We start from the raw sequence: 56,682 nt of genomic DNA on the forward strand, positions 1-56,682 counted from the left end.
TTATTGTATCTGAACGAGCCGGACGAGGTTTCGCCCGGCTGACGTAATGTTCAGTAGACCGGCTCGATATGGCTCAAAATCCGGCAATTGGAAATGGAAGCGGCAAGGTTGATGGCGATGTCGATCGCCTCGACCGAATCGGCTGTGCCTTCCAGATAGATCACATCATTTTCGACAGTCGCCGAAATACGCGACTTCTCAAGACCCGATTCGAAGGCGAGAGCCGAGGTGATCGCCTGGCAAACGCCAGCCATGCGGTCTCCGAAGAAGCTTTCCTGAATGCCTGACAAATTGAACATATGCGTTCTCCTTCTTATGGACACAACAACGCCCTGAGGGCGGTTTTGTTCATCTCCGGTTCATCTATTTGTTCATCTTCCATTCATCTTGGAAAATTGGAACCCCCTGATCGATCACATTTTAGGTGATCGGGAACCATTTCGTGAGGCGGGCATTTCGCGCATGGGAGAGTGAAAGGCCCTCAAGGCAGGTAAAACAGGGAGGAAATTGACATGCTGATTCACAGGACCGAGCCGTGTCACCACGCCTCGTGGATGAAGCCGGTGGCGATCCACCTGCCGCTGTGCGTCGCTGTGGAGATCTACAGCCCGCTGGTGGCGCTTGATATGCTGATGTACCGCTGGCCCGAGGAACACGGGCCGGAATATGAGGAGGCGCGCAGGAACTGCCTCGATGCCATCGCCGGCAGATGCGACATCGAAAAAGCACGGGAATCGTTTCTCATTGCAAGCAGCCATGCCCATATCCTGAACGTCCACTAAAATTCAATCGACCGTCATGACGATTGAGCCCTTCCCCGCGGAGGGCTTTTCTTTACGTGGGGCCTGCGCAGCGCCTTCATGCACAAGGCAGCCCATCTGCCAGCCGATAATGACATGTAACTGTCACGCAAACGTTATAATCCGCATGAACGAATTCCATGGAATCGATTGGCGGGCAGTCCGCCGAAAGCTTGGGAGTGGAACTGGCCAGCATGGAAACTGTCTTTGCCCTTTGCGCAATTCTGCTCCTCGGCTTCAATCTTCTCGGCATCGTTCTCGCCGGCTGGCGCCTGACGAGGCGGGACGCCGAAAACGATCTCGTCCGGCAAAAACCGCCGGTCTCGCTTGTTGTACCGTTGCGTGGCGTTGAAAACTTCACGCCCCTAACGCTGTCACGCGCTTTCCAGCTCAACTGGCCCGATTACGAGCTGCTGTTCTGCGTCGCCGATGAGTTCGATCCCGTAATCGCCGAAGTCCGCAAGGCCGAGGCTGCCTTTCCCTCTGTTCCAATGCAATTGCTCATCGGCGATGACCGCATCAGCGCCAATCCGAAACTGAACAATTGCGTCAAGGGCTGGCGGACCGCCCGACATGAGTGGGTGATTCTCGCCGATTCGAACGTGCTGATGCCGAAATCCTATATTGCGACCATGATGTCGGCCTGGCGGCAGGATAGCGGGCTTGTCTGCTCACCGCCGCTCGGCTCCCGGCCGGTGGGTTTCTGGGCGCATGTGGAATGCGCCTTCCTCAACGGCTCGCAGGGCCGCTGGCAATATGCGGCGGAAGCGATCGGCATGGGTTTCGCGCAGGGCAAGTCGATGTTGTGGAACAAGCCGTTCCTGGAGGATAATGGCGGCATTCGCGCACTCGCCGCTGAAATTGCCGAAGACGCCGCCTCGACGAAGCTGGTGCGAAATGCCGGCCGCAAGGTGCATCTGGTTTCCGCCCCCTTCGAACAGCCGCTCGGCCAGCGCCATGCCGGCGAGATCTGGTCGCGCCAGACGCGCTGGGCGCGGCTGAGACGCGTGACCTTCCCGCAATATTTCGCCCCCGAAATCCTCACCGGTGCGCTTCCCCCACTTCTCTTCGCGCTCGCCGCAGCCGCCATGATGGATGTGAACCTCGCCGCAACCGCCCTTGCCGTCCTCGCGCTCATGTACATACCGGAACTGGCGCTCGCCGCCCTTAACGGCTGGCCGGTATCTCTCCATACGCTGCCGGCCATGATCGCCCGGGACATGATCATGCCCGCCGTCTGGACCCGAAGCTGGATCGGCAGCGCGGTGGCGTGGCGCGGCAACGTCATGACGATAGGCACTGCGGAGAGCACTCTGGCCGGTCCGTCAGCGGAATAAATAGCGGATTTTGAAAGACGTTACGCCGAAAAGCTGATGTACTGCTTCAAAATGGTCGGAGTGGAGAGATTCGAACTCCCGACCCTCTGGTCCCAAACCAGATGCGCTACCAGACTGCGCTACACTCCGCCGAGGCGATGGCTGGGGAAATACACGGTTCACCCGCAGTCCGCAACAGGGAAATTCATCTTTGTTCAACCACGGCCCCGACGGGCCGAATGCAACCCCGAAATGGCAGCGCGCGAACGGACAGCAGGGGGATAATCGTCTTGACTCTCACCTGAAGTCAGTCCATTTCAAATTCAACGTCCCTGACACGATTTGGTTATTCTATTCAGGTACGTGATGAATGATCCGGGGTGTTTCGCCCCACTGTCCAACCGGAGCAGTTTCGACATGTCTGCGAAGATTTACCGCCCTGCAAAAACCGCCATGCAATCCGGCAAGGCGAAGACCAATGTCTGGGTTCTGGAATTCGACGCCGAGGTTCCGCGCAAGATCGATCCGATCATGGGCTACACCTCCAGTTCCGACATGAAGCAGCAGCTCAAGCTGACATTCGAGACGCAGGAACAGGCCGAAGCCTATGCCCAGCGCAAGGGCATCGAATACCGCGTCATCCAGCCGAAGGAAGCAACCCGCAAGGTGGTTTCCTACACCGACAATTTCCGTTTCAACCGCACCCAGCCCTGGACGCACTGAAACACGACGATCAAGGTTTTTGCCGGAGTATCGATTGCCCGGCATGACGGCCCCTTAGCTCAACTGGATAGAGCAACTGCCTTCTAAGCAGTAGGTCGCAGGTTCGAGTCCTGCAGGGGTCGCCACCGCTTCTCACATTATCCATGAATGACTGGTTTGGGTCTGTGGCTGTGCGCCAACAGCAGTTATAGGCCCAGATCGTTCAGCTTCACCGTCGATCCATTGCCGACATTTGCGCTGCTGCATATTTGATGTTTTGTTTAGGCTCGAACGGCTGGCCTGACCAAGAGAGGAACTTCAATGCAAAAGAAAGCAGTGCTCCTCGATCGCGCCCAATGGGCCGAAAAAGAGAGCGTATGGCAAGGTGAGTTCCAAGGGCGTGCATTTGGCACAAATGTTTCGGTCATGTTTTATACCACGGACGAAATTGGCCGCGGCCCCAGGCTACACAAGCATCTCTATGATGAAGTCTTTATAGTGCGGCAAGGTCGAGCGCTTTTTACCGTTGGAGAACAGCAGTTTGAAGCTAGGGAGGGCCAAATCGTGTTTGGACCAGCCAACTTACCGCACAAGTACATTAACATGGGTCCGGGTCGCCTTGAGATGACGGACATTCATGTCACTGATGAATTTGCTCAAGAAGACTTGGAGTAGTCATCGGCTAATTCCCACACTCTTTGCGGTTTTCTCACTCGGGCGCAATGTACGATAGCTTAGGCCAATAGCCGTCATCAGAATCAGCCGCAGCGCCCCACCCGCGTTAGCCAACTTGCGCCTTCCATCCTCCTCCCCAGCAAGAGCGCCAGCCCTTTACCTTACCCCTGCCCCATCAGCGTAAAATACCCCCACACCGCCACGAAAAACGCGATAACAGCCACAATCGTCAGCGCCTTCTTCGCTTTCGGCCCGAGCGGTTCGCGCGGTTTTTTCGGCGGCACCGGTTTGCGGAACTTCACCACATTGTCGTTCATTTCATCATCGTCCTGGCTGTCGCTGCTGAAACCTCAGCCATATCCGTGGCATCGGCCTTTTCAATGCTTATATCTACCAGACCAGAACTATCATAAATATTACCAAGTTTTCACTTCACCCTCAGGGCAAGCTATGTCACTTCCCACAATCAGAGGAATACTACGGCGACAGATGGACGGACAAACCGGAGAGCGGCGGCAACCCTCTGTGGTATTTTGAACTTTGCGGGTGACGAGAATGAATGACGCCAATACGAGTGGCAGCAATACCGAAAACAGCCAGCCCGATCTGCGCGAGATTCTGGGAACGAACAGAAACGGCCGCAAGAAAAAGTCGCGCCGGTATCTCTATGCCGCAGCAGCCCTTGTGCTGATTGGCGGCGGCCTTGGTTATTATTATCAATCACGTGCGGCGGGTGTCGCCTATAGCTACACCACCGAAGCGGCGCGCCAGGGCGATCTCTCGGTCATCGTCACCTCCACCGGCTCGGTTCAGCCGACGGATCAGGTCGATATATCGAGCGAACTGTCCGGCACGGTGCGCAAGGTCAACGTCACCTATAACAGCCCGGTCAAGGCCGGGGAAGTGTTGGCGGAGCTGGATACCAACAAGCTCGAAGCCGACGTGCAGAGCGCCCGCGCCAAGCTCGCCTCCGCCAAGGCCAATGTGCTGAAGGCGCGCGCCGATCTCGGTTCGGCCAAAACCTCCATGGAACGCCTGAAATCGCTCGTGCAGAACCGCGTTTCCAGCCAGCAGGATCTGGATGCGGCGCAGTTCACCCACGATGCAGCCGCCGCAACGCTTGAAGTCAATGAGGCGACCGTGCTTTCGGCGGAAGCGGATCTGAGGCTTGCCGAGGTCAATCTCGGCAAGGCCAAGATTGTCTCGCCCATCGATGGCGTCATCCTCACCCGCAGCGTCGATCCCGGCGCCACCGTCGCCTCCTCGCTCAACGCCCCTGTTCTCTTCACCATCGCCGGCGATCTGCGCCACATGGAATTGCAGGTCTCGGTGGATGAGGCGGATGTCGGCAAGGTCGAAACCGGCCAGAAGGCCAATTTTAACGTCGATGCCTATCCCGACCGCAGCTTTCCGGCCGAGATCGAAACCGTGCGCTTCGCCTCGGAAACCGTATCCAACGTGGTGACCTACAAGGGCATATTGACGGTCGACAATGAGGAATTGCTGCTGCGCCCCGGCATGACGGCGACCGCCAACATCATCGTCGAGGAAATCAAGGATGCGCTGCTGGTGCCGAATTCCGCGCTTCGTTATACACCGCCGCGCGAATCCGCCTCCCGTGGCGGCGGGCTGATGAGCCTGTTTCGCCCGCCGCGCATGGGCCGCTCGCAGAACCGCGATGCCGGCCAGGCGGCAACGGCCAAAAGAACGGTCTGGGTGCTGCGCAACAACAATCCGGTCTCCGTCGCCATCGAAACCGGTTCCACCGACGGCCAGCATACCGTGGTGAAATCGGGCGAGTTGAAAGCCGATGATCAGGTGATTACCGACGCAACGGCCCGCAACGCCGGCTGACGGAGGACAAGCCCATGCAACAGCCGCCGCTCATCGAATTCCGCAATGTCGTCAAGCAATATGGCCGCGGCGAAGCAACCATCCGCGCGCTCGATGGCGTCAGCCTGTCAATCCGCGAAAAGGAATTCGTCGCCATCATGGGACCGTCAGGCTCCGGCAAATCCACGTCGATGAACATTATCGGCTGTCTGGATGTGCCGACAGCTGGCGAATATCTGTTTCAGGGCGTGCCGACCAGCGGCTTCGACAATGAACATCTGACGCTGCTGCGCCGGCATATGCTCGGCTTCGTGTTTCAGGGCTTCAATCTGCTGTCGCGCACCTCGGCGGTGGAAAATGTCGAGCTGCCGCTGGTCTATCGCGGCATGAAGGCCTCGGAGCGGCGCGCCCGCGCCATGGAGGCGCTGGCGCAGGTGGGTCTGAAAGGCCGCGAGGATCACACCACGCAGGAGCTTTCCGGCGGCCAGCAGCAGCGTGTGGCCATTGCGCGCGCCATCGTCACCCGCCCTGCCCTGCTTCTCGCCGACGAGCCGACCGGCAATCTCGATACGAAAACCAGCGCCGAGATCATGGATCTTATCACCTCCCTCAACCGCGACAGGGGCATCACGGTCGTCATGGTCACCCATGAAGAGGATATCGCCGCCCATGCCGGGCGTCTCCTGCGTTTCGTCGATGGCCATCTTGCCTCCGACAGCGCGACGGACAAAAAGGAGACCGCCGATGTTCTTTGAAACGTCGCGTCTTGCGCTGCGCGCCATCAGCCGAAACCTGCTGCGCTCCTTCCTGACCGTGCTCGGCGTCGTCATCGGTGTGGCCGCCGTCATCGCCATGGTCACCATCGGCAATGGCACGACCGAACAGGTGAAATCGGAACTGTCGCGGCTCGGCACCAACATGCTGTTCGTGCGCCCAGGCCAGTTCGGGCCCGGCCGTGCCAGCACCGAAGCCAAGCGCTTCGATGATCGCGATGTCGAGGCCATCCGCAACCAGATCAGCGGCGTGCGTGCCGTGGCGCCGCAGAACCGCAGCTCCGCCGCCACCGTCATTTTCGGCGGCAAGAACCACCAGACAAGCGTCATCGGCACCACCAATGATTATCTGATCGCGCAGGACTGGACCATCGCGCTCGGGCGCGATTTCCAGCCGGCCGAAGATCGCGGCGGCCAGATCGGCTGCATCATCGGCGAAACGGTGCGGCAGGAACTCTTCGGTGCAGAGAACCCGGTGGGGCAGACGATCCGCGTCAGCAACATCTCCTGCCCCGTCATCGGTGTGCTGGGCAGGAAAGGCCAGTCCGGCCTCGGCGACGATCAGGACGACACGGTCATCATGCCGCTTAAGATCCACCAGCGGCGCATCGGCGGCACCACCACCATTTCCTCGATCATGGTTTCGGCGCAGGATGGCGTTTCGACTGCCAAGGTGCAGAGTGACCTGCAGAACCTGCTGCGCGAACGCCGCCGCATCGGCATCGGCCGCGAGGATGATTTTACCGTCAACGACATGACACAGATCGCCTCGGCCATGACCGGAACGACGACGCTGCTGACCGGGCTTTTGGGCGCAGTCGCAGCCGTCAGCCTGCTGGTTGGCGGCATCGGCATCATGAACATCATGCTGGTCTCGGTGACGGAACGCACCCGCGAGATCGGCATTCGCCTCGCCATCGGCGCGCTGGAGAAGCAGGTCCTGACGCAGTTTCTGGTGGAAGCCGTGATGCTCTCCGCCTTCGGCGGCATCGTCGGCATCCTGACCGGCCTCGGTCTGGCTTACGGCGTGGTCAGTTTCCTCAACGTGCCCTTCGTCACCAGCCCATCCATCATCTTCCTCGCCTTCGCCTTCTCGGCCGCCATCGGGGTGATTTTCGGCTATTTCCCGGCGCGACGGGCGGCAAGCCTGAGCCCGATCGAGGCTTTGCGGCACGAGTGAGACAAGCCGTCGAGGCTGCAACGGCCTCAACGGAACAAGGTTGACAATTTACGGAGGGCTTCGATGTTCAAATCGGTATCGGACAGCGCCGCCGCCGCGGACGGTGGTTCGCTCGCGCTCTTCGTGGAACGAATTGACGGACAGACGGAGGTGTTTGTGATCAATCGCTCCCTCGCATCACGCGGAACACCCGACTACAACAAGGTCAGCTCGAGCCTGCGGTCACTTACCGAGGAGGATTGCGGGATGATCGCCGCGGCTCTCGAGCCTCTATTGACGACGACGCCATCGGTTCATCCACTGGCGGATTTTATCGATACGCTGAAACAGCAATCATGATCCTTCGAAAGCTGATTTGCGCGGGGCGCAGTTTGCGGAAAAAGAAGCTAAAACCTCTCATCCGTCATCCTCTGGCTTGACCCGAGGATCTACAAAGGGCTCAAGGGATTTGACGGGGATGGATCCTCGGGTCAAGCCCGAGGATGACGTCGTGTTTGTGGGAGCGCTGTGTGCATAAGAAAGGTCTGTCTCTCCATCACAGAGATAACGTAACCAATCAAACGCTGGCTTCAGCCTCACGCTGCTTCGCCAGCGCTGCCAGATCGGCCGGCTTCAGCTCGACCGATTCACCGCAGCCGCAGGCGGATGTCTGGTTCGGATTGTTGAAGGTGAAACCGGAGCGCATCTTGGTCACTTCGAAATCCATCTGCGTGCCGAGCAGATAAAGCACGGCGGAAGGCTGAACCCAGACCTTTGCGCCTTCGAATTCGACCAGATCATCCTTCGCATCCGGTTCGGTCACGAGGTCGATGGTATATTCCATGCCCGCGCAGCCGCCCTTCTTGATGCCGACGCGCACGCCCCTGGCATCCGGTCCGGAATTTTCGACGATTGCTTTAACGCGCGAGGCGGCAGCCCCGGTCATGGTCATGATCGCAAAGCCCATGGGCTCAATTCTCCTTCGACAATCGAGTTCAAGGCTCGATGCTTATGGATTTCAATTTAGTAGCGCCTGAGAGTGTCATCAAGGGATGACATCAGTCAAATCACGTCAGTACCAGCCGACAGCGACCTGTGCTTCTTCCGACATGCGGTCCGGCGTCCATGGCGGATCGAAGGTCATTTCGACCACGACACCGGAAACACCCTCGACGGCGCCCACGGCATTTTCCACCCAGCCTGGCATTTCACCTGCTACCGGGCAGCCGGGGGCCGTCAGCGTCATGACAATCTTGACCATCCGGTCGTCTTCGATGTCGATCTTGTAGACGAGGCCGAGTTCGAAGATATCGGCCGGAATTTCCGGGTCGTAGACGGTCTTCAGCGCCGCGATCACGTCATCGCTGAGGCGCGCCAGTTCGTCAGGCGGGATAGACGACGGCTTTGCCGCGTCTTCGGTCGTATCCTGGGTCTTTGCAGTGGCTTCGGCAGTCATGGTCTTAAACCTCAATCCTGATCTCTTATTCCGATATCAGGCGAAAAATTTGCGCGCATATTCCAGCGCCTCAACAAGAGAGTCTACTTCGGCGCGGGTATTGTAAAGGCCGAACGATGCCCGGCATGTGGAGGTGACGCCAAAGCGTTTCAAGAGCGGCATGGCGCAATGGGTGCCCGCACGTACCGCAACGCCGCGCCTGTCGATCACCATCGAGACATCATGGGCGTGAATGCCCTCAAGCTCGAAGGAGAAGATGCCGCCCTTGTCCGGCGCATTGCCGATGATGCGCAGCGAATTGATCTCGCGCAGACACTCGGCAGCGTAAGCGGCAAGATCAGCCTCATGCGCGGCAATCGCGGCGCGGCCGAGATTGTCCATGTAATCCAGCGCGTAACCGAGGCCGATCGCCTGCACGATGGGCGGCGTGCCGGCTTCGAAACGGTGTGGCGGCTCATTATAGGTCACATTGTCTTCGGTAACGTCGAGGATCATCTCGCCGCCGCCCTGGAACGGCCGCATCTCGCGCAGGCGGTCAGCCTTGCCATAGAGCACACCGATGCCCGAGGGACCGTAAAGCTTGTGGCCGGTCATCACATACCAGTCGCAATCGATATCGCGCACATCGACCGGCATGTGAACCGCGCCCTGCGAACCATCGATCAACACCGGAATGCCGCGCTCATGGGCGATGCGGCAGATTTCCTTGACCGGCACGATGGTGCCGAGCGCATTCGACATATGGGTGATGGCGACAAGCTTGGTGCGCTCCGTCAGGCTCTTTTCGAAAGCCTCGATATGAAACGCGCCGTCATCGTCCACAGGCACCCAGACGAGCTTCGCACCCTGCCGTTCGCGGATGAAGTGCCACGGCACGATGTTGGAGTGATGCTCCATGATCGAGATGACGATCTCGTCACCCTCGCCGATCTTCGGCATGCCATAACCGTAAGCGACCGTATTGATCGCTTCCGTTGAGGATTTGGTGAAGACGATTTCGTCCACCGAACCGGCATTCAGGAAACGGCGCACCTTTTCGCGCGCCGCCTCATAGGCGTCGGTTGCGGCATTGGAGAGAAAATGCAGGCCGCGATGCACATTCGCATACTCATTGGCATAGGCATGCGAAACGGCGTCGATCACCACCTGCGGTTTTTGAGCGGACGCGCCGTTGTCAAGATAGACCAGCGGCTTGCCATAGACCTCGCGCGACAGGATCGGAAAATCCTTCCGCACGGCTTCAATGTCATAAGGGGCCGCCAATGCGGCGCGTTCGCTCTCAGGCATGATGTTCCAGCCAGCCGGAGATGATCGTCTCCAGCGCCTCTACCAGATTTTCTTCCTCCAGTTCCTCGACGATCTCGGCGACGAAGGCGTTGACGAGCATCGCCCGTGCCTTCGCCCGCGGCACGCCGCGCGCCATCAGGTAATAGAGATGATTGTCGCTGATATCGGCAACCGTCGCACCATGGCCGCACTGAACGTCGTCAGCGAAGATTTCCAGTTCCGGCTTTGCCGAGAACTCGCCATCGTCGGACATCAGCAGCGTATTGCACGCCATCTTCGCATCGGTCTTCTGGGCATCGGGCGCCACCCGGATCATGCCCTGGAAAATACCCTTTGCACGGTCGAACACCACGTTGCGGAACACTTCCGTGGAGGTCGTGTTCGGCACGTTGTGGCCGAGAACCATCGTCACGTCGGTATGGGTTTCGCCACCCAGAAGGTTGACGCCGCGAACGATGAGATCAGTGCCCTCACCTTCCACATCGATGCGCAGTTCCTGACGGACCAGCTTGCCGCCGGCATTGACAATGAACAGGCGAATCTTGGCGTCCGCACCGATTTTCATGCGCAGCTGGCCAAGATGGATATCGGCCGCACCCTGTTGCTGCAGGATGATCCAGGTCACTTCCGCGCCATCCTCGACCACGATGTCGCTGACGGAGGAAACAAAGGCCGCATCCGAAGTCACCGAAAGGTGACGCTCGATGACGGTTGCCTTGGAACCTTTGCCGAAACGGACCGGGAAGCGGCTGTGAACCTGGCCTGCGCCATGGACCGCCTGCAATTCGATCGGCTTCTCGATCTCGGCATCATCAGGGATCTCGAGCACCAGACCATCGCGCACGAAGCTGCCATTGATGCGGCCAATCGCGTCATCCTTGCTGGCTTCGGCAAGACCGGCAGCAGCAGAGCCATCGAGCAGGCTTTCGGCAAAGCGCGACACGCGGACGTCTTCAATCTTGCCGATATCAGCCGTGCCATGCTGCACATAGGCGACCAGCGAGCCGGAAACCGTTGGTGTCTGCTTTTCAATAACAGGCGCGGGCCGGTCTTCCGGAACGGCGCGCAGCAGGCTTTTCAGATCGGTATAGTGCCACGCCTCGATGCGGCGGGTCGGAAGACCGCCGGTCTTCAGATCGTCGAACAGCACGTCACGCGCGGCAACAACAGCGCCGTCGCCCGGCAATTCGCTGAACTTGGCGGTGTAAGCGTCGACCAGCGCGGTTTCCGCTGGCGTCAGCCGGTTGGTAGCTTGAATGTTCATGGACATCACCTCCTGGCCTCTGGCTTAGGCCGCTTCACCGATGATGTCGGCGTAACCATTGTTTTCCAGTTCCAGCGCCAGCGCCTTGTCACCCGAGCGGATGATCTTGCCCTTGTAGAGAACGTGAACGCTGTCAGGCACGATGTAATCAAGCAGGCGCTGATAGTGGGTGATGACGACGGTGGCGCGATCCGGCGACTTCAGCGCGTTGACGCCGTCAGCCACGATCTTCAGGGCGTCGATGTCGAGACCGCTATCGGTTTCATCGAGAACGCAGAGCTTCGGCTCCAGAAGCGCCATCTGCAGGATTTCAGCGCGCTTCTTCTCACCACCGGAAAAGCCGACGTTGAGCGGACGTTTCAGCATCTCCATGTCGATCTTCAGATCGCCAGCGGCTTCCTTGACGCGGCGGATGAAGTCCGGCGTCGTCAGCTCAGACTCGCCGCGCGCCTTGCGCTGCTCGTTCATCGCAACCTTCAGGAACTGCATGGTGGCGACACCGGGAATTTCGACCGGATACTGGAAGGCAAGGAAGATGCCCTTGGCCGCGCGCTCGGCGGCGTCCAGCTCCAGAATGCTTTCGCCATTGTAAAGAATGTCACCGGAGGTGACTTCATAATCTTCGCGGCCCGACAGGATGTAGGACAGCGTCGACTTGCCGGAACCGTTCGGGCCCATGATGGCCGCAACTTCACCAGCGGCAACCTTCAGGTTGAGGCCCTTGATGATCTCGGTTTCGGTATCGGCGATCTTTGCGTGCAGGTCGATGATTTCAAGCATGGTTTTGTTCCTGTTCATGGTGCGGTTTCAAGGACCGCCTCGTGCGCCCTATCAGGGCTTGTCTCAAATCTCTCATCCGTCATCCTCGGGCTTGACCCGAGGATCCAGGAAGTGGGTTGTCTCTGCTCAGGCCTAGGGCCGTGGATCCTCGGGTCAAGCCCGAGGATGACGCCGAGTGTGAGTTAACCCACGCTTCCTTCCAGCGAAATGCCGATCAGCTTCTGCGCTTCCACGGCAAATTCCATCGGCAGCTCCTGAATGACTTCCTTCACGAAACCGTTGACGATCAGTGCGATCGCCGCTTCTTCGGGAATGCCGCGCTGCAGGCAATAGAACAGCTGGTCTTCGGAAATCTTCGACGTCGTCGCCTCGTGCTCGAAATGCGCGGAGGAATTCTTCGCCTCGATATAGGGCACGGTATGCGCGCCGCACTTGTCGCCGATCAGCAGCGAGTCGCACTGCGTGAAGTTGCGCGTGTTGGTCGCCTTGCGGTGGGCCGAAACCTGGCCGCGATAGACGTTTTCCGAAAAGCCGGCGGCAATGCCCTTGGCGATGATGCGGCTCGACGTGTTCTTGCCGAGATGGATCATCTTGGTGCCGCTGTCGATCTGCTGATGGCCATTGGAGACCGCGATCGAATAGAACTCGCCACGGCTGTCATCGCCGCGCAGGATGCAGGACGGGTATTTCCAGGTGATGGCCGAGCCGGTTTCCACCTGCGTCCACGAAATCTTCGAACGGTCGCCGCGGCAATCGCCACGCTTGGTCACGAAGTTGTAGATACCGCCCTTGCCTTCCTTGTCGCCCGGATACCAGTTCTGGACGGTGGAATATTTGATTTCGGCATCGTCGAGCGCCACAAGCTCGACCACGGCGGCGTGAAGCTGGTTCTCGTCGCGCTGCGGCGCCGTGCAGCCTTCCAGATAGGAGACGTAAGCACCCTCTTCGGCGATGATCAGCGTGCGCTCGAACTGGCCGGTGTTCTTTTCGTTGATGCGGAAATAGGTGGAAAGCTCCATCGGGCACCGCACGCCCTTCGGCACGAAGACGAAGGAGCCGTCGGTGAAGACAGCCGAGTTCAGCGTCGCGTAGAAATTGTCCGTCGTCGGAACGACAGAGCCCAGATATTTCTTCACCAGCTCCGGATGCTCGCGCACGGCTTCCGAAATCGACATGAAGATGACGCCGGCTTTCGCCAGTTCCGCCTTGAAGGTGGTGACGACGGAGACGCTGTCGAACACGGCGTCCACCGCAACCGGGCGCTTTTCGACGCCGGCGAGGATTTCCTGTTCCTTCAGCGGAATGCCGAGCTTCTCATAGACCTTCAAAAGCTCCGGGTCGACCTCATCGAGCGACTTCGGGCCGGGCGCGGTCTTCGGCGCGGCGTAATAATAGAGATCGTTGAAATCGATCTTGGGGTAGCTGACGCGCGCCCAGGTCGGCTCTTCCATCGTCAGCCAGCGCTTGTAAGCCTCAAGACGCCATTCCAGCATCCATTCCGGCTCCTGCTTCTTGGCCGAGATGAAACGGATCACCTCTTCCGAAAGGCCCTTGGGAGCCTTGTCGACTTCGATATTGGTTTCGAAGCCGTATTTATACTGGTCCACATCGATCTGGCGGACCTGATCGATCGTTTCCTGAACCGCTGCCATGTCGTTCTCCAATCTCGCCGGAGCCAAGGTCCGGTGGCTTGTCAACGTATCAAGGCGGAAAGCCGCCTTATCCATCTTCGGGCAATGTCACCGCGCCGTTAAGCGGGGCGGTGCTTATACCCATGTAAGTGCGGGATGGCGCTTTTCACACATCCCGGCAAGCGGAAAATTGCTATTCCGCAATTCTTTGCCGCATTTTAAGCGGCTTGACCGGAAAGCCTGCGCCGCCCGGCAATTTTCGCAAACGCCGCAAGCGTCCGTTCTATATCGGCCTCATCAGTCGCATGGCCAAGGGAAATCCTGAGTGCGCCGAGCTTGGGATCACGCCCCATAGCCGTCAGCACATGGCTTTCCCCCACCTTGCCGGATGAGCAGGCCGAACCGGCAGAGAGCGCAATGCCTTCAATATCGAAAGCGATCTGCCCCGTTTCCGCCTTCAGGCCCGGCAGGGTGAAAAACGTGGTATTGCCAACGCGGGCAACATCCTCGCCGTGGATGATCACGTCAGGCGCACTCACCCGCATACCGTCTTCCAGCCGCGCCCGCAGAGCGGCAAGACGCGCCGCTTCAATCTCGAGATTCTTGGCAGCAACAGCGGCAGCGGCACCAAACCCAATGACCGACAGGGTATTTTCCGTGCCGGAACGATGCCCCTTTTCCTGTCCGCCGCCATGGATAAGCGGCTTCGGCATCATCACCTCGCCGCGCGAGACCAGCGCACCAGCCCCCTTGGGGCCACCGAGCTTGTGGGACGAGACAACAAGGAAATCGGCATCGAACGCATTGATATCGAGCGGAACCCGGCCTGCCGCCTGAACGGCATCAACCACCATCAATCCACCCGCCGCATGCACCAGCCGCGCCGCTTCCGCCACCGGCTGGAGGATGCCGGTTTCGTTATTCACCAGCATGCAGGCAACCATCGGCAGGCCGGTGGAAGCATCATGCGAAGACAGCAGCGTCTGAAGTGCCGCAAGATCGATGACACCCGCTGACGTAACGGGAATTTCCGTAACGTCAGCCTTGCCGAATCGGCCGCCTTCGCGAAAGGCGGGGTGCTCGATAGCGGAGACGTAAAGACGGCCATAGCGCACGGGAGCGCGCCCCATCTTGAATTCAGGCGTCAGCACCAGATTGGCGGCTTCCGTCGCGCCGCTGGTGAAGGTGACATGGGCGGCCTGCGCACCGGCAAGCGCTGCAACCTCGCGGCGGGCGGCCTCGACGGCAGCGCGCGCCGCACGCCCTTCCCGGTGAACGGAAGACGGGTTGCCGGAAAGATCGAGCGCCGACACAAGGACATCACGCACGGCGGGCAGAAGCGGCGCCGTGGCGTTCCAGTCCATATATGTGCGCGTCAAACCCGTCATGACGATGAGGCTTTATCCAATCTTCAATGCGCAAAAACGCATTTTTCTTGAAATTACAGTTGCGCTTGTCTTATGACACGACCCGAGTGCTTAAGCACACGCAAAGTTTCGAATTATTCTAAACTGCGTTCTAGAAAAGATGACACAGTTCGTCAAGTCTTCTCATCGGAAGAATGCGGTTGGAGAATGAAAAAACACGACCGGAGTACCAATGCCCGAAGTCATCTTTAACGGCCCTGCGGGTCGCCTCGAAGGCCGTTATCAACCCTCCAAGGAAAAGAGCGCGCCGATCGCGATCATCCTTCATCCGCACCCGCAGTTTGGCGGCACGATGAACAACCAGATCGTCTATCAGCTCTTCTATCTTTTCCAGAAGCGCGGCTTCACGACGCTCCGGTTCAATTTCCGCTCCATCGGCCGCAGCCAGGGCGAATTCGACCATGGCGCCGGCGAGCTTTCCGACGCCGCCTCCGCGCTCGACTGGGTGCAGAGCCTGCATCCCGATTCGAAAAGCTGCTGGGTCGCGGGTTACTCCTTTGGCGCCTGGATCGGCATGCAGCTTCTGATGCGCCGCCCGGAAATCGAAGGTTTCATGTCGATTGCGCCGCAGCCGAATACCTACGACTTCTCCTTCCTCGCCCCCTGCCCGTCGTCGGGCCTCATCATCAACGGCGATAGCGACAAGGTCGCGCCTGAGAAGGATGTCAACGGCCTGGTGGAGAAGCTGAAGACCCAGAAGGGCATCCTCATCACCCACCGCACGCTTCCCGGCGCCAACCACTTCTTCAACGGCAAGGTGGATGAGCTGATGGGCGAATGCGAGGACTATCTCGACCGCCGCCTCAATGGCGAACTGGTGCCGGAACCGGCGGCGAAGCGCATTCGGTGATTGGCCGAGCCTCTTCTACCCATGATCCCCGGCGGGCTTGGCTCACCCCCCTCTGCCCTGCCGGGCATCTCCCCCACAGGTGGGGAGATCGAATCGTGGCGGCCTTCCAGCCACCTTCAACGTAGAAGCTTGGGCGAGGAGCGGGCGTCTGGCTGATCTCCCCCCCTTGTGGGGGAGATGCCCGGCAGGGCAGAGGGGGGTAAACCACACCCGCCACCTTTCTTATCACCCCCGCACCAAAACCCCACCCGTCACCGGCTCCTTCACCCCCGTCGTCCCCGGATAGGTCAGCGGCAAACCCTTCAGCGAGCGCACGGCCAGATAAGCCCAGGCCTCCGCCTCCATCGCCCCGCCATCGAAACCCGCCTCTTCCGCCGCGATCACCCGTGCGCCGACCTTTGCGGCAAGGCCCGCAAACTCCGCCATGATCACCGGATTGAGCCGCCCGCCGCCACAGACCACATAGGTCTTCGCCGCTTCTGGCAGATAGCTCGCGGACTTCAGAATGGCGGCACCCGTCAGATGCGCCAGCGTTCGCGCCCCATCCGCCAGCGGGACTTCCCCTTTTTTCGGCGGCACGAAATCGCCGCGGTCCAGCGACCGGCGGATATTGGCTGAAAAAAACGGGCTTTCCATATAACGCGCCACCAGCGAGGCTACGACGCTGCCGCCTGCCGCCGTCCTGCCGCCCTTGTCGAAGGCTTTGCCCGTATGCGCCTCGATCCACTGGTCGATCAGCATATTGCCCGGTCCGCTATCGAAAGCCGCGAGCCGTCCGCCATCACCGATATAGGTGAGATTGGAAATGCCGCCGATATTGACGAAAACGGCCGGCGTTTCGAACCCATCGGGCAGATTGGCGGAAAGCGCCATGTGATAGGCCGGGATCAGCGGCGCCCCCTGCCCGCCATGCACCATGTCGTTGGCCCGCATGTCGTAGACCACATCGATGCCGGTTTCGGAGGCCAGAAGCGCGCCGTCGCCGATCTGCACGGTCAGCGCCTCGTCCGGCCGGTGCAGCACCGTCTGGCCATGAAAGCCGATCACGTCGATATCGCCGGGCTGGAGCCGGTGACGGTGGAGGAAGGATTTGACCGCCGCCGCATGGGCAAGCGTCAGCTTGCGCTCGGCCTCACCCAGATCGTCGGGACGTTCGCGCCGTTCACGAATGGCCTTGGCCGTAACCAATGCCTTCTGCCAGATGGCGCGCAGGCCCGGATCATAGGGGAAATACCCACTCGGCCCATGCCGCACCACGCTTTCGCCATCCGTGCGCAAAAGGGCGATATCGATGCCGTCCATCGATGTGCCGCTCATCAGCCCGATTGCCGTTTTGACCTCGCCCACCTGCCGCTCCCCTGCAATCACGAATCATCATGGAGTGAATCCCGACATTCATGGCCGAAACGGGTGCACATTTCAAAAAACAATGATAAAGCCGCGACGGTCATTGGTTTTCGATGGCCGCAAAGATCAAACCAGAAAGAAAAAGGTTATGTCCAGGTTCAAGTCCGATTTCCTCCGCACGCTCGATGAGCGCGGCTTCATTCACCAGATCTCCGATGAGGCAGGTCTCGACGAACTGTTCGCCAAGGAAACCGTGACCGCCTATATCGGCTATGACCCGACGGCTTCGAGTTTGCATGTCGGCCACCTCACCCAGATCATGATGCTGCACTGGATGCAGAAGACCGGCCACCAGCCGATCTCGCTGATGGGCGGCGGCACCGGCATGGTGGGCGATCCCTCCTTCAAGGAAGAAGCCCGCAAGCTGATGACGATCGACATGATCGAGGACAACATCACCTCGCTCAAGCATGTCTTCGCCAATTACCTCGACTACGACCGCGCCAGCAATCCGGCACTGATGATCAACAATGCCGACTGGCTGCGCGGCCTCAACTACCTCGAATTCCTGCGCGATGTCGGCCGCCATTTCTCGGTCAACCGCATGCTGTCCTTCGACAGCGTGAAGACCCGCCTCGACCGCGAGCAGTCGCTGTCCTTCCTCGAATTCAACTACATGATCCTGCAGGCCTACGACTTCGTGGAGCTGAACCAGCGCACCGGCTGCCGCCTGCAGATGGGCGGCTCGGACCAGTGGGGCAACATCATCAACGGCATCGACCTCGGTCACCGCATGGGGACGCCGCAGCTTTACGCGCTGACCTCGCCGCTGCTCACCACCTCTTCCGGTGCGAAAATGGGCAAGTCGGCTTCCGGCGCAGTATGGCTGAACAGGGACCTGCTGCCGGTCTATGATTTCTGGCAATACTGGCGCAACACGGAAGATGCGGACGTGGTTCGCTTCGCCAAGCTCTTCACCACCCTGCCGATGGATGAGATCGCCCGTATCGCCGCCCTTGGCGGATCGGAGATCAACGAGGCGAAGAAAATCCTCGCGACCGAAGTGACCGCCATCCTGCACGGCCGCGCTGCGGCGGAAGAAGCTGCCGAGACGGCGCGCAAGACTTTCGAGGAAGGTGCACTCGCTGAAAACCTGCCCTCCATCGAGGTTCCGACATCCGAACTCGAAGCCGGCCTCGGCGTCCTGTCGCTCATCGTCCGTGCCGGCCTCGCCGGCTCGAACGGCGAGGCCCGTCGCCACGTTCAGGGCGGTGCGGTGAAGATCAACGACATCGGCGTTTCGGATGAGCGCCAGACGGTTGGTTCCGGTGAAGTGACCGGCGACGGCGTCATCAAGTTGTCGGTCGGCAAGAAGAAGCACGTTCTGGTTCGCCCGGCGTAAGGGCAACGGAAAGATGTTCTTCCGGGGGAACGAAAGCATCCCCCGGGACAACTCCACCCTCCCCATCATCCTCGGGCTTGACCCGAGGATCCACAGCCCGGCGCAACGATGGATCCTCGGGTCAAGCCCGAGGATGACGTCGAGTGTGTGGCCACCTTGTGATGCGGGCCCTCTTACTGAAATTCGAAAATCTGGCGGAAGACACCAGGCGCAATCAGCGACAGCGGATTGATCGTCAGCTTCGGCTGGTCCGTCTGGCCTGATAGTTTGAAGGTAATGCCGAGCAGCCCCCGGTCGCGGCCATTGCCGAGGAAGATGCCAATGAAGGGCAGCTCGCCGAACAGCCGGTTCAACCCATAAGCGGGCATGAAGGTGCCGGTCATGTCCATACGGCCGCTCTGATCCTTCAAGAGCCCCTGGAAGGTCGCGCCGATCTGTTCGCCGCGCACGACGCCGTTTTCCACCGCCACCGAACCATTGACGTAAACCAGCCGGGCAAAACCGCGCTGGAACTTCTCCGAGCTGACGTCGATATTGCGGCGCACCGCATTGTTGAGGCTCCTGCCGTCCTCGCCCGTCGGCGTGGCGACGATGTCCTGAAGCTTGGCTTCGTTGACGACGGCAAAATTGCGCAGGTCGAGCGATCCGCTCCAGTCGCTGCCATTGGAGGTCGTCAGCGCAAGGTTGAGAAGACCGCCACGAATGCGGCTGTAGATATTGGCAAACCGGGCCAGAGACCCCGCGTCGCTGCTGGTCAGCGTCACGGTTCCCGTCGCCCCGCGATTGGTGGTTTGCGCCACGACCGCCTGGCCGTTGCCGGTTACACCCCGCACATCGACCGAGCGCACCTTGCCGTCCCGCACGCTGACATCGGCGCTGACATTGGCGAGGATTTCATCGTTGAAACCATAGACCCTGTCGAATTGCGCCTTGACCGCAAGCGTGGGCTGCGCGCGGGATACGCCGTCGCCGCTGCTGGAGGAGCTGCGCAGCTTCGAGATGAAGGGCCTGAGATCGGCGGATTTTCCTGATGCATTGATGATGTAGCCGTTCTTCGAAGCGGCGACCGAAACGGCGTAGTTATCGGAGGGTGACAGCTGCACGCGGCTGAGATCGGCTGAGATCAGCCCGCTCTTGTTGAAGGCGATATCGCCGGCAGCCCCGAAACCGTCGCCGTCTAGGGAGAAGTCGCTGATTGTCGTGCGCCCGTCCACCGTTTCCGTGGTGAATTTGGCGCTGGCGGGAATGCCGATGCCCTTGCTCCAGCCGAGCCCGGGAAGGATGATCGACGCCTTGGTGAGATCGAGCCGGATGTCCTGGCGTTTCGGGTCTGCGCCGTCGACTTCGACCATCGTCGTGCCGCCCAGCACCGAGGAGAGTTCCGGCGCAAGCTTGGCGACCTGCGTCTCGTTCAAGGTGGCTTTCAGGGACAGGGTGGGCACGACATCGCTGTTCTTTCGCACCGGCTCCGTCATCACGATATCCATCGGCACGTCGTCCACGCGGCCCTTGCCCTGCAGTTTGAGCTGGTGGTCGTTCAATGACATGAAACCGTCAAGCGCGGTCACCTTGTGGCCGGCGAAGGGCTTCATCAGCGCAAGGTTCTTCAGGTCAAGATCGGCCGTCCATACGGGCGGAGGCGGGTTCTGGCTGGAGAGCAGGCCGACGGTCAGCCTCGCATTGGCTTTCACATCGCCGGTGAAATCCTCGGGCTTGAACTGCGTATCCTTGAGCGCATTGATCGGTTTCAGCGTCGCAAGCTCCGCCACGGCATCGGCCGCACCCGAGACATTCAGTTCCAGATTTCCAAGCAGCGGCTTGTCGTAAACGGCGGAAATGAGGAACCGGCTGTTCTCCAGCGCCAGGGACCGGTTGGACGGGAAATAGGACGTCGCCCGCTTGATGTCGACCGCCATCTTGCCGCCGACAAGGTCGAAATGCGCATCGACATCGCGCAGCGGCGGAATGTCGCCGGTGGTGTTGAGCCGCGTATCGTCAATGTCGAAACGGATCTGCATTTCGCTTTCGCCGAGCACCAGCGGGCAGCCGGGGCCGCACATGCGTCCCTGCGGGATGAAGATCGCGATCGAACCATTGGTGACGGTGCCGCCATAAAGATTGGACACCACCCAGTCACGTGGCTTGTGCGCCATCCAGAACGGCCAGAGCTGCTTGACCTTGGTGGCCTCCATCTTCGGAATCTGTCCAGCGAAGCTGATTTCCGGCGAACCCTGGCCGAACCGGATTTTCAGCGATCCCGCCATGTCGCCAAGCGGACCGCTGACATAAAGCGAGGGAACCTCAAGCTGCTTGGTGGCCGCCGTGAACCGCCCGTCCGCCTTGAGGCTGAAAGGAACCGGGGCCTCGCCGGAGGCTTCGGACGAGGCAAGCCCGTTGTCGATCCGCAGCGAAAGGCCGAAACCATCGTCCGTATCGCTGATCTCACCGGCAACCGGAATGACCGTCCGTCCGAGGTCCAGCCGGGAATTGTCGATGACCAGGGTGCTTTTGGCAAAATCATAACGCGCTCGGACAGTGCCCGCCGTAAAGGTCTGGGACTCGCCGCCAATCATCAGCGTTCCATTGCCGAGGCCGAGCGAGATCTCCAGCCGCGGCTCCTGCTCTTCCATCGCGCGCCGGGCGACAATATTGATACCCGTCTTGACGTTCAGGCCCTCATGGAGATTTCCGTCGGGATCGTATTTCTCCAGAAACGGGCCGATATCGAAACCGTCGATGCGGGCTTCAAAACCGTCTATCCGGCCGCCCGATCCCGAAGTCTGCAGCGACACGCTGGCAATTTCACCGTTGAACAGCGTCTCGCCATCCAGCGAATATCCGCCCTGCTGATCGGGCGTCAGCGACAGTTCACGCACTTCGACGGTGCGCGGCTTGCCCAACTCTCCGGGCGGCAGGTGAACCGAAACGCTGGAAATATCGATTTCCTCGGTTCCGCTGCTCAGAAAAGCCTGAGCGAGCTTGTCGAGCTGCCCGAAGGCCTCCTGCAATTGCTGCGGCACGGCGTCGAGCTTGACACTGGCGAGATCGAACCCGTTACCCTTGGGCAGAAGCGCCGTATCGAGCTCCATCCCGTCAGCCTCCAGGCTCTCAACCGATACACGGCCACCCAGAAGCGCGATGGGATCGAGCGCCATGCCGATTGCCCGCGCCCGGCTCAGATGCTGGCCGGATTCTTTCTCGATGATATCCACGTCCTCGGCCACCAGCGCCAGCCGCAGCCCGGTGGAAAACCGGATCGCCGAGGAGCCGATCCGCGCGCTGTAGTGGGGCCCGAGCGCCCTTTCCAGCGCCTGTTGCGCCTGGCTGGAAAGCGTCGCATCGATCGATCCGGTCTCGACGGAAAGAATGATGCCGCCGATGGAGAGGAAGGCCAGCACGAAAAGCGCCGCGAAAATCTTGACGAAGGCGCGCAGCATGGAGCGCGGCGCCGGGCAATGCACGATGATGGGATCTTCGGCCTGCGCCGATGGAAGATCATGCAGCGCAACGATATCGCGCCTGCTGAACGTAACCTTTTCACCCCTGACTTCAGCCATACGCCCGTGTTTGCCCCTGAATAGCTTTTGTTTCGCCGCAACACCGGAGCGGGATGGCGAAAAGTGTAAGCGGTTTTCGTCTGAAAACCCGCCCTAATTCTTTAGTCCGGATCGCGATTCGGATTTCAGATCGATTCAGCCTGAAATCGCAATCGTGATCTGGACGACGCGCGGTTTCGCTATATATCGAATGTGGCGACTTTCCCTCAACATCCCGGCGAAAGAAAGGTAGATTATGACAGACTTGACGATTGGCGGCCCGGCTCCCGATTTTACTTTGCCCCGCAACGGTGAAGGGACGGTGACATTGTCCAAACTTCAAGGCAAGGCCGTCATCCTCTATTTCTATCCGAAGGACGACACATCCGGCTGCACCGCAGAGGCCATCGACTTCAGCGCGCTGGGCGGCGAATTCGAGGCCGCCAACGCCGTCGTTATCGGCATTTCGCCCGACAGCGTCAAAAGCCACGACAAGTTTGCGGCGAAACATTCCCTCTCCGTCATGCTCGCTTCAGACGAGGAGCGGAAGGTTCTGGAAGCCTACGGCGTCTGGAAGGAAAAAAGCATGTATGGGAAAAAATACATGGGCGTCGAACGCACGACCGTTCTCGTCGCGCCTGACGGCAAGATCGCGGAAATCTGGAATAAGGTGAAGGTCGCCGGTCACGCTCAGGCCGTTCTTGAGGCAGCAAGGAAGCTCTGAGGAGCGTGTCGCCGTGACGCCACCGTTCCAGATCATGTCCCTGCGCGGCGGCGCCACAGAGGCGATCGCAAGCGCAGATCTCGACCGAAAGACCGCACTCGCGCAGGAAACCGCGACGCGGTGGTTCGAGCGCCGCCTGTCGCTGCGTTCCCCGCTCGACCCGCCGCTGCCCGAACGACCGGGCAGGCCCGAGAAGCCGGAACTCGTGCCGCCGACCGCCGTGGAGCGCCGTTCGCTTCACAGCGTCAAGGGCCGCATCGCGCTGCTGCACGCCATCGCCCATATCGAACTCAACGCCGTCGATCTCGCGCTCGATATCGTCGCGCGTTATGCCAGCGAGCCGGTGCCGCATTCCTTTTTCGACGGCTGGATGCAGGTCGCCTTCGAGGAAGCGAAACATTTCCGGCTGGTGCGGGACAGGCTGAGAAGCCTCGGCGCCGACTATGGCGATCTGCCGGCCCATGACGGGCTCTGGCAGGCCGCCCACTCCACCCGCAACGATCTCACCGCCCGGCTTGCGGTCGTGCCGCTCATCCTCGAAGCGCGCGGGCTGGACGTCACCCCCGCCCTGCAGGCCAGGATGCGCGAGACCGGCGACCTCGAAAGCGCCGCCGTTCTCGACGTCATCTATAATGACGAAAAGGGCCATGTCGCCATCGGCGCGAAATGGTTCCGCTTCCTCTGCGCGCGTGAGAAGAAGGACCCGGCCGCAACCTTCAGGCAGCTGGTGCGCGCCAATTTCCGCGGGCCGCTGAAACCGCCCTTCAATGACCTTGCACGGGCCGAGGCCGGCCTGACGCCTTCCTTTTACCGCTCGCTCACATCCGTCAGCCAATAGCCGACAACGCCGAAACGCCTCTCCGGCAAAACTTCGTTAACCTTAACGAATTATGATTTCCCCTTAAGAAATCGGCCAGTCCGGAGAGAGATTGTGACTGATACGGCGGAAAACCGGGTATTCGGCAAAAAGCGTGAGCCCCACGTGCTCATTCTCGCGCGCGGCGACAGGGTGCGGCATGTGACCATCCGGCCGTGGATGGCGGCGCTTGCCGGCTGCACGATCGGCCTTTTCTCGCTCGGTTATCTCGGCGCCACAGGCTACCTCATTTTGCGTGACGACCTGATCGGTGCGACCATGGCCCGCCAGACCCGCATGCAGAACGACTATGAAGACCGCATCGCAGCGCTGAGAGCCCAGGTCGACCGTGTCACCTCCCGGCAGTTGCTCGATCAGCAGGTCGTTGAAAAGAAAGTGGAAAAACTGCTGGAACAGCAGGCGGCGCTGACCTCGCGGCACGGCCGCATGAGTGAATTGCTGGAACGCGCCGAAAATTCCGGCATCGCCGCTTCCCCGGCCGCGCCCTCGTCTCTTTCGAACGCCATGGCGCCGGAAAAACGCGCCGATCTTTCCGGCGGCCTGTCCGCAATCGAAAAGCTGATGGCGCCGCGCAAGCCGCAGGCGGAAAAGCCCGCCGCAGCCGACAGGCGCGCCGCTTACGTGCCCGAAGCCGGCGAAACACCTTCCGACCGCGCCGACCGGGTGTTTTCCAAGGTGACCCTGTCGCTGAAGGATATCGAACGCCAGCAGATATCGCGCATCGCCAGGCTGACCAGCGACGCCGAAGACAAGGCGAATGCGATGCAGGACATCATCCGGCAGGCGGGCCTGAAAATCGAGGAAAACGGCACGAACGACATAGGCGGCCCCTATGCCGAACCTCAGCGCAGTGAAACCGACCCTTTCAACCTGTCGCTTACCAATCTCGACAATGCGCTGAACAGGCTCGACATCGTCAAGGAAACAGCGACCAACCTGCCCTTCGGCAACCCGGCGCCCGGCCGGGCGATCACCAGCCGATTCGGCAACCGCATGGATCCGTTTCTCGGCCGCCCGGCCCTACATACCGGCATCGATTTTCGCGCCGAAACCGGTGCTGACGTCAAGTCCACCGGCGCGGGACGGGTAACGGTGGCGGAAAATTCCGGGGGCTACGGCAATATGGTCGAGATCGATCATGGCCAGGGCGTCTCGACGCGATTCGGCCACCTCTCCGCCATTCTGGTCAAGGCGGGCGACAAGGTCGAAGCCGGGGACGTCATCGGCCGGGCCGGCAGCACCGGCCGCTCCACCGGTCCGCATGTGCATTACGAAGTGCGCCGCAACGATACGCCCGTCGATCCGATGCGGTTCCTGATCGCCGGAACGGAGCTTAAGACCTACTTAAAATAGCAGCCCGATTTTAATGCTTTTTTTGCGCTTTTTACGATAAATCGCTGAAATCTGCACCAAAGGCCCAGATGCCCCGCCCGAACCCCGCTGTTTCGCGCGCTTTTCCCGTTGTTTCCTTGACTTTCCGGCAATTTGGGCATATCCCCGCGCCAAGTCTTTGCAAGTGCTGTCGCGGCACGCAGGTGTTCTTACCGAACCAGAACGGAAAAAGTTCTTCCTTTGACAACATTCTCTGATCTTGGCCTGAGCCAAAAAGTTCTTTCCGCTATTGCAGATGCCGGCTACACGACGCCGACACCCATTCAGGCTGGCGCCATTCCGCCGGCTCTGGAAAAGCGTGATATCTGCGGTATCGCACAGACCGGCACGGGCAAAACCGCGTCCTTCGTTCTGCCGATGCTCACCCTGCTCGAGAAGGGTCGTGCGCGCGCCAGAATGCCGCGCACGCTGATCCTCGAGCCGACCCGTGAGCTTGCAGCGCAGGTGGCGGAGAACTTCGAGAAATACGGCAAGAATCACAAGCTGAACGTCGCCCTTCTCATCGGCGGCGTTTCCTTCGAAGACCAGGACCGCAAGCTCGAGCGCGGCGCCGATGTGCTCATCTGCACCCCCGGCCGCCTTCTCGACCATTGCGAGCGCGGCAAGCTTTTGATGACCGGCGTGGAAATCCTCGTCATCGACGAAGCCGACCGCATGCTGGATATGGGCTTCATTCCCGATATCGAGCGCATCGCCAAGATGATCCCGTTTACCCGGCAGACGCTGTTCTTCTCGGCCACCATGCCGCCGGAAATCCAGAAGCTGGCCGACCGGTTCCTTCAGAACCCCGTCCGTGTCGAGGTCGCCAAGCCCTCCTCCACGGCAAAGACCGTCGCCCAGCGCATCGTCGCCGCGCACAACAAGGACTATGAAAAGCGCGCCGTGCTGCGCGATCTCGTCCGCGCCGAAGAAGCCGAACTGAAGAACGCCATCATCTTCTGCAACCGCAAGAAGGATGTGGCCGACCTGTTCCGCTCGCTCGACCGTCACGGTTTTTCCGTCGGCGCGCTGCATGGCGACATGGACCAGCGTTCGCGCACCACGATGCTGCAGAACTTCAAGGACGGCAATCTGAAGCTGCTGGTCGCCTCCGACGTTGCCGCACGCGGCCTTGATATTCCCGATGTCAGCCACGTCTTCAACTTCGACATTCCCATTCATTCGGAAGACTATGTCCACCGCATCGGCCGTACCGGTCGTGCCGGCCGCTCGGGCAAGGCCTTCACCATCGTCACCAAGAGCGACACCAAATATCTCGACGCGATCGAAAAGCTGATCGGCGAAAAGATCGAGTGGCAGAACGGTGACCTCTCCACCCTTCCCGCGCCGATGGAAAGCTTCGAAAGCAATTCCGGCCGCCGGGGCAAGGAACGGGGCGGCAGGGGCCGCGACCGCAACCGTCGCGACGCAGCGCCGGTCGAAAACATCAATCAGGGTGCACAATCCGCTGCGGACACGGATATCGCGGCTCATGGAGACGACAAGGTGAAAGCAGAACGCAAACCGGAAAAGACACCGCGCAATTCCGACCGCAACAGCCGCAACCCGCTGCACGCCAATGACGACAACCGCGACCGTCGCCGTCACTATCGCGACCATGACGATGGCCCGACACCGGTCGGTTTCGGTGACGACATTCCCGCCTTCATGTTGATCGTGGCCAACGCCAAGGCCTGATCACCACAATGGACAAGATGACATCGACCACCAGGCCGGGCCTCGATTTTCCGGGCGTCGGCGTGGGCCTTGTCATCATGCGCGATGGCCGCGTGCTTTTATGCCGCCGCATGAAGGCGCCGGAAGCCGGATACTGGAGTATTCCAGGCGGCAAGGTCGATCACCTCGAAACCTCCCTCGCCGCAGCGCGGCGGGAGGCCGAGGAAGAAACCGGGCTTGAAATCGGCGAAGTCGAATTTCTCTGCCACAGCGAATTTATCGATCCGGAAGGGCGCCACCACTGGATCTCGCTGATCTTCGTCACCCGCGACACGCAGGGTGAGCCGGCCCTGACCGAACCGGACAAACTGTCCGCCATCGGCTGGTTCGATCCGGAAAAACTTCCCGCACCCCTCTCCGCCTTCGCACAAGACGCCCTGGCCGCCCTCAAATAAAGCTGCGCAGGAATTGACCGGAATCCGCTTGCGATGAACGACGACGGTCGACAGGCATTTCCAAATAGCGTGTGGATTTATACCGGAACGAGGCTCGCCTCTCCGCGCCATATCTTTTCCATAAAAACGAAAATGAAAGAACGGCTTTGCGCGAGGCTTTGCAAATTCAATTTTAAATTGCTTAAATTAGCTCCACATAAAAAACCGCTCCAGTTTCCCGAAGCGGTTTGTACGTAATGAAAATAATAGAATATGAATGGAATATAGTCTGGCAGTGCTTATAACCGGAACACTTTCCGAGGCTTGTTACAGCCAATTTCAGTCGTCCCCTGAAACAGTTACATCTAAGCTAATCATTTACTTTCCGTCAAGCAAATCTTCTCGCAAATGCGAAAAAAACGCGGCGAAAAAGAGGTAAACGATCCGGAAGACTATATATTTCCGTTAAATATCAATAGATTATATAAATGGAAATAAAATGTGCATCTTTTTGTGCTGCACTCAAAAAAGCAAAAGCATGAGCTTGCCCGTTTTAAACTGTGCTTATACGCGCCACGTGTAATAGATTTATGAAGTAACGCACGCCGTAACAGGGTGCGGGAAATACTTCTTCGCTCATCTATCGCAAGCGCGAATTGCCCATCGGCAAAACAGACCTTCGTGAAAACAATTCTGCACAGTTTTATGGAATGGCAACAACCACAAGCTGCCATGATGCGCCGCGCGCCCGAATCGGACAACTTCAGATCAAAACTGCCACCGCATGGATGGCGATATGCGATTATGATCGGACGTCGGCGATTTTTCCTTTGGAAAACCAGCTGTTGCCGATAAACATCAAGCCGGAACAACAGGATTTCGATCACGTCATGCTTTCACTTCGCCTGCTAACGATCATCGCCGGTTTTGCCTTTGCGGGCTCAGCAAGCGCGGCATCGATTGGCATTGTTGCCCCGCAGAACGGTCCCTATGAACTTCTGGGGCAGCAGGTGCGGCAGGGTGCGAAAGCGGCGGCGGCAAAGCTCGGGCTCGATGTCGTCGAAATCCATGAAAGCTGCGAAGACGGCAGCGGCGGCGCGATTGCCGACGGTCTGGTGGCCGCCAAGGTCAGCGCTGCGATCGGCTTCTTGTGCACGGAAACGCTTCAGGGCGTTCTGCCGCCATTGAAGGCGGCCGCCATTCCGGCGATCACGCTCTCCAGCCGCGCGCCGATCCTGATGGAAGACGCCCTGAAATATGGCTGGCCGCTTTTCCGCCTTGCCCCGTCCGACAGGGCCGAATCGGACAGGATCGCCGAAATCATCCTGCGTGACTGGAAGGGACATTCCATCGGGCTTGTCGATGACGGCACGATCTACAGCCGCGAACTTGTCGACCGCATCCGTTCGACGCTGGAGGAAAACGGCCTGAAGCCCACTTTTGCCGATACGATGCGGCCCAACCAGGAGCAGCAGGTGGCGCTCGTGCGCCGGCTGGCGCGCACCGGCATCTCCCACGTCTTCGTGGGCGCAGAACGCAATGACGTCGCCATCATCGCCAGGGACGCCGGATCGGAAAACATTCCCCTGACAGTCATGGGCGGCGACGCCATGAATGCGGCCAATAATCCAGTTCCCCTGGCCGCCAATGTGCTGGCGGTCACCCGCCCGGCCTATGATGCTCTACCATCCGCTCAGGCCGCCGCCGGCGAGCTGCGCGCCGCCGGCATCGAGCCGGAAGGTTACGTGCTGCCGGCCTATGCGGCTGCGGAACTCACCGCAGCCCTTGCAGAGGCGGCACAGGCCCAGTCGAAACCCGCTCCGGAGACACTGGCGGCCGGCACCCTCTTCAAAACCGTCATCGGCGATCTCGGCTTCACCCCGTCGCACGACCTTTCGGACAATCCCTATCGTCTGCAGCGCTGGAACGGCCAGCGCTTCGAGACGGTGGACAAGGCCGAAAAACAATAGGCGGCACCGGCGCGGACGGAAATTCCGGGGAAGCATGGCTGGAAACCGCCGGCAACCGCGCCGCCAGCCGTTTCAAACCCCGATACTTGATGCTAAAGGCAGCTTACGCAACGCGTCGAGAGGAGTTTGCCCCATGTCCCTGCCCATCCGCATAGCCCCGTCCATCCTGGCTGCCGATTTCGCCAAGCTGGGACAGGAAGTCGCCGATGTCACGGAAGCGGGCGCGGACTGGATTCACCTTGATGTCATGGATGGTCATTTCGTGCCCAACATCTCCTTCGGGCCTGACGTCATCAAGGCGCTGCGCCCACACAGCATGGCCTTCTTCGACTGCCACCTGATGATCGCACCCGTCGACCCCTATCTCGAAGCCTTCGCCAAGGCGGGCTGCGACAGCATCACCGTGCATGCGGAGGCCGGGCCTCACCTGCACCGCTCGCTGCAGACGATCCGCGGCCTCGGCAGAAAGGCCGGCGTGACGCTCAACCCCGCAACACCGCTTTCGGTCATCGAGAACGTGCTTGACGATGTCGACCTCGTCCTGATCATGAGCGTCAATCCCGGTTTCGGCGGGCAGAAGTTCATTCCGGCCATGCTGGACAAGATCCGGGCGGCAAAGGCCCTGATTGGCGACCGGCCAATCGAACTCGAAGTGGATGGCGGCGTGACGGCGGAAACCGCAGGCGCGATCGTTGCCGCCGGCGCCAATGCGCTGGTGGCCGGCTCGGCCATCTTCAAGGGCGACGGCGTCGCCGACTACCGCAAGACGGTCGCGCAACTGCGTCAGGCAGCGGAAGCCGCGCGGGCGTAACCCGCCGCCGCAGACGACGGACAGGCCGGAGGCGGCACGGCAGGATGCTGGGGGATCTGCATGGAAAGCGACAGGCGGAGTTTCCGTGACACGGCTTCTGCAGCGCTGTTTCCGCTGTTTGGCGCGCTGATCTGGGCCGTCTGTTCGAGCGCCGCCGCCGCCATCGGCCTCTATGTCAGGAACCGGATGGAAACCGACCATGCCGCCGGCATCATCATGCTTTTCTTCGCGGGCGGCCTTTTCGGCTGGCTGCTGGCCACGGCAGCGCTGCACGTCCTCCCTGCTTCCACCGCCCTGCCGCTGCGTTTTGCGGCGGCCTGTCTCGCCATCGCTTTTTTCACGCTGGCTGTCGCGGCGGCGTTTTTCGCTTTCGAGTACCGTATTTTCTATGCGCAATGGCACGCGCCGGCATTCTCCCGCATCTGGTTTTTCCAGCAGCTCTTCACATCGCTCGGCGCGATTTACCAGTTCTGCATTCTCGGCCTCGGACTGTATTTTCCCTTTGCCCTCGTTCCGCTCGCGCCTGCGGGCGCAATCCTCTGTCGCCGTGCGCACCGAGCAATATAGGCATGTAGCTTGATAGATTGAGATTAGCGGAACACTTTGCTAAACGGGCAGCAAATTCCTCCACAAAGAAAGTCATTGCCATGATCCCTCGTTACTCCCGGCCGGAAATGGTCGCCATCTGGTCGCCGGAAACAAAGTTCCGCATCTGGTTCGAGATCGAGGCCTATGCCTGTGACGCACTTGCCGAACTTGGCGTCATCCCCAAATCGGCCGCAGAAACCATCTGGGAAAAGGGCGGCAGCGCCACCTTCGATGTCGCCCGCATCGACGAGATCGAGGCCGTCACCAAGCATGACGTTATCGCCTTCCTCACCCACCTCGCCGAATTTGTCGGCCCCGACAGCCGTTTCGTGCATCAGGGCATGACCTCGTCCGACGTGCTCGATACCACGCTCAACATCCAGCTCGTGCGCGCCGCCGATCTGCTGCTCGCCGATATGGACCGGGTGCTGACAGCGCTCAAGACCCGCGCCTTCGAACACAAGAACACGGTGCGCATCGGCCGCAGCCACGGCATCCATGCCGAGCCGACCACCATGGGCCTGACCTTCGCCCGCTTCTATGCCGAGATGCACCGCAACCGCGAACGCCTCGTCAACGCCCGTGCGGAAATCGCCACGGGCGCGATCTCCGGCGCCGTCGGCACTTTCGCCAATATCGACCCGCGCGTCGAGGAACATGTCTGCGCCAAGCTCGGCCTCATCCCCGAGCCGGTCTCCACGCAGGTCATCCCGCGTGACCGCCACGCCATGTTCTTCGCCACGCTCGGCGTCATCGCCTCGTCGATCGAAAACGTCGCCATCGAAATCCGCCACATGCAGCGCACCGAGGTTCTGGAAGCGGAAGAGTTCTTCTCTCCCGGCCAGAAGGGTTCGTCAGCCATGCCGCACAAGCGCAACCCGGTTCTGACCGAAAACCTGACCGGGCTTGCCCGTCTGGTGCGCATGTCGGTCGTCCCGGCCATGGAAAATGTGGCGCTGTGGCACGAGCGTGATATCAGCCACTCCTCCGTGGAGCGCGCCATCGGCCCCGACACCACCGTCACTCTCGATTTTGCGCTGAACCGTCTGGCCGGCGTCATCGAGAAGCTGGTGATCTACCCGGACAACATGTTGAAGAACATGAACAAGTTCCGTGGCCTCGTGCATTCGCAGCGGGTTCTTCTGGCGCTGACGCAGGCCGGCGTCTCCCGCGAGGACGCCTACCGTCTGGTACAGCGCAACGCCATGAAGGTCTGGGAACAGGGCGCCGACTTCCTTGAGGAACTGCTGGGTGACGAGGAAGTGCGCGCCGCACTTCCCGAAGAGGTCATCCGCGAAAAATTCGACCTCGGTTACCACACCAAGCATGTCGACACGATCTTCACCCGTGTCTTCGGCAACGCCTGAGACCTGAGCTGAGTAAGAGACCTTGAAGTTAATGCCGCCGCGGCCTTGATCGCGGCGGCATCACAACACAGATATGGGCGCATGAAAGTTTCAGAAGCAGATATCCTGATCGTCCCCGGTTATACCAATTCCGGCCCCGACCACTGGCAGAGCCGCTGGGAGCGCAAGCTTTCCACCGCCCGCCGTGTCGAGCAGGCGGAATGGTCGAAGCCGGTGAAGGAAGATTGGGTCGCGCGCCTGGTGGAAGAGGTCAACGCCTCCACCAAGCCCATCGTCCTCGTCGCCCATTCGCTCGGCGTGCCGACCGTCATCCATGCCCTGCCGGAAATCGGCAAGAAGGTTTCGGGCGCGCTGTTCGTCGCCCCGCCCGATGTCGCCAATCCCGATATCCGGCCGAAGCACCTGATGACCTTCGGGCCTTATCCGCGCGATCCGCTGCCGTTTCCAACGATCACCATCGCCAGCAGAAACGATCCCTTCGGCTCCTATGAACATGCCGATGACATTGCCGCCGCCTGGGGTTCGCTGCTGATCGACGCCGGCATGTCCGGACATATCAACACCGAATCCGGTCATGGTCCGTGGCCGGAAGGCGGCATGGTGTTCGCCCAGTTCCTGAGCCGCCTGAAGGGGATAGATAGCTGACGATTGGGACGGGCCCGACCCGGCCCGCCCGCGACCGGCCACGGGGGCCGGTTTGGCGATACGCGGCTTTCCGGGCCTGATACAAGAATTGAAGGGAAATATGCGAGCCGCATTGTAGAATGCACTCTTTTCCTTTATGGGACCGCTTCAAAGACCAAACGCAACGCCACCAGAATCGGCGTCAACCAAGAGACCTGCAATCATGAACCGTCGCCGCCGTATTTACGAAGGCAAGGCCAAGATCCTCTACGAAGGTCCGGAGCCAGGCACGCTTATCCAGTTCTTCAAGGACGATGCGACCGCCTTCAACAAGAAGAAGCATGAAGTCATTGACGGCAAGGGCGTGCTGAACAACCGTATCTGCGAATACGTCTTCACGCATCTGAACAAGATCGGCATTCCCACCCACTTCATCCGCCGCCTCAACATGCGCGAGCAGCTGATCAAGGAAGTGGAGATGATCCCGCTCGAAGTCGTCGTGCGCAATGTCGCCGCCGGCTCGCTCTCCAAGCGCCTCGGCATCGAGGAAGGCGTGGTGCTGCCGCGCTCCATCATCGAATTTTATTACAAGTCGGACGAGCTGGAAGACCCGATGGTCTCCGAAGAGCACATCACGGCTTTCGGCTGGGCCAACCCCGCCGAGCTCGATGACATCATGGCGCTCGCCATCCGCGTCAACGACTTCCTGTCCGGCCTGTTCCTCGGCGTCGGCATCCAGCTGGTCGATTTCAAGATCGAATGCGGCCGCCTGTTCGAAGGCGACATGATGCGCATCATCCTCGCCGACGAGATTTCGCCCGACAGCTGCCGCCTGTGGGACATCGAGACCCAGAAAAAGATGGACAAGGACCTGTTCCGCCGCGACATGGGCGGGCTTCTGGAAGCCTATTCCGAAGTGGCGCGCCGCCTCGGCATCATCAATGAAAACGAACCGATCCGCGGCACCGGCCCTGTTCTGGTAAAGTAATATCGGCCTCGTAAAGTAATATTGGCCTCGTAGGGTAAATCAGGAGAAGATCAGGTGATCAAGGCACGGGTGACTGTTACGCTGAAGAACGGCGTTCTCGATCCGCAGGGCAAGGCAATCGAAGGCGCGCTCGGCAGCCTCGGTTTCGGCGGCGTCGGCCATGTCCGTCAGGGCAAGGTCTTCGACCTGGAGCTGGAAGGCGCCGACAAGGCCAAGGCCGAGACCGACCTGAAGGCGATGTGCGAAAAGCTTCTGGCCAACACGGTCATCGAAAACTACGCTATCGCCATCCTCTGAAGCCGCAGGAGCCGCCGTCCATGAAATCCGCTGTCGTCCAACTTCCCGGCCTCAACCGTGACCGCGACATGATCGCGGCGCTGACGAAAATCTCCGGAAGCGCGCCCGTCACCATCTGGCAGACGGAAACGGACATTCCCGATGTCGACCTGATCGTCATTCCGGGCGGCTTCTCCTACGGTGACTATCTGCGTTGCGGCGCCATCGCCGCGCGCATGCCGGTCATGCAGGCAATTCGCGAAAAGGCTGAAAAGGGCGTCAAGGTTCTCGGCGTCTGCAACGGCTTCCAGATATTGGTCGAGGCGGGCATGCTGCCGGGCGCCCTGATGCGCAACGCCTCGCTGAAATTCGTCTGCCGTGAAGTGAAGCTCGAAGTCGCCAATAACGACACGGATTTCACCCGCGCTTACGACAGGGGCCAGATCCTGCGCTGCCCCGTCGCCCATCACGACGGCAACTATTTCGTTGAAGCCGACGAGCTGAAGGCGCTGGAAGGCAACGGCCAGGTGGTCTTCCGTTATGCCGACGGCAGCAACCCCAACGGCTCGTTGAACGACATTGCCGGCGTCATCAACGCCAGGGGCAATGTTCTCGGTATGATGCCGCATCCGGAAAATCTCATCGAAGCCGCCCATGGCGGCAATGACGGCCGCGGCCTCTTTGCTTCGGCGCTCGGCGTCATCGCAGCCTGACAGACCGGGCGGGCTTCAAGCCCGCCTTTTTAATGCCCGCTCGCGGCTGCCGTTTCGGCCTCTCTTCTGGATGACCTGATGTCTCTTGCTTTTCGACTGAATGCCTACAAAGCCACCGGACTGATCCTCGTTGCCGCCGCACTTGCCGCCTGCCAGCCCAAACCGCAGCCCTCCTCCACCGTCTCCCGCGCGGCCCTGCCGACCATGGAACGGATCGCGCTTGGCGCGAATGCCTGCTGGTTCAAATCGGGCGACGCGGCCTTCAAGGCCTATCGTCTGGCGCCGGAACTCAACTCCTTCTCCGGCCGCCCGCGCATCCTGCTCGTGCCGCGCAACAGCCCGGAATCACGCCCCATGCTGGTGGTGCAGGCCGAAGGCAATCCGGCGAAACTCGATGCTTTCGGCCCCGTGATGAATGAAGCCATTTCCGGCCGCATCGCCACAGACGTCAAACGCTGGGCGAATGGCGGCAAGGGCTGCTGATTTTTAGCATACGTCTACATCAAAGACGTCATCCTCGGGACAAGCCTGAGGATGACGGGCTATTGTTTTGCCGTTTGCCGGAAACCCCGCATAAAAAAACCCGCCAACGCCGGTTGGGAGTGGCGTGGCGGGCTGCCGAATGGCTGCTTGGTGCCGGGGAAAGAAGGCACCGCTCTCCGACAAAAAATCACAGGGACCGGGACGGCCAGGAGAAAAACCGCGATTTCGCGGCCTCCTTCAGGGCTTCATCCCGCGTAACGCCGATATCCTCCAGAAGGTCGTCGGACAATTCCCGCAAGGCGAGCCGTCCCCGCCGTTTCTGGTGCCAAAGGCCCATGCCCGCAATCAGGCGACCAATAAGCGTGCGGGCGATCTGGGCCGGAAGGGGCGCCGGGGCGACCATGTCGCCGGCATCGCGGAACACGCGTTCCCGTTCGTAGCCGTCAGGATAAAGTGTATCCGCTGTCGAAAGGTATTGATCCATCTTGCGCATATTGCACCTATTGTCTCCGTGCGTTCAGCCTCATTCAATGCAGACAATAAATACAATTGACTTAGGGATAGATACAATGCATAAATTGTCACCATGACAAATTGGCTTCCCGACATTACCGAGGGCGACGGCCCGATTTACCTGCGTCTCGCCGACAGTATCGAAGGCGCGATTTCCGACGGTATCCTGCAGGCCGGCTCGAAACTGCCGCCGCAGCGCAATCTCGCCTATGATCTGGGTGTGACAATCGGTACAATCAGCCGAGCCTACGCGCTCATTCACGAACGCGGCCTTGTCAGCGGCGAAGTCGGGCGCGGCACCTATGTCAATGAGCGCAAGACCCCTGCCCCGTCATTGCCCATGGAACCGGCAGCGGCAGCCTTCGGCAGTACGCGCCACGCCATCGATACCAGCGCCGAATTCCGGCTGAACACGACGGCCGCGCCGGATGTTGGCCAGAGCGCGCTGATTGCCAGCCACATCGAGGCGGTGACCAGAGAGCATCCCCAGGACATTACCAATTATGCCCGCTCTTTTCCCGACAACTGGTGTATGGCGGGCGTTCGCTGGCTTTCCCAGAACGGCTGGTCGCCGAAGCCGGAAAACATCGTTTCGACGCTTGGCGCCCATGCGGCGGTGATGAGCGTGATGTCCGCGATGACTGCGCCGGGCGACCGCATCGTCTTCGAACCCGTCACCTATTCCCACATCAGCCGCAGCGCCGCCCTTGCCGGCCGGCGGGTGACGCTGGTGGAGGCGGATGAGAACGGCATTGTCCCTGACGATTTCGAACGCGTCTGTGCCCAGCAGCATCCGAAAATGATCTTCCTGATGTCGGCCGGCCAGAACCCGACCTGCGCCACCCTGCCGGAAGAGCGCCGCCGCGCGATTGCCGATATCGCCCGCCGCTACGGCGTGTGGATCGTCGAGGACAATCTTTATGGCGCGATGACGCGCGATGCGATCCCGCTGATCGCCGAATTCGCGCCCGACATTACCTTCGTCGTGGGCGGCCTGTCGAAATCCGTCGCCGCTGGCGTGCGAGGCGGCTGGGTCGCCTGTCCGGCGCAATATTCCTCACGCATCCGGATTTCCCACTCGATGATAACCGGCGGCCTGCCCTTCATGCTGGCCGAGTTGAATGCGCGCCTCGTCAATAGCGGTGACGCCCACGATATCCGCAAGGATTGCATCGCCGAACTGAATGAGCGCGAGGCGATTGCCCGGCGCGTCTTTACCGGGCTGGACTTCAATTCGCTGCCCGATATCGCCTTCCTGTGGCTGAGACTGCCCGAACCCTGGCTTTCCGGCACCTTCCGCAATGCGGCGATGAAGGAAGGCGTGCTGATCGATGACGAGGACGAGTTCAAGGCCGGACGGACCGACAAGGTTTTCCACCGCGTCCGCATCAGCTTTTCCGGGCCCTCCAGCCGCGAAGAGCTGGCGCATGCCTTTGGCATCCTGCGTCACCTGCTCGACAACGGCTCAGCCGGCTATGAAAGCGTGGCGTGATCGCACCCTGGCCTCGCAAGCACCATGCGCAAGCCGCCAATAAAGGTTAAAACCGCCAATTAGCGGGCAAAGCGGCGCATTTTCCTGTCGCGCCATTGAGCCTCTTGCGCTAAAGAACCGGAAACTTTCCTCGGCTCGAACCGCGTGAGACCTATGTCGATTCCAAACTCCATCAAGATCACCCCGGAACTCGTTGCATCCCACGGGCTGAAGCCCGACGAATACCAGCGTATCCTCGACCTGATCGGACGGGAGCCGAGCTTTACCGAGCTTGGCATCTTCTCGGCCATGTGGAACGAGCACTGCTCCTACAAGTCCTCCAAGAAGTGGCTGAAGACCCTGCCGACCAAGGGTCCGCGCGTCATTCAGGGGCCCGGCGAGAACGCCGGCGTGGTCGATATCGACGATGGCGACTGCGTCGTCTTCAAGATGGAAAGCCACAATCACCCGTCCTATATCGAGCCTTATCAGGGGGCGGCAACCGGCGTTGGCGGCATCCTGCGTGACGTCTTCACCATGGGCGCACGCCCCATCGCGGCCATGAACGCCCTGCGCTTCGGCGCGCCTGACCACCCGAAGACCCGCCACCTCGTGGCCGGCGTCGTCGCCGGTGTCGGCGGCTACGGCAATTCCTTCGGCGTTCCGACTGTCGGCGGCGAAGTGGAATTCGATCCGCGCTATAACGGCAACATCCTCGTCAACGCCTTTGCCGCCGGCCTTGCCAAATCCAACGCGATCTTCCTCTCGGAAGCCAAGGGCGTCGGCCTGCCGGTCGTTTATCTCGGTGCGAAGACCGGCCGCGACGGCGTCGGCGGCGCGACCATGGCGTCCGCCGAATTCGACGAATCCATCGAAGAAAAGCGCCCGACCGTTCAGGTCGGCGACCCCTTCACCGAAAAGTGCCTGCTGGAAGCCTGCCTTGAGCTGATGAAGACCGGCGCGGTCATCGCCATTCAGGACATGGGTGCGGCCGGCCTCACCTGCTCGGCAGTTGAAATGGGCGCCAAGGGCGATCTCGGCATCGAGCTTGACTTGAACGCCGTACCGGTGCGCGAAGAGCGCATGACGGCTTACGAAATGATGCTGTCGGAAAGCCAGGAGCGCATGCTCATGGTTCTCGAACCCTCCAAGGAAGAAGTCGCCAAGGCGATCTTCGTCAAGTGGGGTCTGGACTTCGCCATCGTCGGCAAGACCACCGATGATCTGCGTTTCCGCGTGCTGCACAATGGCGAAGAAGTCGCCAACCTGCCGATCAAGGATCTCGGTGATCAGGCTCCGGAATATGACCGCCCGTGGACGCCCGCCAAGGTGCCCGCACCGCTGGCGGAAAACGACGTGCCCGCCGCCGATATCGCCGATGCGCTGGTATCGCTGGTCGGTTCGGCCAACAATTCCTCGCGCCGCTGGGTCTACGAACAATATGACACGCTGATCCAGGGCAATTCGCTGCAGCTTCCCGGCGGCGATGCCGGCGTGGTTCGCGTCGAAGGCCATGACAAGAAGGCGCTCGCCTTTTCCTCCGACGTCACACCGCGTTATGTCGAGGCCGATCCCTTCGAAGGCGGCAAGCAGGCCGTGGCCGAATGCTGGCGCAACATCACCGCGACAGGCGCTTTGCCGCTGGCGGCCACCGACAACCTCAATTTCGGCAACCCGGAAAAGCCCGAGATCATGAGCCAGCTGGTCCATGCCATCAAGGGCATCGGCGAAGCCTGCCGCGTGCTGGAATTCCCGATCGTTTCCGGCAACGTCTCGCTCTATAACGAAACCAACGGTCAGGCGATCCTGCCCACCCCCACCATCGGCGGCGTCGGCCTCCTGAAGGATTGGGGCCGCATGGCGCGCATCCGTTTCGCCGCCGAGGGCGAAGTGGTGCTGCTCGTCGGCGCGCCTGCCGGCCTCGGCACCCACATCGCCCAGTCGGTTTACATGCGTGACATTCATGGCCGCACCGATGGCCCCGCACCGCATGTCGATCTGGCCGCCGAAAAGAACAATGGCGATTTCGTCCGCAGCCTCATCACCGATGGTCTTGCCACCGCCGTTCACGATTGCTCCTCGGGCGGTCTGGCGCTTGCGGTTGCCGAAATGGCGATTTCGTCGGGCATCGGCGCAACCATCGACGCGGTCGAAGGCCACAACCCGGTCCTCACCTTCTACGGCGAAGATCAGGGCCGTTACGTTCTGACGGTCAAAAAGGCCGATCTCGACGAGGTGCAGACAGCGGCGAAGGCAGCGGGCGTTTCCTGCCCGGTTATCGGCGTTACCGGCGGTTCCACCGTAAAGCTGGGCACGGCGCGGGCTGTCGAGATTAAAGAATTGCACTTGGCCTATGAATCGTGGTTCCCTCAATTCATGGACGGCGAAACTTTGCTCGCCGCAGAATGAATTAAGGAGAAACACCATGCCCATGAAACCCGGCGACATTGAAGACATGATTAAGGCGGGAATTCCCGGGGCAAAGGTCACGATCCGCGATCTGGCCGGTGATGGCGATCATTACGCGGCGGAAGTCGTTGCGGAAGCGTTCAAGGGCAAGACCCGCGTGCAGCAGCACCAGATGGTCTATGACGCGCTGAAGGGCAACATGGGCGGCGTTCTGCATGCCCTTGCCCTGCAGACCTCGGCTCCCGAATGATTGCGCCCGTGAAAGCGGTTGCGGCAACAGACCGTCTCTGTCCCGCCTGCGGCAGAGCGTGAAACCTGCGGAATAATCAAAGGCCCGCGTGATACTCTCACGCGGGCCTTTTCATGTCCGGCCGAACGGGTCAGCGCCGCTTACAAGGCGGGCGGCGTCTGCGAATCCAGATCGGCGAAGGATGCTGCCGGCAAAGGCCCCGCTGTCAGCAGGGTAAAATCGTAACCGGATCTGCGATCCGGCCCCAGCACATATTGCCGGTGCATGCGCAGGAAGTTGCGCTTGTTCTTCTTATAACGGTCCGGCGAGAGCGAATGCTTGAAACGGATCGGCACGATCTTCGGCTGCGGCGCATCCCTGTGACCGGTCAGGCCCACGGTATTGCACCGGTAGAGATGAATCGGATCGGTCAGGCACTGGATATCGAACCATGTCACCTCCGGGTGACGCGCAATCGAACCGACGCTTTGGCGAAGCCTGTCCGCGCTCGTCAGGAACGCACATTGCAGCGCCGCACCGCCCAAGGTCGCAAAGGACAGTTTCCGGCCATCCAGCGCATCCGGCTTTTGTTCCAGCACGCGGCCGATCACGGCGAGCGCAAGGCTGGCGCCCATGCTGTGGGAAACCACCAGAACCTCATCTGCGGGCTGCTCCAGCGCCGTCAGAACGAGTGCTGCCCTCTCCTCGATCCAATCGCGGGCAATCGGCTCATCGCGGCCGACCGCGAGCGCGAACCGCCAGTCCGCATAAAGATGCAGGGTGTGAAACCTCTCCGCAAACGGCAGGAAAGCCTTCGCGAAAAACAGCGCAGCGACGGGAAAACTGATCGCCAAGAGCCAGAGAGGTAAGGTGAAAATTGAGGGCGACAGGGCAATAGCCGCCGCAAGCGCACCGCCGACAAGCATCAGCAGGAACGGAAAGATGAAGAACAGGCCAAAACGCCAGGCGTGGCGGAAGTAACGCGCCGCACCGCCCTCGGCGATGATGCCGGCTCCGGCCTTGAAACCGAGCCAGATCTGCCGCCAGACGGGCGCATCCCGCAATTGCGATATCACCGCATTATGGTCGTAAACGAAAATGTCGGAGCGCGTCCGCCAGTCGCCCGCCGAGGCCTCAACCGTGAATGTTTCGCCCCCGGGCGCATTCTCCAGCGGCCCCACGGCATAATCGACATCCCATGTCTTGCCGGCCAGCGCCGCCGCCCGCTGGTAGCGCAGATGATGGGCCGCCGCATCGAGCGGATCGAAACCGGGGAAATAAAGAACAAGTCGTGACTTGACGGCTGGCATGCATGAACCTTCGGCCGGAGCATTTCCAGTAAAAGCGCAATCGCTTTTACGTTAAGACAATGCGTAAAAACAAAGAGATAGTGCGCTTTTGCATTTCGGAGGAAAGCAAATGCGCGCTAGAGACACCCGAAAGGATCGCTTGATACAGCGGGCGATGCACGTATAGTAAAAATCGCGACGGAAATGTGATTTATTTATCGGTGAGGGAAATTTGTCTGGCATCGTCGATCAGGTACTCAACGGCGTCGTCAAGGGCGCGCTGTCTGAAATCCTCACCAAGACCGGCATCCGCAAGACGCGCCGCGCGCGCCGGACGAAAAGCACCGGCTCGCTTGCCGGCGGCATCGTCGGCTCCGTTCTGGAAGCCGCGATCAACGCCGCCGTCAAACCCAAGCCAGCCAAGAAGCAGGTGAGCAAAAGACGCACTGCCGCCGCCCGCAGCCGGCAGAGATATCGCTGAACCGTCACAGGCCGATATTTGGCATGTCGCGCACCGCATCAGGGACGGATTTTTTACGCTTCCCGGGTGGAAATCGCGCCGCGACATGTTATCTAGGAACAAACAGAAAGCAGCGGCCTTGAACCGCATGTGAAAGGAATAGGCCTATGAGCGGCATTCACGACATGATCGACAGCGAAGTGAAGAGCAACGACATCGTTCTTTTCATGAAGGGCACCCCGCAATTTCCGCAGTGCGGTTTTTCCGGCCAGGTGGTACAGATCCTCGATTATCTCGGCGTCGACTACAAGGGCATCAACGTGCTTGCCGATGCAGATATCCGCCAGGGCATCAAGGACTACTCCAACTGGCCGACCATCCCGCAGCTCTACGTCAAGGGTGAATTCGTCGGCGGCTGTGACATCGTAAGAGAGATGTTCCAGTCCGGCGAACTGCAGAACCACTTCCAAGAACAGGGTATCAGCGTCCGCGGCGCGGCCTGATTTCGGCCGGTTCATCCGGCCCACCCTGATTGTCAGAAATTTATGCCAGGCGTTGCTTCATGCAACGCCTTTGCCGTTCTTTTTGGGGCAATCCTGTGACAAATCTTTCACAATCCACCGCTTCGCGCGCAGGCTCGATGGGGCGCACGGAATTCATCGCGCTGGCCGCAATGCTGATGGCGCTGAACGCGCTCGCCATCGACATCATGCTGCCCGGTCTTCAGGAAATCGGCGCATCGTTGGGCGTCGAGAACGAAAACCACCGCCAATATGTGATTTCCTCCTATCTTCTCGGCTTCGGCATCGCCCAGCTTCTGTACGGACCGATTTCGGACCGTTTCGGACGCCGCAAGCCGATGTTCGTCGGGCTTGCCATCTACATCGTTTCAGCCATCGCCGTGGTCTTCGTACCGTCCTTTTCCGGTCTGCTGGCGCTGCGCTTCATTCAGGGCATCGGTTCGGCGGCGACGCGTGTCATCACGGTCTCCATCGTGCGTGACATCTATGGCGGACGGCAGATGGCGGAAGTCATGTCGCTGATCATGATGGTCTTCATGGTCGTGCCGGTCATTGCGCCCGGCACCGGCCAGATCGTGCTGTTTTTCGGTGACTGGCACCTGATCTTCGCTTTCATGGCGGTTATTGCCGCTGTGGTGACGGCCTGGATGTATTTCCGCCTGCCGGAAACCCTGCATCCGGACGATATCCGCCCCCTGACCGCAAGCTCCATCCTCGGCGGTTTCAAGATCGTGCTCACCAACCGTATCGCGCTCTGCTATACGCTTTCCAGCACCTTCATCTTCGGGGCGCTGTTCGGCTTCATCAACTCGGTCGAACAGGTCTATAAGGGCATTTACGGGCTGGGTGCGTGGTTTGCGGCGGCCTTCGCGGGCGTGGCGCTGTTCATGGCCTTCTCGTCCTTCATCAATGCAAGGCTGGTCGGCAGGTTCGGCATGCGCAAGCTGTCGCACGGGTCGCTGCTGGGCTTCATCGCCATCACCTTCGTCTGGCTGCTGGTGCAGGTGCTGGGGCCGGAACCGATGCCCTTCGCCGTCTTCATCGTGTTCTTCGCGCTGGCCATGTTCCAGTTCGGCTGGATCGGCTCGAACTTCAACTCGCTGGCGATGGAACCGCTCGGCCACGTCGCCGGCACCGCCTCCTCCGTCATGGGCTTCATGGGAACCGTCGGCGGCTCGCTGATCGGCGCGGCCATAGGCCAGGCTTTCGACGGCACGGCGCTGCCCATGGTGGCGGGCTTCTTCGTCGTCTCCATCATCGGCCTTGTCTTCGTGCTGATCGGTGAAAAGGGCGTGCTGTTTCAGGCGCACAACAAGCCGACACGGTAAGCGGAGGCAGGCAAATAGAAAGGGCGCGGAATTCTGTTCCGCGCCCTTTTTGTTTGATCACCGCTTGGCCCCTGGCTCTCAGGTCGGCCGGCTTCAGCATCCATTCTCTGCTCCTGACGTCATCCTCGGGCTTGACCCGAGGATCCATCGCTTCGGCCGCCTGTGGATCCTCGCCTCAAGGGCGAGGATGACGGATGTGAGTTCAGAACACTCCATCATGCCGCAAGATTGTCACGGCGCTTCAAACCGTAAAAATCTTCTCCCGCAGCAGTTCCCAGGTCTGCTGATCCGGCGCGAGCAGCAGCCCGCCATCCACATGGCTCGGCAGATAGGGCGAGCCGTCGAGACGCGCCGCATAGGCCCCCGCCTCCTGCGACAACAGCGTGCCGGCCAGATGGTCCCAGGGCATCAGCTTGTTATACATCAGGAAATGCATATGGCCGCCGCAGAACAGGCGATATTCGTGCGCCGCGCAGCGATAGCTGGTGAAGAGCCGCACATCGGCGAGGTTCGTCAGGATCTTGCGCCTTGTCTCCACGTCGAAATAGCCGGTATTGGCGATGCCGACCATCTGCGACAATTCCGGCGCCGGCACGACCGACATCTGCGTCTGCGAACCATCGGCGCTGCAAAGCCATGCGCCGGATCCCTTTTCAGCAATCGCCCAGTCATTGCCCATCGGATCGAAGATCAGGCCGGCAACGGTCTCGCCCTTGGAGATAACGCTCATCATCACGCCGAAGAGCGGCAGGCCGGAGGCGAAGTTGTAGGTGCCGTCGATGGGATCGACGACAACGGCAAGATCGGCATCGGCAAGCTTGCCGAGCAGCGAGGCATCCGCCGCCATCGCCTCTTCGCCGATGAACAGCGCATCGGGCATGATCTCCTGCACCCGGGCGCGGATCAGCCGCTCGGCGGCCTCGTCGGCCTCCGTCACGAGGTCGATCGCCTCGGTCTTCATCCGCACATCGCCCTCACCCAGATTGCGGAACCGCGGCAGGATTTCCACCGCCGCCGCCTCCTGAAGCGTATTGGCAAGAGAGGCGATGTCGAGTTCGAGGGCCATGGGCGATATCCTTCTTTCTGAGCGTAACGACTATAAAGCGACGATTTCCCGCCGCAGCATCTTCCAGCTTTCCTTGTCGGGAGCAGACAGGATGCCGCCCGTCATTTGTCCCGGCCGATAGGGCGTATTGTCGAAACGGGCCGTATAGCCGCCCGCTTCCTGATGAATGAGCACGCCGGCGAGATGATCCCACGGCATCAGCATTTCATGGCCGATGAAATGCAGCTTGCCGGCCGAGGCGAGCCAATATTCATGCGCCGAGCAGTTGAGCGAAAACGCCATCTTGATCTTGGCCATATTGGCGGCAATCACCGGCCGGCGATCCTGATGGCTGTGGCCCCAGGAAAAGATGCCGACCATTTCCGACAACGGTGCGGGATCGGCGACCCTGAGCCTGGCCTGCGAACCGTTCCTGCGGTTGAGAAACGCGCCCTCGCCTTTCAAGGCAACGATGGTGTCACCCATGACGGGATCATGGATGAAGCCCGCCACCGTCTCACCCTTGACGGTGACCGCAAGCAGCGTGCCGAAAGCGGGAAAACCGGAAGCATAATTGAAAGTGCCGTCGATGGGATCGATCACAAAGGCAAGCGGCGCATCGGCAAGTGCGGGAATGACGGATTGGTCCGCCTCGTAAGTCTCTTCGTCGACGATATGGGCATTCGGAAACCGCTGCAGCAGAGCGGCCGTTATCACTTTCTCCGCAAGAATATCGGCCTCGGTGACGAGATCGACGGCCGAGCTCTTTTCCGAGATAGCGCCGGCGTCCAGGTTTCGGAAGCGGGGGAGAATTTCATTCGCACCGGCAGCGGCAACGGTGGAAATGAGGAAGTCGATATCTTTGTCGGAAAGGGTCATCGGGCGGGGCGCTTCTTCATAAGGGAGAGTGGGCCTCCCTACGCTCTTCAGGTGACGCCCCGGTGACAGAAAGCGCCGAGAAATCGAAAAGCTTGGGATCGAGCAGATGCGACGGATTGACATGGGCAAGCGCCCGCAGCATCACGTCCTTGCGGCCCGGCATACGCCGTTCGATATCGGCCAGCATCTCCTTCATGGCATTGCGCTGAAGCCCGTCCTGCGAGCCGCAGAGGTCGCAGGGAATGATCGGGAATTCCATCGCCGCCGCGAATTTCGCCATGTCCTCCTCGGCGCAATAGGCAAGCGGGCGCATGACCATCAGGTCGCCCTCGTCATTCAAAAGCTTCGCCGGCATGCCGGCCAACCGGCCGCCGTGGAAGAAATTCATGAAGAAGGTCTCGAGGATATCCTCGCGGTGATGGCCGAGCAGCAATGCGTCGCAGCCCTCCTCCCGCGCGATGCGGTAGAGATTGCCGCGCCGGAGCCGCGAACAGAGCGAACAGTAAGTGCCGCCGGAGGGCACCTTTTCCTTCACCACGGAATAGGTGTCGCGATATTCGATGCGATGGGGCACACCGATCTTCGCCAGATATTCCGGCAACACGTGCTTGGGAAAATTCGGCTGGCCCTGATCCAGATTGCAGGCAACAAGTTCGACCGGCAAAAGGCCGCGCCACTTCAGATCGAGCAGCAGCGCCAGAAGACCGTAACTGTCCTTGCCGCCGGAAAGGCCGACAAGCCAGCGCTTCTGGCCGTTCAGCATGCCGAAATCTTCAAAGGCCTGGCGCACATTGCGCAGCAGCCGCTTGCGCAGCTTGTTAAAGGAAACCGACCGCGGCGCGTTGTCGAACAGCGGATGCGAGCTGCCGTTCTCTTCGGACGCGTCCTTATCCGCCCCGATCTGGTCGGCCCCGGCCCGATCTACGAAGTCATCGATCTTGGTGAGAATGTTCATCATCAGCTCGCTCCGGCACGACTGCCGTTCTTCATGCAGGCAATGCCCCCATCCGCCGGCAATATCAAGCCCCGAATACCGACCAGCCTGTTTTCGTCGCCAGCATTTCCAGCGCCTGTGACCCGAGCGCCGAGTTGCCGACCTTGTTGAGACCCGGCGACCAGACCGCAATCGACGCGTTGCCGGGCGCCACCGCCATGATGCCGCCGCCGACGCCGCTCTTGCCCGGCAGGCCGACATGATAGGCGAAATCGCCCGATCCATCATAATGGCCGCAGGTCAGCATCAGCGCATTGATGCGCCGCGCCCGTCGGTCCGACACGACCGTATGCCCCGTCAGCGGATTGCGGCCGCGATTGGCAAGGAAGAGGCCAGCGCGCGAAAGCTGGGCGCAGGTCATGGAAAGCGCGCACTGATGGAAATAGACGCCGAGCGTATATTCAACGGGGTGGTGCAGATTGCCGAAGGACCGCATGAAATTGGCAAGCGCGAAATTGCGGAACCCCGTCGCCTGCTCGGATTTCGCCACCGTATCGTCGATGCTGATCGTGTCATCGTCCGCGAGATAACGAACGAAGCGCAAAAGCTCGCCGATAGCCTCACGCGGCTGGTGGCCGGAAAGAACGATATCGGTGACCACGATGGCGCCGGCATTGACGAAGGGATTGCGCGGGATTCCGTGCTCATGCTCCAGCTGGACGATGGAGTTGAAGGACGAGCCTGAAGGCTCGCGCCCTACCCGGTTCCATACCGTTTCGCCAGCCTTACCGAGCGCCAGCGTCAGCATGAAGACCTTGGAGATGCTCTGGATCGAAAACGGCGTGAGCGCATTGCCGGCCGTATAGGTGGTTCCATCGACGGTGGTGATGGCGATGCCGAACTGGTTGGGATCGACCTTGGCGAGTTCGGGAATGTAATCCGCGACCTTCCCCTCACCGAGCCTCGGCACCATGCTGTCATAGATGGAATCGACGATCGCCTGAATATCTTGCATGCAAAGCCTTCCCCGCAAACAAAAAAGCCGCCCCGAAGGGCGGCTTCCTGAATACTGAAACGCGTCGATTAACGCGAGTAGAATTCGACGACCAGATGCGGTTCCATGACGACCGGGTACGGAACGTCGGAGAGAGCCGGAACGCGGGCGTAGGTCGCAACCATCTTGTTGTGGTCAACTTCGATATAGTCAGGAACGTCACGCTCAGCGAGCTGAACAGCTTCCAGAACGGTTACGAGCTGCTTGGACTTCTGGCGAACTTCGATGACGTCGCCCGGCTTGCAGCGGTAGGAACCGATGTTGACGCGAACGCCGTTAACCGTGACGTGGCCATGGTTGATGAACTGGCGCGAAGCGAAAACGGTCGGAACGAACTTGGCGCGGTAGACGATGGCGTCCAGACGCGACTCGAGCAGGCCGATGAGGTTTTCGGAGGTGTCACCCTTGCGACGGTTTGCTTCGTCGAAAGTGGCGCGGAACTGCTTTTCGCGCAGTTCGCCGTAGTAGCCCTTGAGCTTCTGCTTGGCGCGCAGCTGCGTGCCGAAGTCGCTCATCTTGCCCTTGCGGCGCTGGCCGTGCTGGCCCGGACCGTATTCGCGGCGGTTAACCGGGGACTTCGGACGGCCCCAGATGTTTTCGCCCATGCGGCGGTCAATTTTATACTTAGCCGATTCGCGCTTGCTCATCGTATTTCCTTCTCAAAAGGTTATGCCGGTCTGTTGCCAAACCGGTTCAAGGAAACACACCCTCCTCTGAAGCCCGTTTCAGGGCCTCTGACAGGCTTCTCACATGCAAATGGAGAAACCACGGGACATGTCGGTGATATTGACCGCCGAACGCCAGTTATTAAACTGCAGGGCAGTCAACAAAACACACCGGACATTGCTGCCCGGCGTTGGGGCGGCTTCTACAGAGCTTTCACAGTTTTGTCAAACAAGCCCCGGCTAATTTTTTTAGCACCTGCCTCTTGAACCTTTTCGAGCTTTCACTATTTACGCTCCGTGATCAGAACTCGGGCCCCTCTGGCGTGTTACCGGACAACACGTGATGTCGAGTTTCTTTAGGTTGGGGCCCACGTATATTCTTGACACACGTTCCCCATCCGCAAAGCCAACCTCGTCCGGCTAAAGGTTGACTGATGGAGTTCCTCCTCAACGATTTTCTCGGCACCCCCACATGGATGTGGGCGGTCTTCATTTCTCTCGTCCTTGGCCTACTGGCGCTCGATCTCGGCGTGCTGCACAAGAATTCCAAGGAAATCGGCATTCGTGAAAGCCTGCTGATGTCGGGCTTTTATATCGCCATCGGCTTGGCCTTTGGCGGCTGGATCTGGCACCAGTCCGGCCAGCAGTCGGCGATGGAATATGTCACCGGCTTCGTGGTTGAAAAAAGCCTGGCGATGGACAATATCTTCATCATCGCCATGATCTTCTCCTATTTCGCCATTCCCCGCCAATATCAGCACCGCGTGCTGCTCTGGGGTATCCTCGGCGTCATCATCCTGCGCGGCATCATGATCGCGGGTGGCGCGGCGATCGTCGAAAACTTCCACTGGGTGCTTTATCTCTTTGCGGCCTTCCTCGTCTTCACGGGCCTCAAGATGCTGTTCTCGTCCGACCATGACGAGGCCGATATCGGCAACAACCGCATCCTGAAGTTCCTGCGCAGCCGCCTGCCGGTGACGGACAAGCTGCATGGCGAAAAATTCTTCGTCAAGGAAACGGATGCCGCCACCGGCAAGCTCAAGACCTTCGTGACGCCGCTCTTCCTGGCGCTCATCATGGTCGAAATCGCCGACCTGATCTTCGCGGTCGATTCAATCCCGGCGATCTTCGCGATCACCACCGATCCGTTTATCGTCTACACCTCGAATATCTTCGCGATCCTCGGCCTGCGCGCCCTCTATTTTGCGCTCGCCGCCCTGATCCACCGCTTCGCTTATCTGAAATATGCGCTGGCTGCGGTTCTGGTCTTCGTCGGTTCGAAGATTTTCGTCGCCGATATGCTCGGCATCGCCAAGATCCCGCCGGCCGTCTCGCTCGGCGTCACCGTCGCCATCCTCGCAACCGGCATCATCGGTTCGCTGATCGCGACGCGCAAGGAAGCCAAGGCCATCGAATAAGGCCTTCATCGAGGAGGCGGAAACGCCTCCTCAGCCTCTGACCAAGCTCGACATTTCCCCTTCCGTCGTCCTCGGGCTTGACCCGAGGACCCACCTTTTCAACGGCAGTGGATGGCCGGGTCAGGCCCGACCATGACGGAGTTTAGGTTTGCACTCGGCTTCGCACAGCGACGCGTCACTCCGCCGCCAGTCTCGCATCATCCTCAGCCGCATCCGCATCTCCGGGTGCGGTTTTTGCATCGAGGTCAGGGAAAGCCACGATGCGCTTGCCGGAGAAATCGGCATGCACCACCACAAGCTCCTTCTCTTCGAAGTAACCGAGCAGCCGTCGCGCGCGGCGGGCGGAATGGGTGCCATAGGCCCGGGCAATGCGAGCGTCGGAGGGGCAAGGCTCCTCGCCAAGCGCCGCCTTGACCAGCAGCAGGAAAACGCCCTGCAGGTCATCGGAAATCGACATCGACAATTCCAGCGCCTTCCCCCAGCCTTCGCTGGCCGCCATCGCCGCATCCACGCCGGAGCGGGCAATCGCCACCTGCCGGCGGAATTCCGCAAGTGTCATCGGTGTGCCGGGAATGCGGCGCATACGGGCGCGCACCAGAAAATCCTGATAAAGCACGGCATCCGTGCGATAGGCCGATTGCGGATCGTCGAGAATTTCAACGAGAACCGCACCGATCTTTTCCTCGCGCTCCTCTGGCGTCATGTCGGGCTGGCCGCTGCGCGGCGATTGTTCCGGTGAAGGGCCAACGGCGGCAGGGGTCGAACGGGAGAGTTCGGCGAGAATATCGGTGGTCGGACGGGGTGCTGGCGGCGTACGGCGTACCACGGCGCGCGTGAACTCTTCCGGATCCGGCGTGAAGATCAGGTCTTCCACATCCTGAGGCGCGTCGGGCAGCGGCATCAGCTTCGGCGAAGACGAACGCGCCGAAGTTTCCACCGGCCCAATGACGATGGGCAGCGGACGGCGCGACAATGCCGGCCCGAGCGCCACGAAATTGCCGCGCTGCAGATCGCGAAACATTTCCGCCTGCCGCCGGTCCATGCCGAGCAGGTCGGCCGCGCGCGCCATATCGATATCGAGGAAGGTACGGCCCATCAGAAAATTCGAGGCTTCCGCCGCGACGTTCTTGGCGAGCTTCGCCAGACGCTGCGTGGCGATGACGCCGGCAAGCCCGCGTTTACGCCCACGGCACATCAGATTGGTCATGGCCCCGAGCGACGCCTTGCGCGCATCTTCCGTCACCTCGCCGCCGACGGAGGGCGCAAACATCTGCGCCTCATCCACCACGACAAGGACCGGATACCAATATTCACGATCCGCATCGAACATGCCGTTGAGGAAGGCGGCAGCGGCCCGCATCTGCTGCTCGATATCGAGACCTTCAAGCGTCAGCACGCAGGAAACGCGGTGCTGGCGAATGCGGTTGGCAATACCTGCAAGTTCCGCTTCGGTACGCTCGCCATCCACCACCACATGACCGAACTTGTCGGAAAGCGTGACGAAATCGCCTTCGGGATCGATGATGACCTGCTGCACCCATTGCGCCGATTGCTCAAGCAGCCGGCGCAGCAGATGCGACTTGCCGGAACCGGAATTGCCCTGCACCAGCAAACGTGTCGCAAGCAATTCCTCGATATCGAGCTTGGCCTGCTGCCCGCCCGATAGGGTTCCCATGTCGATGCCGACCTGCAATGTTCCGTTCCTCGTGCTGCATGTCATCGGCCGATTCCCTTGGCGGCGGCCGAACATGCTCTTTACCAAAAAATCACCGGTTGCGTCTGCTCCGTGCCGGTAATGCACAGGCAATTGCACCGCCTCTAGGCAGCGCCGGAGGAGACCTGCAAAAATGAAAGCCGTCTGCCGAACACGTTCAGCATCAGCCCGATGATGACCAATGCGGCGCCGACCACTTCAAAGACCGTGATATGCTCCGCAAAGGCGAGATAGGCGCTGACGAAACCGACAATCGGCACCAGCAGCGAAAACGGCGCCACCGTTCCGGCCGGATAACGCAGAAGCAGGTAACTCCAGATGCCCGCGCCGACAATGGTCGCACCATAAGCCATGTAGATCACCACGAGAGCCATCGTCGGCGTCGCATTGAGCAGGCCTTCCGCGATAGCATCGGGCCCTTCCACCACCAGCGAAAGCAGGATCAACGGCAGAACGGGCACAAGGCTCGTCCATGCGATAAAGGAGACCGCGTTCACCTGGCCGATACGGCGGTTGACGATGTTGCCGCAGGCCCAGGCAATTGCCGAGCCGACCCCCATCAGGAGTGGGATCAGCGCTGCCGCCGTCATGCGCTCCAGACCGATGACCGCCAGCCCGCCAAAAGCGATGACTGCGCCGAGTATCTGTGAAGGCAAAGGCCGCTCACCGAGAAACACCACGGCAAGCGCCAGCGTGAAGAAGGCCTGCGACTGCATGACGAGCGACGCAAGCCCCGCCGGCAGCCCAAGCTTGATGGCCGGGTAAAGCAGGCCGAACTGCACGAAACCCATCGCCATGCCGTAAACGATCATGTGCCGCCACGGCACATTGGGTTTCGGCAGGAAGAACACCAGCGGCACGGCCGCAAACAGATAACGCACCCCCGTCAGAAACAGAGGCGGCATGTCGGCAACGCCGATCTTGATGGCAACAAAATTGAAGCCCCACAAAAACACGGTGATCAGGGCAAGAAGAATATGCGGCAATGCCATTTTATTATGTCCGAATTCCAGGCGATCGACGGGGCGTTACACCGCCGCCCTCTTCCAGCCGAAGGCGACAAGACCGGCGCCGATCAGGAGACCGCCGCCCGTGCGGTTGACGATACGCTGCACCTTGGGTTTGCGGATCGTGTTGCGGGCGGCACTTGCCAGAAGTCCATAAAGCGCCGCATTGACAGTGGCAAGCACCAGGAATGTGACTTCAAAAATCAGCACCTGCGGCCAGAAAGGCAGTGTCGGCACCAGAAACTGCGGCAGGAAGGCCACGAAAAACACGATGCTCTTCGGGTTCAGCGCAGTGACGATATAGGCATGCAGGAAGATTTTGAACGGCCTTTCGCGGCCCGTCACGCCCGTCCCTTCCGCGCCCTCGCCGCTGACCGGTGAACGCCACAGCTTGATGCCGAGATAGATGAGATAAGCCGCACCGATCCATTTAAGCCCGGTGAAAAGCGCCGCCGACGTGGCAAGCAGCGCGCCAAGACCGAGCATCGAGGCCGTCATCGCGGTGAAGTCACCAAGCGCCACGCCCGTCACCGTCGCGGTGCTGGCCTTGCGGCCATGGCCGAGCGCATAAGAAATCACCAGCAGGATCGTCGGTCCCGGAATGGCGAGCATGATGGCGGATGCGGCCACGAAGGCCAGCCAGTTCTCCAGCGGCATGATGAGTCTCCTCTGTCCGATTTCGGGAGCAAGCCACCAAAATCAAACGGTATCAAGCCAAATTTTCGGAGATCATGCCGCTTTGTCATCAAGCGGCCGAACGAGTGGCTGCTCCCGTTTAATCGCCTGCGCTAGATCGTAATTCGACTGCATGCCAAGCCATGCCCGCGCCGTGCTGACCCCTGCCCGCTCCAGCCGCAGGGCAAGGTCGGGGCTAACTCCTGCCCGCCCGTTCAACACCCTCGAAAGCGCCACACGCGACATGCCGAGCCTTTCTGCAGCTTCAGTTACGGAAAGCTGAAGTGCGGCAATGACCTCTTCCCGCAACAGTTCACCCGGGTGAACAGGAGATTTCATCATCGGAACCACTCCCTTCAGTGATAATCCTGATAGTCGACAAGTTCGACATCGCTATCCAGAAATCGAAATGTCACACGCCAGTTTCCATTCACCCATATCGACCAGTGACCCTTCATATCGCCCTTTAGAGGATGAAGTTTGAAACCAGGAAGATTGAGATCGGCAGCGCCCACGGCGACTTCAAGCAAGGTAAGTATTCGGCCAAGCTGGCGGCATGAGCCGACTGAATACCTTTGGTCGTCCCTGAGCGGTAAAAAGCTTCGAGTCCTTTGTGACGGAAACTGACGATCATGGGAAAACCGTATCCTGTATCGCATCGAGATACAATAACATCAAACGGCACAGATGCGGCCTCCCCGACATTTCTTTTCGTTGTCGGGGAGGCCGCCGCCATCAAAACCGCGGCGCCCAGTAAGGGGCCGCCCAGTCCCGCCGCCGCTTCCGATCGGACGGCTCGATACCGATATCGTCCAGCAGGTGTTCCGGCAGATCGGTAATGTCTGCCGGCGGCGCGCGCGGCACAAGCGCGGCAATGAGAACCGCTTTCAGGGTTTTCCAGACGCCGAATGTGACGAACAGACGGTCCACCGCATCCGGCAGCGAAAATGCTACCAATGGTTGATTTTTCTGCATGGGAAATCCATCCCGGCACGGCGAAGCGGCCAGGTCCTTTGTCGATGGATAAACGACATGCCGGAACCGCGGACACAGCCTGTCGGCCACGCGGACGCGCAACTCACATGTCGGACGAAGTGAAAATGCCAAACGGCAAGGAAATCAGGCTATAAGCCTTATCGGAGGGAGATGCCTCGGGTCGCATAACCGCAGAACATCATGCCGGAAGGGCCTGACATGCCGTTAAGGCGCATATTCATGTCATTAGTCATTCCACGCCTCCATTCATAGCGGTTACAGACGAGAAACATCTTACACAAGAAATCGGATGCGACAAGAGGCCGCAATCTCGAATTGCAAAAGACTGGCAAAATAGATGCAAAAATACAACATTGCCCTGGGCCGTGAAGCTCAGGTCGCCGAGACGCTGAGGCCGAACCCCTGCATCAGCCGCCGCGTGGCGAAATCCGGCTTGCCCGATGTGAAGACGGCGAAGTCGAAACCATCAGGATGTTCCGCATCCTGCGGCAGCGGCACCAGATGGCGCGCGCGCCGGGCAATCGCCTCCGCCGGATCGAGCCAGTCCACCGGCCATGGCGCCAGCCTTCGGAAGAGATTGGCCATGAAGGGATAATGGGTACAGGCGAGCACGACGATATCGGTGCGCTTGCCATCGCTCTCGATGAAGCAGGGTTCGATTTCGACCAGCACCGCCTCATCCGAGACCGGTTCGCCCCTGATCCAGCTTTCCGCCATGCGGGCCAGATTTTCCGAGCCGACAAGACGGACATGACATTGGGTGGCGAAGGACTGGATGAGATCGCGCGTATAGGCGCGCTTGACGGTGCCCGGCGTCGCCAGCACGGAAACGAGGCCCGAACGGGTGCGCTCCGCCGCCGGCTTGATGGCCGGAACGGTCCCGACAAAGGTCATGTCCGGAAACCGTGCGCGAAGATCGGCGCCCGCGAGCGTGAAGGCGGTGTTGCAGGCGATGACGCATACTTCCGGGCTATAATCTTGCAGCAGCTTTTCGAAAAGCGAAAGAATCCGCGTCTTGAGCGCTTCCTCCTCCCAGCCGCCATAGGGAAAACCGGCATCGTCAGCCACATAGATGAAACCGCGCTCGGGCATCAGCACGCGCGCCTCACGCAGCACGGTCAGCCCACCAATGCCGGAATCGAACACCAGCACCGGTTTCAACACGTCAGCGGCGGCTTCACTCGTCTTCAGCATTCTCCCCTGCTCCCCCGGCCTCTGGGCCCGTTGCCCGGCCCGCCTGTTTCGGCCATTGCCGGGGAAAGCGATCGAGCGAATTGATCACGCCACGGAAAACACTGATTTCCTGCTCGGAAAAACCGCGTCTCGACAGCACGGCGCGCAGATTGTCGACCATTTTGGGCTTTTTTTCAGCCGGATGAAAATAACCGCGGGCATCCAGCGCCTCCTCGATGTGTTCGAACAGGCCGAAAACCTGCTCCTTGGTCGAGGGCCGCTGTTCGACGGACTGGAAAAGCGTCTCTTCCAGATCGTCCATACCTGACTTCATCCATTCATAGGACATCAGAAGTACGGCCTGGGCGATGTTGAGCGAGGCAAAGGCGGGATTGACCGGAAATGTGACGATCTCGTCGGCCAGCGCCACTTCCTCATTGGTCAGCCCCCAGCGCTCGCGTCCAAACAGGATGCCGGTCTTTTCGCCAGCCTTGAACTTCATCCGCAGCGTATCGGCGGCGGTCACGGGCGAACGCACCGGCTTGAAACCGTAGCGCTCGCGCGCGGTCGTGGCATAAACGAAGTTCAGATCGCTGATCGCCTCGTCCAGCGTCTCGAACACCTTCGTCCCATCGATGACATGATCGGCCTTGGAAGCGGCCGCACGCGCCTTTTCGCTCGGCCAGCCATCACGCGGATTGACCAGGCGCAATTCGGACAGGCCGAAATTGGCCATCGCCCGCGCCACCATGCCGATATTCTCGCCGAGCTGCGGTTCGACCAGAATGATCGCCGGGCCTTCCGCCACAAGTTCAAGCTCGCTGTTTGTGCCTGCCATCTCTTTTGTCCGTTTTTTAAAGGCGCCGCATCGACTTTGAGGCCAATACTGTAAAGCGCAGAAGCGCGCCTCACTGGCACAGATCGGCGCTAAAATCAAAGCAGGAGGGAGCGCGCACTCCGTTCAAGCTTGCTGAAGATGAGAGCAAACCGCCACCCCGTCATCCCTCGGGCTTGACCCGAGGATCCACAACCCATTGAAATCAATGGATCCTCGGGTCAAACCCGAGGATGACGCCGCGATAGGAAAACGTCACCATCACTCCGGAGCGGCCAATACCCTGCCCTTACTCCCCCTTGATGATCGTCGCCATCTCTTCGCGCAGCGAATCCCTGCCCTCATCGCCGACACGGTGAATGTCGCTGATGACCGGCCGGCCATCCTCTTCGATGACATCGAAATGCACCTCGTCCACGGTCGCCTTCATCTCCGCCTCGTCCATGCAGGCCCAGAGTTTGAATTTCGCCGTCACGTCAGTCGCGCCGTCCTTCACCTCCCCCGCCGTCACAGATACATCCTCCAGCGGGCAGCCATCCTGCGAATTGGTGACCACGTCGTAACCGAAGGGATCGCCCTTCTCGCCGCTTTCCGCCTCATAGGCCGGTTTCTTCGAGGCTTCGCGATATTGCGCGACGAACTCCTTGCTGAACAGGCTGGTCAGCATGTCTTCATCGAAGATGTATTTCCAGTTTTCCGCATCGCCGGACCAGTTCTTTACGGTGATATCCATCACCTTCTGGACGGGATCGGCAGGCCCGGCGGCGAGCGCGCTGTGGGAAAAGAGGACGGCGGCAGTCAGAAGCAGAATATTCCGCATGATGTGATCCCGGGATAGGCCCGACGGCGGGCGAAGCGATTCGCCTGACTGTATTCCGGCATTATGGTTTGGCAATGCGCAAAGCGTTATTGCGCTGCGCCAAAAA

Annotated in this window: 57 protein-coding genes, 2 tRNA genes and 1 pseudogene; 32 read left to right on the forward strand and 28 right to left on the reverse strand. The window is 60.2% G+C overall.

The genetic code is table 11. The features are described 5' to 3' along the window. Positions 1-50 precede the first annotated feature (50 nt). Complete coding sequence (locus N5D22_RS08625) at positions 51-299, reverse strand: BON domain-containing protein (protein ID WP_003522642.1); 249 nt, start codon at positions 297-299, stop codon at positions 51-53. Between the two features lie 213 nt (positions 300-512). On the opposite strand from N5D22_RS08625, the gene N5D22_RS08630 reads away from it, so the two are divergent. Both N5D22_RS08630 and N5D22_RS08635 read left to right on the forward strand, forming a co-directional pair. Continuing rightward, complete coding sequence (locus N5D22_RS08630; RefSeq protein WP_279657162.1) at positions 513-782, forward strand: DUF982 domain-containing protein; 270 nt, start codon at positions 513-515, stop codon at positions 780-782. 212 nt (positions 783-994) lie between these two features. Next, complete coding sequence (locus tag N5D22_RS08635) at positions 995-2,137, forward strand: ceramide glucosyltransferase (RefSeq protein WP_279657307.1); 1,143 nt, start codon at positions 995-997, stop codon at positions 2,135-2,137. A gap of 52 nt (positions 2,138-2,189) precedes the next feature. Here the strand turns inward: N5D22_RS08635 and N5D22_RS08640 are convergent. Continuing rightward, positions 2,190-2,266 (reverse strand) — tRNA-Pro (locus N5D22_RS08640). A gap of 267 nt (positions 2,267-2,533) precedes the next feature. Here N5D22_RS08640 and N5D22_RS08645 point away from each other — a divergent pair. The 3 genes from N5D22_RS08645 to N5D22_RS08655 all read left to right on the forward strand — a co-directional run bounded on the left by N5D22_RS08645 (position 2,534) and on the right by N5D22_RS08655 (position 3,493). Next, on the forward strand, positions 2,534-2,839 hold the full coding sequence (locus tag N5D22_RS08645) for an ETC complex I subunit (RefSeq protein WP_003507982.1): 306 nt from the start codon (positions 2,534-2,536) through the stop codon (positions 2,837-2,839). 48 nt (positions 2,840-2,887) lie between these two features. Continuing rightward, positions 2,888-2,964: transfer RNA gene (locus N5D22_RS08650), tRNA-Arg, on the forward strand. A 175-nt stretch (positions 2,965-3,139) separates the two neighbouring features. Further along, positions 3,140-3,493 carry a cupin domain-containing protein gene (locus N5D22_RS08655; protein WP_279657160.1) on the forward strand — a complete coding sequence of 118 codons (354 nt, stop codon included), beginning with the start codon at positions 3,140-3,142 and terminating at the stop codon, positions 3,491-3,493. 161 nt (positions 3,494-3,654) lie between these two features. Here the strand turns inward: N5D22_RS08655 and N5D22_RS08660 are convergent, their stop codons facing one another. After that, entirely contained in the window at positions 3,655-3,810 is a 156-nt protein-coding gene (locus N5D22_RS08660; RefSeq protein WP_142779371.1) for a hypothetical protein, read from the reverse strand. Positions 3,811-4,048: 238 nt separating this feature from the next. On the opposite strand from N5D22_RS08660, the gene N5D22_RS08665 reads away from it, so the two are divergent. From N5D22_RS08665 to N5D22_RS08680, 4 genes are all read left to right on the forward strand, one after another. After that, a complete protein-coding gene (locus tag N5D22_RS08665; protein ID WP_279657159.1) occupies positions 4,049-5,347 on the forward strand; it encodes an efflux RND transporter periplasmic adaptor subunit in 1,299 nt (432 codons plus the stop codon). 14 nt (positions 5,348-5,361) lie between these two features. After that, a complete protein-coding gene (locus N5D22_RS08670; protein WP_003495418.1) occupies positions 5,362-6,081 on the forward strand; it encodes an ABC transporter ATP-binding protein in 720 nt (239 codons plus the stop codon). Continuing rightward, complete coding sequence (locus tag N5D22_RS08675; protein WP_082182509.1) at positions 6,071-7,279, forward strand: ABC transporter permease; 1,209 nt, start codon at positions 6,071-6,073, stop codon at positions 7,277-7,279. The genes N5D22_RS08670 and N5D22_RS08675 overlap by 11 nt, the downstream gene beginning before the upstream one ends. Positions 7,280-7,342: 63 nt before the next feature. After that, on the forward strand, positions 7,343-7,618 hold the full coding sequence (locus tag N5D22_RS08680; protein ID WP_279657158.1) for a hypothetical protein: 276 nt from the start codon (positions 7,343-7,345) through the stop codon (positions 7,616-7,618). A 217-nt stretch (positions 7,619-7,835) separates the two neighbouring features. Here N5D22_RS08680 and sufA read toward each other — a convergent pair whose 3' ends face one another. The 7 genes from sufA to N5D22_RS08715 form a co-directional block, all read right to left on the reverse strand. Continuing rightward, a complete protein-coding gene (gene sufA, locus N5D22_RS08685) occupies positions 7,836-8,225 on the reverse strand; it encodes a Fe-S cluster assembly scaffold SufA (RefSeq protein ID WP_059760334.1) in 390 nt (129 codons plus the stop codon). 105 nt (positions 8,226-8,330) lie between these two features. Beyond that, a complete protein-coding gene (locus tag N5D22_RS08690) occupies positions 8,331-8,714 on the reverse strand; it encodes an SUF system Fe-S cluster assembly protein (RefSeq protein ID WP_003495414.1) in 384 nt (127 codons plus the stop codon). A gap of 36 nt (positions 8,715-8,750) precedes the next feature. After that, positions 8,751-10,001, reverse strand: coding sequence for a cysteine desulfurase (locus N5D22_RS08695; protein ID WP_279657154.1), 1,251 nt, complete (start codon positions 9,999-10,001; stop codon positions 8,751-8,753). Continuing rightward, the gene (gene sufD, locus N5D22_RS08700) at positions 9,994-11,265 is read right to left on the reverse strand and encodes a Fe-S cluster assembly protein SufD (RefSeq protein WP_279657152.1); all 1,272 of its coding nucleotides are present in this window, start codon (positions 11,263-11,265) and stop codon (positions 9,994-9,996) included. The genes N5D22_RS08695 and sufD overlap by 8 nt, the downstream gene beginning before the upstream one ends. Before the next feature lie 24 nt (positions 11,266-11,289). After that, positions 11,290-12,045, reverse strand: a complete 756-nt coding sequence (gene sufC / locus N5D22_RS08705; RefSeq protein ID WP_003522658.1) for a Fe-S cluster assembly ATPase SufC — start codon at positions 12,043-12,045, stop codon at positions 11,290-11,292. Positions 12,046-12,227: 182 nt separating this feature from the next. Continuing rightward, entirely contained in the window at positions 12,228-13,697 is a 1,470-nt protein-coding gene (gene sufB, locus N5D22_RS08710; RefSeq protein WP_020809911.1) for a Fe-S cluster assembly protein SufB, read from the reverse strand. A gap of 197 nt (positions 13,698-13,894) precedes the next feature. Continuing rightward, positions 13,895-15,064, reverse strand: coding sequence for a cysteine desulfurase family protein (locus tag N5D22_RS08715; protein WP_279658498.1), 1,170 nt, complete (start codon positions 15,062-15,064; stop codon positions 13,895-13,897). A gap of 211 nt (positions 15,065-15,275) precedes the next feature. Between N5D22_RS08715 and N5D22_RS08720 the strand changes: the two genes are divergently transcribed. Continuing rightward, entirely contained in the window at positions 15,276-15,953 is a 678-nt protein-coding gene (locus N5D22_RS08720) for an alpha/beta hydrolase (protein WP_020012833.1), read from the forward strand. 225 nt (positions 15,954-16,178) lie between these two features. Here the strand turns inward: N5D22_RS08720 and N5D22_RS08725 are convergent, their stop codons facing one another. After that, on the reverse strand, positions 16,179-17,300 hold the full coding sequence (locus N5D22_RS08725; RefSeq protein ID WP_279658499.1) for an anhydro-N-acetylmuramic acid kinase: 1,122 nt from the start codon (positions 17,298-17,300) through the stop codon (positions 16,179-16,181). Between the two features lie 148 nt (positions 17,301-17,448). Here N5D22_RS08725 and tyrS point away from each other — a divergent pair, with 148 nt between their 5' ends. Next, entirely contained in the window at positions 17,449-18,702 is a 1,254-nt protein-coding gene (gene tyrS, locus N5D22_RS08730) for a tyrosine--tRNA ligase (protein WP_279658500.1), read from the forward strand. 173 nt (positions 18,703-18,875) lie between these two features. On the opposite strand, the gene N5D22_RS08735 is transcribed toward tyrS, so the two are convergent. Then, positions 18,876-22,259, reverse strand: a complete 3,384-nt coding sequence (locus tag N5D22_RS08735; RefSeq protein ID WP_279658501.1) for a DUF3971 domain-containing protein — start codon at positions 22,257-22,259, stop codon at positions 18,876-18,878. Positions 22,260-22,494: 235 nt separating this feature from the next. On the opposite strand from N5D22_RS08735, the gene N5D22_RS08740 reads away from it, so the two are divergent. From N5D22_RS08740 to N5D22_RS08805, 14 genes are all read left to right on the forward strand, one after another. Continuing rightward, positions 22,495-22,962, forward strand: a complete 468-nt coding sequence (locus tag N5D22_RS08740) for a peroxiredoxin (RefSeq protein ID WP_279658502.1) — start codon at positions 22,495-22,497, stop codon at positions 22,960-22,962. Positions 22,963-22,975: 13 nt separating this feature from the next. Then, the gene (locus N5D22_RS08745; RefSeq protein WP_279658503.1) at positions 22,976-23,800 is read left to right on the forward strand and encodes a ferritin-like domain-containing protein; all 825 of its coding nucleotides are present in this window, start codon (positions 22,976-22,978) and stop codon (positions 23,798-23,800) included. A gap of 93 nt (positions 23,801-23,893) precedes the next feature. Beyond that, positions 23,894-25,192, forward strand: coding sequence for a M23 family metallopeptidase (locus N5D22_RS08750; RefSeq protein WP_279658504.1), 1,299 nt, complete (start codon positions 23,894-23,896; stop codon positions 25,190-25,192). A gap of 219 nt (positions 25,193-25,411) precedes the next feature. After that, a complete protein-coding gene (locus tag N5D22_RS08755; RefSeq protein WP_279658505.1) occupies positions 25,412-26,908 on the forward strand; it encodes a DEAD/DEAH box helicase in 1,497 nt (498 codons plus the stop codon). Positions 26,909-26,916: 8 nt separating this feature from the next. Next, positions 26,917-27,342: an NUDIX domain-containing protein gene (locus tag N5D22_RS08760; protein ID WP_279658506.1), complete on the forward strand. Its 426-nt coding sequence runs from the start codon at positions 26,917-26,919 to the stop codon at positions 27,340-27,342. Between the two features lie 767 nt (positions 27,343-28,109). After that, complete coding sequence (locus N5D22_RS08765) at positions 28,110-29,291, forward strand: ABC transporter substrate-binding protein (protein ID WP_279658552.1); 1,182 nt, start codon at positions 28,110-28,112, stop codon at positions 29,289-29,291. Positions 29,292-29,424: 133 nt separating this feature from the next. After that, on the forward strand, positions 29,425-30,102 hold the full coding sequence (rpe, locus tag N5D22_RS08770) for a ribulose-phosphate 3-epimerase (RefSeq protein WP_279658507.1): 678 nt from the start codon (positions 29,425-29,427) through the stop codon (positions 30,100-30,102). Between the two features lie 60 nt (positions 30,103-30,162). Next, the gene (locus tag N5D22_RS08775) at positions 30,163-30,669 is read left to right on the forward strand and encodes a hypothetical protein (RefSeq protein ID WP_279658508.1); all 507 of its coding nucleotides are present in this window, start codon (positions 30,163-30,165) and stop codon (positions 30,667-30,669) included. Between the two features lie 80 nt (positions 30,670-30,749). Then, complete coding sequence (gene purB / locus N5D22_RS08780; RefSeq protein WP_279658509.1) at positions 30,750-32,057, forward strand: adenylosuccinate lyase; 1,308 nt, start codon at positions 30,750-30,752, stop codon at positions 32,055-32,057. Positions 32,058-32,138: 81 nt separating this feature from the next. Continuing rightward, the gene (locus N5D22_RS08785) at positions 32,139-32,702 is read left to right on the forward strand and encodes an alpha/beta hydrolase (RefSeq protein WP_279658510.1); all 564 of its coding nucleotides are present in this window, start codon (positions 32,139-32,141) and stop codon (positions 32,700-32,702) included. 202 nt (positions 32,703-32,904) lie between these two features. Next, entirely contained in the window at positions 32,905-33,669 is a 765-nt protein-coding gene (purC, locus tag N5D22_RS08790; protein ID WP_003520440.1) for a phosphoribosylaminoimidazolesuccinocarboxamide synthase, read from the forward strand. 54 nt (positions 33,670-33,723) lie between these two features. Next, positions 33,724-33,966, forward strand: coding sequence for a phosphoribosylformylglycinamidine synthase subunit PurS (gene purS / locus N5D22_RS08795; RefSeq protein WP_003507918.1), 243 nt, complete (start codon positions 33,724-33,726; stop codon positions 33,964-33,966). A 20-nt stretch (positions 33,967-33,986) separates the two neighbouring features. Then, the gene (gene purQ / locus N5D22_RS08800) at positions 33,987-34,658 is read left to right on the forward strand and encodes a phosphoribosylformylglycinamidine synthase subunit PurQ (RefSeq protein ID WP_279658511.1); all 672 of its coding nucleotides are present in this window, start codon (positions 33,987-33,989) and stop codon (positions 34,656-34,658) included. Positions 34,659-34,736: 78 nt separating this feature from the next. Beyond that, positions 34,737-35,141 carry a hypothetical protein gene (locus N5D22_RS08805; protein ID WP_279658512.1) on the forward strand — a complete coding sequence of 135 codons (405 nt, stop codon included), beginning with the start codon at positions 34,737-34,739 and terminating at the stop codon, positions 35,139-35,141. A 187-nt stretch (positions 35,142-35,328) separates the two neighbouring features. On the opposite strand, the gene N5D22_RS08810 is transcribed toward N5D22_RS08805, so the two are convergent. Beyond that, positions 35,329-35,634: a DUF1127 domain-containing protein gene (locus N5D22_RS08810; protein ID WP_279658513.1), complete on the reverse strand. Its 306-nt coding sequence runs from the start codon at positions 35,632-35,634 to the stop codon at positions 35,329-35,331. A 93-nt stretch (positions 35,635-35,727) separates the two neighbouring features. Here N5D22_RS08810 and N5D22_RS08815 point away from each other — a divergent pair, with 93 nt between their 5' ends. The 3 genes from N5D22_RS08815 (at position 35,728) to N5D22_RS08825 (ending at position 39,784) form a co-directional block, all read left to right on the forward strand. Continuing rightward, the gene (locus N5D22_RS08815) at positions 35,728-37,146 is read left to right on the forward strand and encodes a PLP-dependent aminotransferase family protein (RefSeq protein ID WP_279658514.1); all 1,419 of its coding nucleotides are present in this window, start codon (positions 35,728-35,730) and stop codon (positions 37,144-37,146) included. Positions 37,147-37,299: 153 nt separating this feature from the next. Then, positions 37,300-39,534: a phosphoribosylformylglycinamidine synthase subunit PurL gene (gene purL / locus N5D22_RS08820; protein ID WP_279658515.1), complete on the forward strand. Its 2,235-nt coding sequence runs from the start codon at positions 37,300-37,302 to the stop codon at positions 39,532-39,534. 16 nt (positions 39,535-39,550) lie between these two features. After that, positions 39,551-39,784 (forward strand): BolA family transcriptional regulator, encoded by a 234-nt coding sequence (locus N5D22_RS08825; protein WP_003507909.1) that lies wholly within the window; start codon positions 39,551-39,553, stop codon positions 39,782-39,784. Positions 39,785-39,924: 140 nt separating this feature from the next. On the opposite strand, the gene N5D22_RS08830 is transcribed toward N5D22_RS08825, so the two are convergent. Then, complete coding sequence (locus N5D22_RS08830) at positions 39,925-41,073, reverse strand: hypothetical protein (protein ID WP_279658516.1); 1,149 nt, start codon at positions 41,071-41,073, stop codon at positions 39,925-39,927. Between the two features lie 211 nt (positions 41,074-41,284). Here N5D22_RS08830 and N5D22_RS08835 point away from each other — a divergent pair, with 211 nt between their 5' ends. From N5D22_RS08835 to N5D22_RS08845, 3 genes are all read left to right on the forward strand, one after another. Continuing rightward, the gene (locus N5D22_RS08835; protein ID WP_003520431.1) at positions 41,285-41,533 is read left to right on the forward strand and encodes a hypothetical protein; all 249 of its coding nucleotides are present in this window, start codon (positions 41,285-41,287) and stop codon (positions 41,531-41,533) included. Between the two features lie 146 nt (positions 41,534-41,679). Beyond that, positions 41,680-42,015 (forward strand): Grx4 family monothiol glutaredoxin, encoded by a 336-nt coding sequence (grxD, locus tag N5D22_RS08840; protein ID WP_003520429.1) that lies wholly within the window; start codon positions 41,680-41,682, stop codon positions 42,013-42,015. Positions 42,016-42,152: 137 nt separating this feature from the next. Then, positions 42,153-43,361 carry a multidrug effflux MFS transporter gene (locus N5D22_RS08845; RefSeq protein WP_279658553.1) on the forward strand — a complete coding sequence of 403 codons (1,209 nt, stop codon included), beginning with the start codon at positions 42,153-42,155 and terminating at the stop codon, positions 43,359-43,361. Between the two features lie 241 nt (positions 43,362-43,602). Here N5D22_RS08845 and N5D22_RS08850 read toward each other — a convergent pair whose 3' ends face one another. From N5D22_RS08850 to rpsD, 5 genes are all read right to left on the reverse strand, one after another. Continuing rightward, a complete protein-coding gene (locus N5D22_RS08850; RefSeq protein WP_279658517.1) occupies positions 43,603-44,427 on the reverse strand; it encodes an inositol monophosphatase family protein in 825 nt (274 codons plus the stop codon). Between the two features lie 30 nt (positions 44,428-44,457). Next, positions 44,458-45,285 (reverse strand): inositol monophosphatase, encoded by an 828-nt coding sequence (locus N5D22_RS08855; protein WP_279658518.1) that lies wholly within the window; start codon positions 45,283-45,285, stop codon positions 44,458-44,460. A gap of 16 nt (positions 45,286-45,301) precedes the next feature. Next, a complete protein-coding gene (ttcA, locus tag N5D22_RS08860; protein WP_279658519.1) occupies positions 45,302-46,243 on the reverse strand; it encodes a tRNA 2-thiocytidine(32) synthetase TtcA in 942 nt (313 codons plus the stop codon). Positions 46,244-46,304: 61 nt separating this feature from the next. Continuing rightward, positions 46,305-47,234 (reverse strand): glutaminase, encoded by a 930-nt coding sequence (locus N5D22_RS08865; RefSeq protein ID WP_279658520.1) that lies wholly within the window; start codon positions 47,232-47,234, stop codon positions 46,305-46,307. 68 nt (positions 47,235-47,302) lie between these two features. Beyond that, positions 47,303-47,920 (reverse strand): 30S ribosomal protein S4, encoded by a 618-nt coding sequence (rpsD, locus tag N5D22_RS08870; protein WP_003520423.1) that lies wholly within the window; start codon positions 47,918-47,920, stop codon positions 47,303-47,305. Positions 47,921-48,372: 452 nt separating this feature from the next. Here rpsD and N5D22_RS08875 point away from each other — a divergent pair, with 452 nt between their 5' ends. Continuing rightward, complete coding sequence (locus N5D22_RS08875; RefSeq protein WP_279658521.1) at positions 48,373-49,356, forward strand: TerC family protein; 984 nt, start codon at positions 48,373-48,375, stop codon at positions 49,354-49,356. 175 nt (positions 49,357-49,531) lie between these two features. Here N5D22_RS08875 and N5D22_RS08880 read toward each other — a convergent pair whose 3' ends face one another. From N5D22_RS08880 to N5D22_RS08925, 9 genes and pseudogenes are all read right to left on the reverse strand, one after another. Continuing rightward, a complete protein-coding gene (locus tag N5D22_RS08880) occupies positions 49,532-51,049 on the reverse strand; it encodes an ATP-binding protein (protein ID WP_279658554.1) in 1,518 nt (505 codons plus the stop codon). Between the two features lie 125 nt (positions 51,050-51,174). After that, positions 51,175-52,062, reverse strand: a complete 888-nt coding sequence (locus N5D22_RS08885; RefSeq protein WP_279658522.1) for an EamA family transporter — start codon at positions 52,060-52,062, stop codon at positions 51,175-51,177. 36 nt (positions 52,063-52,098) lie between these two features. Further along, the gene (locus N5D22_RS08890; protein ID WP_279658523.1) at positions 52,099-52,734 is read right to left on the reverse strand and encodes a LysE family translocator; all 636 of its coding nucleotides are present in this window, start codon (positions 52,732-52,734) and stop codon (positions 52,099-52,101) included. A gap of 72 nt (positions 52,735-52,806) precedes the next feature. After that, positions 52,807-53,094, reverse strand: a complete 288-nt coding sequence (locus N5D22_RS08895) for a HigA family addiction module antitoxin (RefSeq protein WP_279658524.1) — start codon at positions 53,092-53,094, stop codon at positions 52,807-52,809. 14 nt (positions 53,095-53,108) lie between these two features. Continuing rightward, positions 53,109-53,386: pseudogene (locus N5D22_RS27145) on the reverse strand (type II toxin-antitoxin system RelE/ParE family toxin). Between the two features lie 101 nt (positions 53,387-53,487). Further along, entirely contained in the window at positions 53,488-53,727 is a 240-nt protein-coding gene (locus N5D22_RS08910) for a hypothetical protein (RefSeq protein ID WP_279658526.1), read from the reverse strand. A 393-nt stretch (positions 53,728-54,120) separates the two neighbouring features. Then, positions 54,121-54,942, reverse strand: a complete 822-nt coding sequence (murI, locus tag N5D22_RS08915) for a glutamate racemase (protein WP_279658527.1) — start codon at positions 54,940-54,942, stop codon at positions 54,121-54,123. Continuing rightward, entirely contained in the window at positions 54,926-55,759 is an 834-nt protein-coding gene (locus N5D22_RS08920) for an RNA methyltransferase (protein ID WP_279658528.1), read from the reverse strand. Before N5D22_RS08920 ends, murI begins: the two co-directional genes overlap by 17 nt. Positions 55,760-56,045: 286 nt before the next feature. After that, positions 56,046-56,576, reverse strand: coding sequence for a hypothetical protein (locus N5D22_RS08925; protein WP_279658529.1), 531 nt, complete (start codon positions 56,574-56,576; stop codon positions 56,046-56,048). Positions 56,577-56,682: the final 106 nt, after the last annotated feature.

The sequence above is a fragment of the Agrobacterium sp. GD03872 genome (genome assembly GCF_029840625.1).
GTDB lineage: Bacteria > Pseudomonadota > Alphaproteobacteria > Rhizobiales > Rhizobiaceae > Agrobacterium > Agrobacterium fabrum_A.

Coding starts and splice junctions, on each gene's coding strand:
- N5D22_RS08625 (WP_003522642.1), bottom strand. CDS start 299: ATGTTCAATTTGTCAGGCATTCAGGAAAGCTTCTTCGGAGACCGCATG.
- N5D22_RS08630 (WP_279657162.1), top strand. CDS start 513: ATGCTGATTCACAGGACCGAGCCGTGTCACCACGCCTCGTGGATGAAG.
- N5D22_RS08635 (WP_279657307.1), top strand. CDS start 995: ATGGAAACTGTCTTTGCCCTTTGCGCAATTCTGCTCCTCGGCTTCAAT.
- N5D22_RS08645 (WP_003507982.1), top strand. CDS start 2,534: ATGTCTGCGAAGATTTACCGCCCTGCAAAAACCGCCATGCAATCCGGC.
- N5D22_RS08655 (WP_279657160.1), top strand. CDS start 3,140: ATGCAAAAGAAAGCAGTGCTCCTCGATCGCGCCCAATGGGCCGAAAAA.
- N5D22_RS08660 (WP_142779371.1), bottom strand. CDS start 3,810: ATGAACGACAATGTGGTGAAGTTCCGCAAACCGGTGCCGCCGAAAAAA.
- N5D22_RS08665 (WP_279657159.1), top strand. CDS start 4,049: ATGAATGACGCCAATACGAGTGGCAGCAATACCGAAAACAGCCAGCCC.
- N5D22_RS08670 (WP_003495418.1), top strand. CDS start 5,362: ATGCAACAGCCGCCGCTCATCGAATTCCGCAATGTCGTCAAGCAATAT.
- N5D22_RS08675 (WP_082182509.1), top strand. CDS start 6,071: ATGTTCTTTGAAACGTCGCGTCTTGCGCTGCGCGCCATCAGCCGAAAC.
- N5D22_RS08680 (WP_279657158.1), top strand. CDS start 7,343: ATGTTCAAATCGGTATCGGACAGCGCCGCCGCCGCGGACGGTGGTTCG.
- sufA (WP_059760334.1), bottom strand. CDS start 8,225: ATGGGCTTTGCGATCATGACCATGACCGGGGCTGCCGCCTCGCGCGTT.
- N5D22_RS08690 (WP_003495414.1), bottom strand. CDS start 8,714: ATGACTGCCGAAGCCACTGCAAAGACCCAGGATACGACCGAAGACGCG.
- N5D22_RS08695 (WP_279657154.1), bottom strand. CDS start 10,001: ATGCCTGAGAGCGAACGCGCCGCATTGGCGGCCCCTTATGACATTGAA.
- sufD (WP_279657152.1), bottom strand. CDS start 11,265: ATGAACATTCAAGCTACCAACCGGCTGACGCCAGCGGAAACCGCGCTG.
- sufC (WP_003522658.1), bottom strand. CDS start 12,045: ATGCTTGAAATCATCGACCTGCACGCAAAGATCGCCGATACCGAAACC.
- sufB (WP_020809911.1), bottom strand. CDS start 13,697: ATGGCAGCGGTTCAGGAAACGATCGATCAGGTCCGCCAGATCGATGTG.
- N5D22_RS08715 (WP_279658498.1), bottom strand. CDS start 15,064: ATGACGGGTTTGACGCGCACATATATGGACTGGAACGCCACGGCGCCG.
- N5D22_RS08720 (WP_020012833.1), top strand. CDS start 15,276: ATGCCCGAAGTCATCTTTAACGGCCCTGCGGGTCGCCTCGAAGGCCGT.
- tyrS (WP_279658500.1), top strand. CDS start 17,449: ATGTCCAGGTTCAAGTCCGATTTCCTCCGCACGCTCGATGAGCGCGGC.
- N5D22_RS08735 (WP_279658501.1), bottom strand. CDS start 22,259: ATGGCTGAAGTCAGGGGTGAAAAGGTTACGTTCAGCAGGCGCGATATC.
- N5D22_RS08740 (WP_279658502.1), top strand. CDS start 22,495: ATGACAGACTTGACGATTGGCGGCCCGGCTCCCGATTTTACTTTGCCC.
- N5D22_RS08760 (WP_279658506.1), top strand. CDS start 26,917: ATGGACAAGATGACATCGACCACCAGGCCGGGCCTCGATTTTCCGGGC.
- N5D22_RS08765 (WP_279658552.1), top strand. CDS start 28,110: ATGGCGATATGCGATTATGATCGGACGTCGGCGATTTTTCCTTTGGAA.
- rpe (WP_279658507.1), top strand. CDS start 29,425: ATGTCCCTGCCCATCCGCATAGCCCCGTCCATCCTGGCTGCCGATTTC.
- N5D22_RS08775 (WP_279658508.1), top strand. CDS start 30,163: ATGGAAAGCGACAGGCGGAGTTTCCGTGACACGGCTTCTGCAGCGCTG.
- purB (WP_279658509.1), top strand. CDS start 30,750: ATGATCCCTCGTTACTCCCGGCCGGAAATGGTCGCCATCTGGTCGCCG.
- N5D22_RS08785 (WP_279658510.1), top strand. CDS start 32,139: ATGAAAGTTTCAGAAGCAGATATCCTGATCGTCCCCGGTTATACCAAT.
- purC (WP_003520440.1), top strand. CDS start 32,905: ATGAACCGTCGCCGCCGTATTTACGAAGGCAAGGCCAAGATCCTCTAC.
- purQ (WP_279658511.1), top strand. CDS start 33,987: ATGAAATCCGCTGTCGTCCAACTTCCCGGCCTCAACCGTGACCGCGAC.
- N5D22_RS08805 (WP_279658512.1), top strand. CDS start 34,737: ATGTCTCTTGCTTTTCGACTGAATGCCTACAAAGCCACCGGACTGATC.
- N5D22_RS08810 (WP_279658513.1), bottom strand. CDS start 35,634: ATGCGCAAGATGGATCAATACCTTTCGACAGCGGATACACTTTATCCT.
- N5D22_RS08815 (WP_279658514.1), top strand. CDS start 35,728: ATGACAAATTGGCTTCCCGACATTACCGAGGGCGACGGCCCGATTTAC.
- purL (WP_279658515.1), top strand. CDS start 37,300: ATGTCGATTCCAAACTCCATCAAGATCACCCCGGAACTCGTTGCATCC.
- N5D22_RS08825 (WP_003507909.1), top strand. CDS start 39,551: ATGCCCATGAAACCCGGCGACATTGAAGACATGATTAAGGCGGGAATT.
- N5D22_RS08830 (WP_279658516.1), bottom strand. CDS start 41,073: ATGCCAGCCGTCAAGTCACGACTTGTTCTTTATTTCCCCGGTTTCGAT.
- grxD (WP_003520429.1), top strand. CDS start 41,680: ATGAGCGGCATTCACGACATGATCGACAGCGAAGTGAAGAGCAACGAC.
- N5D22_RS08845 (WP_279658553.1), top strand. CDS start 42,153: ATGGGGCGCACGGAATTCATCGCGCTGGCCGCAATGCTGATGGCGCTG.
- N5D22_RS08850 (WP_279658517.1), bottom strand. CDS start 44,427: ATGGCCCTCGAACTCGACATCGCCTCTCTTGCCAATACGCTTCAGGAG.
- N5D22_RS08855 (WP_279658518.1), bottom strand. CDS start 45,285: ATGACCCTTTCCGACAAAGATATCGACTTCCTCATTTCCACCGTTGCC.
- ttcA (WP_279658519.1), bottom strand. CDS start 46,243: ATGATGAACATTCTCACCAAGATCGATGACTTCGTAGATCGGGCCGGG.
- N5D22_RS08865 (WP_279658520.1), bottom strand. CDS start 47,234: ATGCAAGATATTCAGGCGATCGTCGATTCCATCTATGACAGCATGGTG.
- rpsD (WP_003520423.1), bottom strand. CDS start 47,920: ATGAGCAAGCGCGAATCGGCTAAGTATAAAATTGACCGCCGCATGGGC.
- N5D22_RS08875 (WP_279658521.1), top strand. CDS start 48,373: ATGGAGTTCCTCCTCAACGATTTTCTCGGCACCCCCACATGGATGTGG.
- N5D22_RS08885 (WP_279658522.1), bottom strand. CDS start 52,062: ATGGCATTGCCGCATATTCTTCTTGCCCTGATCACCGTGTTTTTGTGG.
- N5D22_RS08890 (WP_279658523.1), bottom strand. CDS start 52,734: ATGCCGCTGGAGAACTGGCTGGCCTTCGTGGCCGCATCCGCCATCATG.
- N5D22_RS08895 (WP_279658524.1), bottom strand. CDS start 53,094: ATGATGAAATCTCCTGTTCACCCGGGTGAACTGTTGCGGGAAGAGGTC.
- N5D22_RS08910 (WP_279658526.1), bottom strand. CDS start 53,727: ATGCAGAAAAATCAACCATTGGTAGCATTTTCGCTGCCGGATGCGGTG.
- murI (WP_279658527.1), bottom strand. CDS start 54,942: ATGCTGAAGACGAGTGAAGCCGCCGCTGACGTGTTGAAACCGGTGCTG.
- N5D22_RS08920 (WP_279658528.1), bottom strand. CDS start 55,759: ATGGCAGGCACAAACAGCGAGCTTGAACTTGTGGCGGAAGGCCCGGCG.
- N5D22_RS08925 (WP_279658529.1), bottom strand. CDS start 56,576: ATGCGGAATATTCTGCTTCTGACTGCCGCCGTCCTCTTTTCCCACAGC.